General features: G+C 69.7%; 48 protein-coding genes and 1 pseudogene. 19 read left to right on the top strand and 30 right to left on the bottom strand.

The window, feature by feature from the left end; all coding sequences use genetic code 11:
- Positions 1-20 precede the first annotated feature (20 nt).
- Positions 21-1,982 carry a 1-deoxy-D-xylulose-5-phosphate synthase gene (gene dxs, locus ACFHYQ_RS14695; protein ID WP_394301687.1) on the bottom strand — a complete coding sequence of 654 codons (1,962 nt, stop codon included), beginning with the start codon at positions 1,980-1,982 and terminating at the stop codon, positions 21-23.
- Positions 1,983-2,139: 157 nt separating this feature from the next.
- On the opposite strand from dxs, the gene ACFHYQ_RS14700 reads away from it, so the two are divergent.
- Entirely contained in the window at positions 2,140-3,024 is an 885-nt protein-coding gene (locus ACFHYQ_RS14700; RefSeq protein WP_394301688.1) for a neutral zinc metallopeptidase, read from the top strand.
- Positions 3,025-3,048: 24 nt separating this feature from the next.
- Here the strand turns inward: ACFHYQ_RS14700 and ACFHYQ_RS14705 are convergent, their stop codons facing one another.
- The 5 genes from ACFHYQ_RS14705 to ACFHYQ_RS14725 form a co-directional block, all read right to left on the bottom strand.
- Positions 3,049-4,254, bottom strand: coding sequence for an ROK family transcriptional regulator (locus ACFHYQ_RS14705; protein ID WP_394301740.1), 1,206 nt, complete (start codon positions 4,252-4,254; stop codon positions 3,049-3,051).
- 78 nt (positions 4,255-4,332) lie between these two features.
- The gene (locus tag ACFHYQ_RS14710; RefSeq protein ID WP_394301689.1) at positions 4,333-5,580 is read right to left on the bottom strand and encodes a sugar ABC transporter permease; all 1,248 of its coding nucleotides are present in this window, start codon (positions 5,578-5,580) and stop codon (positions 4,333-4,335) included.
- Complete coding sequence (locus tag ACFHYQ_RS14715; RefSeq protein ID WP_394301690.1) at positions 5,577-6,353, bottom strand: ATP-binding cassette domain-containing protein; 777 nt, start codon at positions 6,351-6,353, stop codon at positions 5,577-5,579. Before ACFHYQ_RS14715 ends, ACFHYQ_RS14710 begins: the two co-directional genes overlap by 4 nt.
- 127 nt (positions 6,354-6,480) lie before the next feature.
- Positions 6,481-7,596 carry a sugar ABC transporter substrate-binding protein gene (locus tag ACFHYQ_RS14720; protein WP_394301691.1) on the bottom strand — a complete coding sequence of 372 codons (1,116 nt, stop codon included), beginning with the start codon at positions 7,594-7,596 and terminating at the stop codon, positions 6,481-6,483.
- A 196-nt stretch (positions 7,597-7,792) separates the two neighbouring features.
- On the bottom strand, positions 7,793-8,506 hold the full coding sequence (locus tag ACFHYQ_RS14725) for a sulfite exporter TauE/SafE family protein (protein ID WP_394301692.1): 714 nt from the start codon (positions 8,504-8,506) through the stop codon (positions 7,793-7,795).
- A gap of 205 nt (positions 8,507-8,711) precedes the next feature.
- Between ACFHYQ_RS14725 and ACFHYQ_RS14730 the strand changes: the two genes are divergently transcribed.
- Together ACFHYQ_RS14730 and ACFHYQ_RS14735 are read left to right on the top strand one after the other, a co-directional pair.
- Positions 8,712-9,017: a hypothetical protein gene (locus ACFHYQ_RS14730; RefSeq protein WP_394301693.1), complete on the top strand. Its 306-nt coding sequence runs from the start codon at positions 8,712-8,714 to the stop codon at positions 9,015-9,017.
- Complete coding sequence (locus ACFHYQ_RS14735) at positions 9,014-9,346, top strand: type II toxin-antitoxin system PemK/MazF family toxin (protein ID WP_394301694.1); 333 nt, start codon at positions 9,014-9,016, stop codon at positions 9,344-9,346. Before ACFHYQ_RS14730 ends, ACFHYQ_RS14735 begins: the two co-directional genes overlap by 4 nt.
- A gap of 310 nt (positions 9,347-9,656) precedes the next feature.
- On the opposite strand, the gene ACFHYQ_RS14740 is transcribed toward ACFHYQ_RS14735, so the two are convergent.
- Positions 9,657-12,428, bottom strand: coding sequence for an aconitate hydratase (locus ACFHYQ_RS14740; RefSeq protein ID WP_394301695.1), 2,772 nt, complete (start codon positions 12,426-12,428; stop codon positions 9,657-9,659).
- Between the two features lie 177 nt (positions 12,429-12,605).
- Entirely contained in the window at positions 12,606-13,328 is a 723-nt protein-coding gene (locus ACFHYQ_RS14745; protein WP_394301696.1) for a metal-dependent hydrolase, read from the bottom strand.
- A gap of 128 nt (positions 13,329-13,456) precedes the next feature.
- Here ACFHYQ_RS14745 and ACFHYQ_RS14750 point away from each other — a divergent pair, with 128 nt between their 5' ends.
- On the top strand, positions 13,457-13,732 hold the full coding sequence (locus ACFHYQ_RS14750; protein WP_394301697.1) for a ricin-type beta-trefoil lectin domain protein: 276 nt from the start codon (positions 13,457-13,459) through the stop codon (positions 13,730-13,732).
- Positions 13,733-14,039: 307 nt separating this feature from the next.
- Entirely contained in the window at positions 14,040-14,165 is a 126-nt protein-coding gene (locus tag ACFHYQ_RS14755) for a hypothetical protein (RefSeq protein ID WP_394301698.1), read from the top strand.
- A gap of 105 nt (positions 14,166-14,270) precedes the next feature.
- Here ACFHYQ_RS14755 and ACFHYQ_RS14760 read toward each other — a convergent pair whose 3' ends face one another.
- The 3 genes from ACFHYQ_RS14760 to ACFHYQ_RS14770 all read right to left on the bottom strand — a co-directional run bounded on the left by ACFHYQ_RS14760 (position 14,271) and on the right by ACFHYQ_RS14770 (position 19,540).
- On the bottom strand, positions 14,271-16,829 hold the full coding sequence (locus tag ACFHYQ_RS14760) for a polynucleotide kinase-phosphatase (RefSeq protein WP_394301699.1): 2,559 nt from the start codon (positions 16,827-16,829) through the stop codon (positions 14,271-14,273).
- A gap of 262 nt (positions 16,830-17,091) precedes the next feature.
- The gene (locus ACFHYQ_RS14765; protein ID WP_394301700.1) at positions 17,092-18,567 is read right to left on the bottom strand and encodes a 3' terminal RNA ribose 2'-O-methyltransferase Hen1; all 1,476 of its coding nucleotides are present in this window, start codon (positions 18,565-18,567) and stop codon (positions 17,092-17,094) included.
- Positions 18,568-18,622: 55 nt separating this feature from the next.
- Complete coding sequence (locus ACFHYQ_RS14770; RefSeq protein WP_394301701.1) at positions 18,623-19,540, bottom strand: LLM class F420-dependent oxidoreductase; 918 nt, start codon at positions 19,538-19,540, stop codon at positions 18,623-18,625.
- A 93-nt stretch (positions 19,541-19,633) separates the two neighbouring features.
- On the opposite strand from ACFHYQ_RS14770, the gene ACFHYQ_RS14775 reads away from it, so the two are divergent.
- Together ACFHYQ_RS14775 and ACFHYQ_RS14780 are read left to right on the top strand one after the other, a co-directional pair.
- Positions 19,634-20,845, top strand: a complete 1,212-nt coding sequence (locus tag ACFHYQ_RS14775) for a glycoside hydrolase family 18 protein (protein WP_394301702.1) — start codon at positions 19,634-19,636, stop codon at positions 20,843-20,845.
- Entirely contained in the window at positions 20,836-21,045 is a 210-nt protein-coding gene (locus ACFHYQ_RS14780; protein WP_394301703.1) for a hypothetical protein, read from the top strand. Before ACFHYQ_RS14775 ends, ACFHYQ_RS14780 begins: the two co-directional genes overlap by 10 nt.
- 45 nt (positions 21,046-21,090) lie before the next feature.
- On the opposite strand, the gene ACFHYQ_RS14785 is transcribed toward ACFHYQ_RS14780, so the two are convergent.
- Both ACFHYQ_RS14785 and ACFHYQ_RS14790 read right to left on the bottom strand, forming a co-directional pair.
- The gene (locus ACFHYQ_RS14785) at positions 21,091-22,329 is read right to left on the bottom strand and encodes a class I SAM-dependent RNA methyltransferase (protein ID WP_394301704.1); all 1,239 of its coding nucleotides are present in this window, start codon (positions 22,327-22,329) and stop codon (positions 21,091-21,093) included.
- The gene (locus ACFHYQ_RS14790; RefSeq protein WP_394301705.1) at positions 22,329-24,380 is read right to left on the bottom strand and encodes an APC family permease; all 2,052 of its coding nucleotides are present in this window, start codon (positions 24,378-24,380) and stop codon (positions 22,329-22,331) included. The genes ACFHYQ_RS14785 and ACFHYQ_RS14790 overlap by 1 nt, the downstream gene beginning before the upstream one ends.
- Positions 24,381-24,483: 103 nt before the next feature.
- On the opposite strand from ACFHYQ_RS14790, the gene ACFHYQ_RS14795 reads away from it, so the two are divergent.
- Positions 24,484-25,152 (top strand): potassium channel family protein, encoded by a 669-nt coding sequence (locus ACFHYQ_RS14795; protein ID WP_394301706.1) that lies wholly within the window; start codon positions 24,484-24,486, stop codon positions 25,150-25,152.
- Positions 25,152-25,811, top strand: a complete 660-nt coding sequence (locus ACFHYQ_RS14800; protein WP_394301707.1) for a potassium channel family protein — start codon at positions 25,152-25,154, stop codon at positions 25,809-25,811. Before ACFHYQ_RS14795 ends, ACFHYQ_RS14800 begins: the two co-directional genes overlap by 1 nt.
- A 58-nt stretch (positions 25,812-25,869) precedes the next feature.
- Here the strand turns inward: ACFHYQ_RS14800 and ACFHYQ_RS14805 are convergent, their stop codons facing one another.
- The 5 genes from ACFHYQ_RS14805 to ACFHYQ_RS14825 are packed head-to-tail and all read right to left on the bottom strand — an operon-like array spanning position 25,870 to position 29,429.
- Positions 25,870-26,544 carry a DUF3159 domain-containing protein gene (locus ACFHYQ_RS14805; protein WP_394301708.1) on the bottom strand — a complete coding sequence of 225 codons (675 nt, stop codon included), beginning with the start codon at positions 26,542-26,544 and terminating at the stop codon, positions 25,870-25,872.
- Between the two features lie 16 nt (positions 26,545-26,560).
- Positions 26,561-26,953, bottom strand: coding sequence for an OB-fold nucleic acid binding domain-containing protein (locus tag ACFHYQ_RS14810; RefSeq protein WP_394301709.1), 393 nt, complete (start codon positions 26,951-26,953; stop codon positions 26,561-26,563).
- Between the two features lie 29 nt (positions 26,954-26,982).
- Positions 26,983-27,657: a DUF3710 domain-containing protein gene (locus ACFHYQ_RS14815; RefSeq protein ID WP_394301710.1), complete on the bottom strand. Its 675-nt coding sequence runs from the start codon at positions 27,655-27,657 to the stop codon at positions 26,983-26,985.
- A 31-nt stretch (positions 27,658-27,688) separates the two neighbouring features.
- Positions 27,689-28,126: a dUTP diphosphatase gene (gene dut / locus ACFHYQ_RS14820; protein WP_394301711.1), complete on the bottom strand. Its 438-nt coding sequence runs from the start codon at positions 28,124-28,126 to the stop codon at positions 27,689-27,691.
- Between the two features lie 31 nt (positions 28,127-28,157).
- Positions 28,158-29,429: an AI-2E family transporter gene (locus ACFHYQ_RS14825; RefSeq protein WP_394301712.1), complete on the bottom strand. Its 1,272-nt coding sequence runs from the start codon at positions 29,427-29,429 to the stop codon at positions 28,158-28,160.
- Positions 29,430-29,575: 146 nt separating this feature from the next.
- Here ACFHYQ_RS14825 and ACFHYQ_RS14830 point away from each other — a divergent pair, with 146 nt between their 5' ends.
- The gene (locus ACFHYQ_RS14830) at positions 29,576-29,869 is read left to right on the top strand and encodes a DUF4235 domain-containing protein (RefSeq protein ID WP_394301713.1); all 294 of its coding nucleotides are present in this window, start codon (positions 29,576-29,578) and stop codon (positions 29,867-29,869) included.
- A 14-nt stretch (positions 29,870-29,883) separates the two neighbouring features.
- Here the strand turns inward: ACFHYQ_RS14830 and ACFHYQ_RS14835 are convergent, their stop codons facing one another.
- The 5 genes from ACFHYQ_RS14835 to ACFHYQ_RS14855 form a co-directional block, all read right to left on the bottom strand.
- Positions 29,884-31,281 carry an alpha,alpha-trehalose-phosphate synthase (UDP-forming) gene (locus tag ACFHYQ_RS14835; protein WP_394301714.1) on the bottom strand — a complete coding sequence of 466 codons (1,398 nt, stop codon included), beginning with the start codon at positions 31,279-31,281 and terminating at the stop codon, positions 29,884-29,886.
- A gap of 174 nt (positions 31,282-31,455) precedes the next feature.
- A complete protein-coding gene (locus tag ACFHYQ_RS14840) occupies positions 31,456-32,196 on the bottom strand; it encodes a hypothetical protein (protein ID WP_394301715.1) in 741 nt (246 codons plus the stop codon).
- 25 nt (positions 32,197-32,221) lie between these two features.
- On the bottom strand, positions 32,222-32,521 hold the full coding sequence (locus ACFHYQ_RS14845) for a DUF4193 domain-containing protein (RefSeq protein WP_030454398.1): 300 nt from the start codon (positions 32,519-32,521) through the stop codon (positions 32,222-32,224).
- A gap of 459 nt (positions 32,522-32,980) precedes the next feature.
- Positions 32,981-34,222 carry a sensor histidine kinase gene (locus ACFHYQ_RS14850; protein ID WP_394301716.1) on the bottom strand — a complete coding sequence of 414 codons (1,242 nt, stop codon included), beginning with the start codon at positions 34,220-34,222 and terminating at the stop codon, positions 32,981-32,983.
- A 13-nt stretch (positions 34,223-34,235) separates the two neighbouring features.
- The gene (locus ACFHYQ_RS14855) at positions 34,236-34,889 is read right to left on the bottom strand and encodes a response regulator transcription factor (RefSeq protein WP_394301717.1); all 654 of its coding nucleotides are present in this window, start codon (positions 34,887-34,889) and stop codon (positions 34,236-34,238) included.
- Positions 34,890-35,098: 209 nt separating this feature from the next.
- Here ACFHYQ_RS14855 and ACFHYQ_RS14860 point away from each other — a divergent pair, with 209 nt between their 5' ends.
- On the top strand, positions 35,099-35,263 hold the full coding sequence (locus tag ACFHYQ_RS14860; protein WP_204013871.1) for a hypothetical protein: 165 nt from the start codon (positions 35,099-35,101) through the stop codon (positions 35,261-35,263).
- Positions 35,264-35,290: 27 nt separating this feature from the next.
- On the opposite strand, the gene ACFHYQ_RS14865 is transcribed toward ACFHYQ_RS14860, so the two are convergent.
- Together ACFHYQ_RS14865 and ACFHYQ_RS14870 are read right to left on the bottom strand one after the other, a co-directional pair.
- Positions 35,291-36,103 carry an inositol monophosphatase family protein gene (locus tag ACFHYQ_RS14865; RefSeq protein ID WP_394301718.1) on the bottom strand — a complete coding sequence of 271 codons (813 nt, stop codon included), beginning with the start codon at positions 36,101-36,103 and terminating at the stop codon, positions 35,291-35,293.
- A complete protein-coding gene (locus tag ACFHYQ_RS14870) occupies positions 36,096-38,108 on the bottom strand; it encodes a S9 family peptidase (protein ID WP_394301719.1) in 2,013 nt (670 codons plus the stop codon). The genes ACFHYQ_RS14865 and ACFHYQ_RS14870 overlap by 8 nt, the downstream gene beginning before the upstream one ends.
- A 79-nt stretch (positions 38,109-38,187) precedes the next feature.
- Here ACFHYQ_RS14870 and ACFHYQ_RS14875 point away from each other — a divergent pair, with 79 nt between their 5' ends.
- Positions 38,188-39,228 (top strand): ferrochelatase, encoded by a 1,041-nt coding sequence (locus ACFHYQ_RS14875; protein WP_394301720.1) that lies wholly within the window; start codon positions 38,188-38,190, stop codon positions 39,226-39,228.
- Here the strand turns inward: ACFHYQ_RS14875 and ACFHYQ_RS14880 are convergent.
- The gene (locus ACFHYQ_RS14880) at positions 39,219-40,427 is read right to left on the bottom strand and encodes a lytic transglycosylase domain-containing protein (protein ID WP_394301721.1); all 1,209 of its coding nucleotides are present in this window, start codon (positions 40,425-40,427) and stop codon (positions 39,219-39,221) included. The two genes, ACFHYQ_RS14875 and ACFHYQ_RS14880, sit on opposite strands and share 10 nt — an antisense overlap.
- Positions 40,428-40,587: 160 nt before the next feature.
- Between ACFHYQ_RS14880 and ACFHYQ_RS14885 the strand changes: the two genes are divergently transcribed.
- The 3 genes and pseudogenes from ACFHYQ_RS14885 to sepH all read left to right on the top strand — a co-directional run.
- Entirely contained in the window at positions 40,588-41,784 is a 1,197-nt protein-coding gene (locus tag ACFHYQ_RS14885) for an MFS transporter (protein ID WP_394301722.1), read from the top strand.
- Positions 41,785-41,877: 93 nt separating this feature from the next.
- On the top strand, positions 41,878-43,191 hold the full coding sequence (locus ACFHYQ_RS14890) for a D-arabinono-1,4-lactone oxidase (protein ID WP_394301723.1): 1,314 nt from the start codon (positions 41,878-41,880) through the stop codon (positions 43,189-43,191).
- Positions 43,192-43,597: 406 nt separating this feature from the next.
- Positions 43,598-44,386: pseudogene (gene sepH / locus ACFHYQ_RS29365) on the top strand (septation protein SepH); the annotation flags it as partial.
- 1,193 nt (positions 44,387-45,579) lie between these two features.
- On the opposite strand, the gene ACFHYQ_RS14900 reads toward sepH, so the two are convergent.
- From ACFHYQ_RS14900 to ACFHYQ_RS14910, 3 genes are all read right to left on the bottom strand, one after another.
- On the bottom strand, positions 45,580-46,071 hold the full coding sequence (locus ACFHYQ_RS14900; protein ID WP_394301725.1) for a type II toxin-antitoxin system HicA family toxin: 492 nt from the start codon (positions 46,069-46,071) through the stop codon (positions 45,580-45,582).
- A gap of 189 nt (positions 46,072-46,260) precedes the next feature.
- Positions 46,261-47,910, bottom strand: coding sequence for a PH domain-containing protein (locus ACFHYQ_RS14905; protein WP_394301726.1), 1,650 nt, complete (start codon positions 47,908-47,910; stop codon positions 46,261-46,263).
- Positions 47,907-48,407: a PH domain-containing protein gene (locus tag ACFHYQ_RS14910; protein ID WP_394301727.1), complete on the bottom strand. Its 501-nt coding sequence runs from the start codon at positions 48,405-48,407 to the stop codon at positions 47,907-47,909. The genes ACFHYQ_RS14905 and ACFHYQ_RS14910 overlap by 4 nt, the downstream gene beginning before the upstream one ends.
- A gap of 250 nt (positions 48,408-48,657) precedes the next feature.
- Between ACFHYQ_RS14910 and ACFHYQ_RS14915 the strand changes: the two genes are divergently transcribed.
- The 4 genes from ACFHYQ_RS14915 to ACFHYQ_RS14930 all read left to right on the top strand — a co-directional run bounded on the left by ACFHYQ_RS14915 (position 48,658) and on the right by ACFHYQ_RS14930 (position 53,124).
- Entirely contained in the window at positions 48,658-49,203 is a 546-nt protein-coding gene (locus ACFHYQ_RS14915) for a YbhB/YbcL family Raf kinase inhibitor-like protein (RefSeq protein ID WP_394301728.1), read from the top strand.
- Positions 49,204-49,386: 183 nt separating this feature from the next.
- Entirely contained in the window at positions 49,387-51,090 is a 1,704-nt protein-coding gene (locus tag ACFHYQ_RS14920) for a hypothetical protein (RefSeq protein ID WP_394301729.1), read from the top strand.
- Between the two features lie 76 nt (positions 51,091-51,166).
- A complete protein-coding gene (locus tag ACFHYQ_RS14925; protein ID WP_394301730.1) occupies positions 51,167-52,177 on the top strand; it encodes a Rossmann-fold NAD(P)-binding domain-containing protein in 1,011 nt (336 codons plus the stop codon).
- 131 nt (positions 52,178-52,308) lie between these two features.
- The gene (locus ACFHYQ_RS14930) at positions 52,309-53,124 is read left to right on the top strand and encodes an AAC(3) family N-acetyltransferase (protein WP_394301731.1); all 816 of its coding nucleotides are present in this window, start codon (positions 52,309-52,311) and stop codon (positions 53,122-53,124) included.
- Positions 53,125-53,131: 7 nt separating this feature from the next.
- On the opposite strand, the gene ACFHYQ_RS14935 is transcribed toward ACFHYQ_RS14930, so the two are convergent.
- Positions 53,132-53,338 (bottom strand): hypothetical protein, encoded by a 207-nt coding sequence (locus tag ACFHYQ_RS14935; protein ID WP_394301732.1) that lies wholly within the window; start codon positions 53,336-53,338, stop codon positions 53,132-53,134.
- Positions 53,339-53,458 lie beyond the last annotated feature (120 nt).

Consider the following 53,458-nt stretch of genomic DNA (forward strand, 5'->3'; position numbering starts at 1 on the left):
GAGGTTTTACTCGCGATTTGTCAATCCGTCGACTGGGCCTGTCGCGCAGGTTGGCCCTCCAGAATAGGCGAGCGCTGGTCCTCCAACGCCGGAACGCGCCGCGCCACCGCTTCCGTGATCTCCCTGGCGATGCCCTGCCCGGTGAGCCCGATCTCGGACAGGATCTTCGGCCGCTTGGCATGGTCGAGGAACCGCTGCGGGATGCCGTACGTGCGCACCGGCACGTCGAGGTCGGCGTCGCGCAGCAGGCGGGCGACGGCGTCGCCGACCGCGCCGACCCGGCCGTTGTCCTCCACCACGGCCACGAGTTTGTGCGCGGCCGCGGCCTCGACAAGCGCCTCGTCCAGTGGTTTGACCCAGCGCGGGTCGACCACCGTGGCCGAGATGCCCTGGGCGTCGAGCAGGGCCGCCGCCTCCACGCACGCCCCGGCCATCGGGCCGACGGCGATGAGCAGAACGTCCGCTCCCCCGGCCGCCCGCGCGTCAGCGCCGTCGAAGCGCAGCACGTCCATGCCGCCGAGCCGGCCGACGGCCTCGATCTCGGGCGGCACGGCCCCCTTGGGATAGCGCACCACCGTGGGTCCGTCGTCCACCGCGACGGCCTCGGCCAGCAGTTCGCGCAGCCGTACGGCGTCACGGGGCACGGCGACCCGCAGCCCGGGGATGACCTGAAGGATCGACAGGTCCCACATCCCGTTGTGGCTGGGCCCGTCGTCGCCGGTCACCCCGGAGCGGTCGAGCGCGACGGTGACGGGCAGCCGGTGCAGCGCCACGTCCATCAGAAGCTGGTCGAAGGCCCGGTTGAGGAAGGTCGCGTAGACCGCCACGACCGGATGCAGGCCGCCCATGGCCAGCCCGGCGGCGCTGGTCAGCGCGTGCTGCTCGGCGATGCCGACGTCGTAGATGCGGTCGGGGTAGGCCGCGGCGAAGGAGGCGAGCCCGACGGGGTGCAGCATCGCCGCGGTGATGGCCACGATGTCGTCCCGCTCCGCGCCGAGCCGCACCAGCTCCTCGCTGAACACGTTGGTCCAGCCGTGCGGCTTGGGCCGCTCCTCTCCGGTGACCGGATCGAAGGGGCCCGGCCCGTGGAAGCAGTCCTCGTCGTGGTTCTCCGCGTGCGCGTAGCCGTGCCCCTTGCGGGTGAGCACGTGCACGATGACCGGCCCGCCGAACGCCCTGGCCCGGCGCAGGGCGGACTCCACGGCCGCCTCGTCGTGGCCGTCGATCGGGCCGACGTACTTCAGCCCCAGGTCCTCGAACATGACCTGTGGCGTCAGGATGTCCTTGACGCCCTTCTTGATGCCGTGCAGCGTCTCGTACAGGGGAGGACCGACCACGGGCACCCTGCCGAGGTTGTTCTTCACCAGTTCGAGTGCGTGCTCGTAGCCCTGGGTCATGCGCAGCGACGACAGGTGCGAGGCGAGACCGCCTATGGTCGGCGAGTAGGAGCGGCCGTTGTCGTTGACCACGACGATCAGCGGCAGGTCCCTGTGTGCCGCGATGTTGTTCAGCGCCTCCCAGGCCATGCCGCCGGTGAGCGCGCCGTCGCCGATCACCGCGACGGCCGTGCGGCCGGTCTCACCGCGCAGGCGGAAGGCCTTGGCGAGGCCGTCGGCGTAGGACAGGGCGGTCGAGGCGTGGGAGTTCTCGATGAAGTCGTGCTCGGATTCGGCCCGGCTCGGATAGCCCGACAGCCCGCCCTCCTGGCGGAGCGTGTCGAAGTCGCCGGCCCGGCCCGTCAGCATCTTGTGGACGTACGCCTGGTGGCCGGTGTCGAAGAGGATGGGGTCGCGCGGCGAGTCGAAGACCCGGTGCAGGGCGATGGTCAGCTCCACGACGCCGAGGTTGGGACCGAGGTGGCCGCCGGACCGCGCCACGGAGCCGACCAGCGACTCGCGGATCTCCGCGGCCAGCTGGGGGAGGTCACCGGCCTCCAGTCGCTTCACGTCGAGCGGGTCCTTGATCGTCTCCAGAATCCCCACCAGTCTTCCTCTCCCGCTCGCCGTCGAACAGACACGCAGTCTAATTCGCGGGAGCGTTCACCACCTCAGGGACTGCGCTGAATCTTGACACACCTACCGCGTATCCCATTGATTCCGCTTTACCCTTCCGTCCCTTCTGCCCTACGCTTCTGATCTCGTGCCCGAAACCCTTCGACTCTCTGCCCGCCGAAGACGCCCGACGACGATTCGCACAGGCCTTCGCCCGATCGTCGCCGCGGTCACGGCCGCGGTCGCCGCGTTCTCCCTGTCGGCTCCGGCCGAGGCCGCCGCCCGATCGACCGTCCAATCGAGCGCTCAGTCAACCACGCAGTCGACCGCCAGGTCCGCCGCCCATTCGGCAGCACGGGGCAACGCCCTCATCGGCAATCCCCTGTACAAGACGGGGGAATTCGACTTTCCCGACTGCAAGGAGCTGAGCCGCAGTCCCGACGACCTCGACAGCTACCGGGTCTACCTCGACCACCTCCTCGACTGTCTCAACGTTTCATGGACCGAGGAGTTCCGCCAGGCCCGGCTGCCGTTCTCGCCGCCGAAGGTCCGCTACATCACCCGCGGCGTGAAAACCGGCTGCGGCACGTACCCGGCGAACTACGCCGCCGGCATGTACTGCCTGCTCGACAAGACCATGTGGATCATGGTGTCGAAGTATCAGCTCGCCGACCCGAACGAGTTCAACCTGTTCACCGTGATCGCCCACGAGTACGGGCACTACGCCCAGGACCGCGCGGGCGTCTTCACCGCGGCCAACCGGCAGCTGCGCAGGGCGAGCAAGCGGCAGGTCTACGCGATGACCCGCCGCATCGAACTGCAGGCCGAGTGCTTCTCCGGCGCGTTCATCGGCAGCGTCTGGAGCTCCCTGGGGCGCGACCAGCTCGACTTCGACAAGCAGCTCGACTGGATCATGGGCGACAAGCTTCACGGCACGACCAAGAACATCCGCTACTGGCTGAAGCGCGGCTGGCTGGCCAACGGCCCGCACGCCTGCAACACCTTCAGCGCCCCCGCCTCCCGCGTCACCTGACGGCGCCCACGCGGGGCGCCACACCTACGTGGGCGCCACGCGCGCCAGCGCCTCCAGGGGGTCGGCGAGCACCTGGGCGAAAGCCAGCTCGGCGGCCCCCACCAGGGTGGCGTCGTCGCCCAGCGCCGACGTGCGCAGCCGGAGCCGCTCCCTGGAGGCGGTCAGGGTCGTGGTGTTGATCTGCGTCCGGATCTGGGCGGCAGCGCCCAGATAGAGCTCCCTCAGCACCCCGCCGAAGATCACCATCTCCGGATTGAAGATCTTGACGAGGTTGGCGACGCCGAGGCCGAGCCAGTCGCCCACCCGGTGCAGGGCGTCCTGCGCTCCCACGTCGCCGCGGTCGGCGGCGTCGACCACCACGCGCACGGCCTCGCCTCCGATGGCCTGGCCGTACCGGCCGGCGTGCTCCATCAAAGCGCGCTCCCCGACCTCGGCCTCCAGGCAGCCACGGGATCCGCACGCGCACAGCCGGCCTCCCGGATTTATGATCATGTGACCGACTTCGCCGCCGTAACCGCCCAGGCCGCCCAGCAACTGACCGTTTGCCATGATCCCGCCGCCGATGCCCACGTCACCGTGCAGGTAGATGAGGTCGCGGCAACCGACGCCGACGCCCCGCGACTGCTCGGCGAGCGCACCCAGGTTCCCGTCGTTGCCGACCGCGACGTCCAGGCCGATCTCCAGCCGCTTCGTCAGTTCCTCTCCGAACGGCGCATCCTCGAAGCCGATGTTCGGCGCGAACCGCACGACTCCGTCCGTACGGCCGACGGCTCCGCAGATCGCGGCCGCCGCCCCCACGCAGACCGAGTCGGACCCGATCCTGCGGCGCATCTGCCTGGCGAACCCGGCGAGGGCGGCGACGACCTCCTCCATCTCGAACCCGTGGCGCGGCCGGACCATCTGGCGGCGGTCCAGGATCACTCCGCCGAGGCCGACCCGGGCCGCGACCAACCGGTCGACGCCGACGTCGAAGGCGAGCACGTGGACCCGCGCCGACTCGGGCAGCACCACCAGGGAGGGCCGTCCGGCTCGGCCGGTGTCCCTCGGCAGTTCCTCGCGTACCAGGCCCGCCGCCGTGAGGTCCGCGGTGAGCGCCATGATGGTGCTGCGGTTCAGCCCCATGAGGTTGGTCAGCTCCGCCCGCGACGTCGGCCCCGCCAGATGGACGTGGCGCAGCAGCGTGCCGAGGTTGTGCTTGCGGATCTCCTCCTGGGAGGGACCTGCGCGCATCATGGCCAGCCTCGGATTCCGTGGGGGTCGGGTCGGTCAAGTCGAGTCGAAGATCACTTTAGCGGGGGCCGGTCCCCGTCATCGTCGGCCGCCGGTCGCCGCTCGCTTCCTCGACAGCGCGTCCACGCTCGCCGCGAGCAATAGTACGGACCCGGTCACGGCGAACTTGACGCCCGCACTGTAGCCCATGAGGCCCATGCCGTTCTCGATCACCGCCACGACCGCGCCGCCGAGGACGGCGTCGAGCGCGCGCCCCCTGCCGCCGAACAGGCTGGTGCCGCCGATGACGGCCGCGCCGACGGCGAACAGCAGCACGTTGCTGCCGCCCGTGTTGGGGTCGACGGAGTTGGCGCGGGACGCGGCGATGATGCCGCCGACCGAGGCCATGAACGAGCAGATGACGAAGGCGGAGATGCGGATGCGGTCGACGTTGATGCCGGCCCGGCGGGCCGCCTCCGCGTTGCCGCCGACGGCGTAGATGTGCCTGCCGTACGCGGTCCTGCGCAGCACGAACGTCCAGATGATCAACAGCAGCACGATCAGGGGGACCACGATGGGCACGCCCTTGAGTGAGACGATCGCGGCGTTGCTGCTGCGCTCCAGGTTCAGCACGTAGACCGCCACGCCGGCGACCGCGGCGAGCGCCGCGACGCGGAACCCGATCACGCTCATCGGGTCGGCGACCAGGCCGCGCCCCGTCCGGCGGCGCGCCTGCGTGATCTGGATGACGGCGTAGGCCGCCACGCCCACGATCGCGCCGGCCCACCCCAGTAACGGCGGCACGTTGTTGTTGGCGATCGCGAGGATCGTGCCGTCCTGGATGGAGATGTTCGTCCCGTTCTTGACCAGCAGCAGCACGACGCCCTGGAAGGCGAGGAACGCGGCCAGCGTGACGACGAACGAGGGGATGCCCAGCTTCGCGACCAGCGAGCCGAGCGCCAGCCCGATCAACACGCCGGTGAGCATGGCGGCCAGGACGGCCAGGTACCACGGCCAGCCCTCCAGTGTGAGCAGTACGGCGAGCACCGCCGCGCAGACACCGCTGGCGAAACCCGCCGACAGGTCGATCTCGCCGAGCAGCAGCACGAAGACCAGGCCCATCGCGATGACGGTGACCGCCGCGCCCTGGGTGAACAGGTTGGCGAAGTTGATCGCCGACAGGAAGGCCGGCCGCAGCACCGAGAAGATCACGCACAGCACGACCAGGCCGAACACGGCGGGCAGGGCCCCGAGTTCGCCGCCGCGCACCCGCTCGAAGTAGTTCCTGAGGTGGACGCCGGCCCTGGAGTCGGAAGCCCGCTGCTCGGGGAGCGTTTCCGTTGTCATGATGTCGCTCCGTTGCCGTTCCCGAGCCCGAGCTCTCCGCTGCGCCCGGAGGTGATGAGTTCGACGACCTGCGAGTGGGTCACCTCGGAGGTCTTGATCTGGGCGGCCATCCGGCCCAGGTAGAGCGCCGCGATCCGGTCGGACACCGCGAACACGTCGTTCATGTTGTGGGAGATGAGCACCACGGCGAGCCCGTTGTCGGCCAGGCGCCGGACCAGCTCCAGCACCTGCGCCGTCTGCGCCACGCCGAGGGCGGCCGTCGGCTCGTCCAGGATCACGACCTTGCTGTTCCACAGCACGGCCTTGGCGATGGCCACCGTCTGCCGCTGTCCTCCGGAGAGGCTGGAGACGTGCTGGCGGAGCGACTTGACCGTGCGGACCGACAGCCCCTCCAGGGTCTTCGCCGCCATCTCCTCCATGCCGGCCTCGTCCAGGACCAGGCCGCTCCTGCGCTCGCGGCCCAGGAACATGTTCTGCACGATGTCGAGGTTGTCGCAGAGCGCGAGGTCCTGGTAGACGATCTCGACACCCAGCTCCGCGGCATCCCGGGGACCGTGCACCTGAACCTTCCGGCCTTCGAAGAAATACTCCCCGGAGTCGATCTGGTGAATGCCCCCGACGCATTTCACCAGCGTGGACTTTCCTGCGCCGTTGTCGCCGACGAGTGCGGTCACCTCTCCGGCATGGGCCGAGAAGGCGACATCGTGAAGGACCTGCACGGGGCCGAAGCTCTTGTTGATGCCGCGCAGCTCCAGGATCGGTCCCTGGGACACGATGAGCTACTCCAGTGGGTAAGAGGGGACGTGCGTCGGGCGGGGCGCCGAGACGGCGCCCCGCCGAGGGAATGTCCGGTGGATCCTCGCTACGGCGAAGATCCACAGGACACGGCCCGGGGGACGGCTAGCCGATGCCGGCCTCGGTGCACTTGGCGGCGAACTCGCCTGTGCACAGCTCCTCCTTGCTCACGAATCCGTCGGCCACGACGTCCTTGACGCTGTCGAAGAAGATGGCCTGCGGATCGAGCAGCACCGAGGGCACGTCCCGGCCGCTCTCGGTGTCCTTGACCGAGCCGCTCGCGGCAGGCTTCTCACCCTTGGCCAGCGCCACGGCGAGCTGGGCGGCGGCGTCGGCCTCCTTCTTGATCGCCTTGTAGACGGTCATGCACTGGTCACCGGCGAGGATGTTCTGCAGGCCCTGCACGGTGGCGTCCTGGCCGGTGACCGGGACCTTGCCGTTGAGCTTCTGCTTCTTCAGCACGGCGATGGCGGCGTTGCCCAGACCGTCGTTCGCGGCGAGCACGCCGGCGATCTTGGGCTCCTGGGTCAGCATCTGCTCGAAGATCGTGCCGGCCTGGGTGTTGTCCCACTCCGGAACCGACTGGTCCGGACCCTTGACATATTCGCCGGAGTCGTACTTCGGCTGCAGCACGCCGTCGTAGCCGTTCTTGAACAGCGTGGCGTTGTTGTCGGTCGGCGAGCCGTTCAACTCGGCGACGATCGGCTTGTCCGCCTTCTTGTCGGTCAGGCACTTGACCAGGCCCTCGCCCTGCAGCGTGCCGACCTTGGTGTTGTCGAAGGAGACGTAGTAGGAGGCGCTGCCGCCCAGCGTGAGACGGTCGTAGTCGATCGTCGCGACGCCCTGCGACTGCGCCTTGTCCAGCACGGCCTTGCCGGTGCCGCTGTCCAGGTTCACGATCATCAGCACGGTCGCGCCGTCGGTGATCATCTGGTCGGCGATGGTCTGGAACTGGGTCTTGTCGCCCTGGGCGTTCTGGATGTCGTACTCGACACCCGCCGCTTTGAAGGCCTCCTCGAGGTACTTGCGGTCGGCGGTCTCCCACCGGGCCGACGACTTGCTGTCGGGGAGGATCACACCGACCTTGCCGGCCTTGGCCGGGGCGGCGGAGGCCGCGTCGGTGCTCTGGGCGGAGGTGTCACCGCTCTCGCCCCCGCAGGCGGTGAGACCGAGGGTGAGCACCGCGGCGGCGGCGCCGATGCTGAGGATCCCCTTGCGCATGATGCATGGGTCCTTTCTCTGGCTGGGAGGTCTATAGCTGGGGGTCTAGGGGGAGGGGTACGGCATGGCCGGATCGAGGCTCTCACCGTGCGAATGAATGTTGTTTGGGACAACGTAAGCCTCCGATGTCCGCCGGTTGAAGACACAGGACGGTAACGTTTGTTGCCCGCCATAACAATCAAGAAACGCGGTCGCGTCAGAGTGAGCCGGTCAGGCTCTGGACGAGGAGCACGCAGGCGGACAGGGCGGCGACGCAGAGGACCGCGAGCCGGACACGGCCGCCGTCGAGGTAGCGCCGCAGCGGACCCGACGCCGCGAAACCGGCCACCACGAAGGGGATCAGCAGCGCTCCCGCGCCGAGGACGCGCGGCGGCATACGGCCAAGGACCGCCAGCACCGCGATCGACTGCATCGCGCTCAGGAAGAAGAACATCGCGAGCGTGGCCCTGATCTGCGGGCCCCTGGCGCTCTGGTAGACCAGCGCGATCGGCGGCCCGCCGATGCCGGTCGCCGTGCCGGTGACACCGGACAGGAACCCGGCCGCCGACATAGTGACCCCGTTGCGCGGCACGGCCATCGCGCGGGCGGTCAGCGCCACCGCGACGAGCACCATCACCCCGACGGCGACGCCGAGCGCGTTCGTGCTCACGTACACGACGACGAAGCCGCCGATGACGCTGCCCGGCAGTCTTCCCAGCACGGCGAAGCCGAAGCCGCGCCAGTCCACCCGCCGCCACTCGGCCGCCAGCGTGAACAGGGGCATGGTGGCGTTGACCACCATGATCGCGCCCGGCATGGCCGTCGGGTCGAGCAACGTCAGCAGAGGAGCGGCGACCAAGCCCAGTCCGAACCCCACCCCGCCCTGCACCAGCGCCCCGGCGAAAACCGCAAATCCCCCGACAAGCAACAAAACCAAATCATGACCCATGGCGGCCGACCTTAACGGTGTGCCGCATGCGGCAGGCACCGGGCCATCCGGCCCCCAAAACCCTCCCGAAGTAGAATAATAACTCTCAGTAATCGAAATCTATTGCGAGAGTAATCACTCGCCTATAGAGTTCAGGGCGAGGACAGAGCCATGGCCCTCACGCGGACGCGGACATAACCTCAGCTGTATGGGCACCGAGCAACAGCACACGTCGATCCGGGTCAGCACCGTTACTCGCGACAAGATCGCGCACATCGCCGAACAGGAGGAAAGAAGCATGACCGCAGTGATCGACGATGCGGTGGAGCAGTACAGAAAGAAGCAGTTCTGGGAGAAGGTCCGCGAGCAGGTCGAGCGCACCAAGCGCGAGGACCCCGAGGGCTGGGCTGACTACCTGGCCGAGGTCGAGGAGATCAACGGACCGCCATCCAGGACGCACCGGATCGCCCCGGAATGGGAGGGACTCATCGACTTTCCCCAAGGAGAGAGATGAGGGTGAAGCAAGGAGAGATCTGGTTCGCCGACTACGGTGAGCCTGTCGGTCGAGAGCAGGGTTACCCTCGGCCGGCCCTGATCGTCAGTAACGACGACTTCCACGCGGCGGGATTCGGCCTCGTCATCGCTGTGCCGCTGACGACCCGCAACCGCGGGTGGACCAACCACGTAGAGGTTCCGACCGGAGCCACCGGCCTGCGGAAGACCAGTTGGGCGATGGTCCAACAGGTCCGATCGCTTTCCCCTATGCGTTTTGAATACCGGTTGGGGCAGGCCCCCACCGAGGTCGTCGACGAAGTCCTCCACGTCCTGGGGCAAATGGTCTGACCGCAGGTTCCGGCCGCACGTGGCGGAACCCGAGGTAGGGAAGTTAACCCGTGGCCCCAGTAACCGATGACGAGCGCAAGAAGTTTCGGCAAGAGCTCCGTGAGGCAGTTGAGCGCATCCAGCGTTAGGACCCCGAGGGTTGGGCCGAGTACCTGGCGGAGACAGAACTCTTCGACAACGCCGCGGCGGACGGGCCTGAGCCTGATGACATTCCCGCCTACACGGTTCGGGAGAAGCCGTAGGGATGCCGTAGCCGTCCTGAGGGGACGAGGGCCCGATCAGGACGGCTACAGACGTGATGTCCAGTCGCTCAGCTCTTGGCGAGCAGGGAGCGCAGGACGTACTGCATGATGCCGCCGTGGCGGTAGTAGTCGGCCTCGCCCGGCGTGTCGATCCGTACGACGGCCTGGAACTCGACGTCGCCCGCCCTGACGGTCACCGTCGCCGGCGTGTCGCCCGCGTTGAGCTCCTCGACACCGGTGATGTCGAAGGTCTCCGTGCCGGTCAGGCCCAGGGAGGCGGCGGTCTGCCCCTCGGGGAACTGGAGCGGCAGCACGCCCATGCCGATCAGGTTCGACCGGTGGATGCGCTCGTAGGACTCGGCGATGACGGCACGGACGCCGAGCAGCGCGGTGCCCTTGGCCGCCCAGTCGCGCGACGAGCCCGAGCCGTACTCCTTGCCGGCCAGGATGACCAGCGGGACGCCGGCGGTCTGGTAATTCTCCGACGCCTCGTAGATGGTCGTCTGCTCGCCGTCTCGGGTGAAGTCGCGGGTGAAGCCACCCTCCACGCCATCGAGCAGCAGGTTGCGCAGCCGGATGTTGGCGAACGTACCGCGGATCATCACCTCGTGGTTGCCCCGGCGGGAGCCGTACGAGTTGAAGTCCCGCGCCTCGACGCCGTGCTCGCGCAGGTAGCGACCGGCCGGCGAGTCGGCCTTGATCGACCCGGCGGGCGAGATGTGGTCGGTGGTGACCGAGTCGCCGAGCAGGGCGAGGACGCGGGCGCCGCCGATGTCCGTCACCGGCTCCGGCGAGGCGGGCATGCCGTCGAAGTACGGCGCCTTGCGCGCGTAGGTCGAGTCGGGGTCCCACTCGAAGGTGTCGCCGGTCGGGATCGGCAGCGACCGCCAGTGCTCGTCGCCCTTGAACACGTCGGCGTAGTCTCGCAGGAACATGTCCTGACCGATCGACTTCGACACCACCTCGGCGACCTCGTCGGCCGAGGGCCACACGTCCCTGAGGAACACCGGCTTCCCGTCGGAGCCTATGCCGAGCGGCTCGTTGTCGAGGTCGATGTCCATCGTCCCGGCCAGCGCGTATGCCACGACGAGCGGCGGGGACGCGAGGTAGTTCATCTTGACGTCCGGGTTGATCCGGCCCTCGAAGTTGCGGTTGCCGGAGAGCGCGGCGGTCACCGCGAGGTCGGAGCTCTGGACCGCCTCGGAGATCTCCGGGTCCAGCGGCCCGGAGTTGCCGATGCACGTGGTACAGCCGTAGCCGACCAGGTTGAAGCCCAGCTTGTCGAGGTACGGCTGCAGCCCGGAGCGCTCGAAGTAGCCGGTGACGACCTGGGACCCCGGAGCGAGTGAGGTCTTCACCCACGGCTTGCGGGTCAGGCCGCGGTCGACGGCGTTCCTGGCCAGCAGGGCCGCGCCGAGCATGACGTAGGGGTTTGAGGTGTTGGTGCAGGAGGTGATCGCGGCGATCACCACGGCGCCGTGGTCGATCTCGAACGACGTGCCGTCAGCCAGCGTGACCGGGGTCGGGCGGTTCGGACGGTCCCCGTCGCGCGGGACGGCGTTCGGCACGTCCCCCGGCCCCCCGTGGGAGATCGCGGGCGCGTCCGAGGCCGGGAACGACTCGGCCGACGCCTCGTCGGCCGGACCCTGGATGCAGTCACTCGGGACGTACGCGCGGACCGCCGCACGCCAGGCCGACTTGGACTCCGACAGCGGGATGCGGTCCTGCGGGCGCTTCGGCCCGGCGATCGACGGGACGACCGCGGCGAGGTCGAGCTCGATGTACTCGGAGAAGACCGGTTCCGCCGCGGGGTCGAGCCACAGGCCCTGCTCCTTGGCATACGCCTCGACGAGCGCGATCTGCTCGGCGGACCGGCCGGTGAGCGTGAGGTAGTCGATCGTCTGCTGGTCGATCGGGAAGATCGCGCAGGTGGAGCCGAACTCGGGGCTCATGTTGCCGATCGTGGCACGGTTGGGCAGCGGCACGCTGGCGACGCCCTCGCCGTAGAACTCGACGAACTTGCCGACCACGCCGTGCTTACGCAGCATCTCGGTGATGGTGAGGACCAGGTCGGTGGCGGTCGCGCCGGCGGGCAGCTTGCCGGTGAGCTTGAAGCCGACCACCCGGGGGATCAGCATGGAGATCGGCTGGCCGAGCATCGCGGCCTCCGCCTCGATGCCGCCGACGCCCCAACCGAGGACGCCGATGCCGTTCTCCATCGTGGTGTGCGAGTCGGTGCCGACACAGGTGTCGGGGTAGGCCACGCCGTCACGGAACATGACCACGCGGGCCAGGTGCTCGATGTTGACCTGGTGGACGATGCCGGTGCCGGGCGGGACGACCTTGAACTCGTCGAACGCGCTCTGGCCCCAGCGCAGGAACTGGTAGCGCTCGTGGTTGCGCTCGTACTCCCGCTCGACGTTGCGCCGGAAGGCGTCCGGGTGGCCGAAGTAGTCGACGATGACCGAGTGGTCGATGACCAGTTCGGCCGGGGCGAGCGGGTTGATCTTGCTCGGGTCGCCGCCGAGGTCGCGCATCGCCTCGCGCATGGTGGCGAGGTCGACGACGCACGGGACGCCGGTGAAGTCCTGCATGATCACGCGGGCCGGGGTGAACTGGATCTCCACGCTCGGCGCGGCGTCCGGGTCCCAGCCGCCGATCGCACGGATGTGGTCGGCGGTGATGTTCGCACCGTCCTCGGTGCGCAGCAGGTTCTCCAGCAGGATCTTGAGGCTGTACGGGAGGCGCGCCGACCCCTCGACGGCGTCCAGCCGATAGATCTCGTACGACGCGTCACCGACGCGCAGCGTGTCACGGCTGCCGAAGCTGTTCGCGGACACGAAGTTCGCCTCCCCAGGTTTCCTGGATTGTCACAGGTTTTCGGATATGTCATCCTGCCGCACCTCGCGAACGCGCTCGACAATGAGGCTTGCCTAACTTTCACAAGACGGCAGATGTCTCGACATCAAGATAACGCGATAGATATCTCGACATCAAGTTACTGATAAGTAACGCGGTCAGATCGGCATCAATCGCAGACAGAGGAGGGCGAGCACCACGACCGACAGGGCTGGGCCGAGGAACTTCTTCTCAAAGGTCTTCCCCGTCTTGATCCCGATGTCGTACGGCAACAGCCACCGCTTCTTGATGGGCCACAGCACCGGGCAGCCGCGCTCGGTCAGGCAGTCGCCGATCACGTGGACGAGGCAGCCGACGCCGATCGCGACGCCGAGCCACGCGTAGGTGACGCCCATCGATAAGAAGACGACGAAGGTCGCCGCCGTGAGCGCGATGTTGACGAGGGCCGAGGTGATCGTCTTACGGGGCACGCCGACGCCCACGGCCCGCAGTGCGAGCCCGATCATCAGGACGACCAGGATGTCGCGCCCGATGGGATACCGCTCCGCAAGCAGGTGGGCGCCCAGCCCGGCGAGGACGGAGAACAGCAGCGAGTGGGTGGCGTGCCGGTGCCCGCCGCTGACGAAGTTGACCCCCTTGCTGAGCAGCCAGGTCACCGGGCCGAAGGTCTGCGCGATCGTGGCGTGGGGATGGTCGAGGTCGGGCAACATGGCGGCCCCGGCACAGACCAGCGCGCCCGCGATCAGTTCGGCGGGTGCCAGCACCCCGCCGGTCATCGCGGCGAACTCCGGCACTCCCAGGGCGTCGGGAAGCGCCACCAGGGCCGGTGCGGCCGCCAGCCACACGGCCGCTCCGCTGAGAGCGTGCGAGTGCCCCATCATCGCTTCGTCACCGCTTTCAAGATCTCTCCAGGTGACTGTACGGCAAATCTCCGCCGGATCCGCAACGGAGCACCGTCGTCGCCGTGTCGAGCCGTCGGCGAGCACGAGCAATGAGACCGATTTGATACATGAGCCCTGTTGGGGCCGGGCAGCCGATCCAGGTGGCTCATTGCGCCTCCGCGGTCGGCCAGCACTCCGCGTCGATGCGGTGGGACCTGAGCGACGGCGCCTACACCTCGCGTAAGGACAGCGGGTGGGCGATCGCCGCGTCCGGGACGTCGAACAACGCGCGGATCGTGCTGCAGCCCGCCGCGGGACAGTCGGGGCAGTCGGGGCAGCGCTGGACGCCGGGCCCGAGCCGTACCGCCGACCCCTGGAAGTTCCTCACCGTGGACATCTACTGAGCTGAGACAGGCGTCGGCGCGCTCCCCCGTCACCGGGGCATACCGACGCCCCCGCCTCCCGAGAGGCGGCAGGGGCACGACAGGAACAAGAAAAGACGGGACTGTCCCGCTCCAAGAGCACCCCCCAGCCCTCTCAAAGCGGAACGGTCCCGTCTTACCGAGATAACGCTCAGGTCTCGGCCTATGTTCCCTTCCATAATACGGCCTTAAGTGATCTGCGTCACTCTTCCAGCAACGCGTCCGCCGAATTGTGACTTGACCAGACCCGGCCCGGGGCGAACGATCAAGGTGACGCCTGGAGGGGCAGATGGACTCCGTCAACACGGCACCCGCAGTAAGGGCAGCGACCTGGAGCACCCAGGCCGCGAAGATCAGGATCAGAAAGCTGGAGGCGGCCGAAACGTCCGTCTGCAGCAACGCCAACGGCAACTGAGGCGCACCCCGGACCCGCGCGGGTTCCGCTGGGCGGATCCACACGCGGGTCCATTGCCCGAGGCCTCACGGGTTCGCGGTCAGAGGCATTGATCACAGACATCGATCACAGGCGCGGGTCCACCGGCTCGGACTCCAGCGCGAGCACCGCGAAGACCGCCTCGTGGACACGCCACAGCGGCTCGCCCTCGGTCAGCCTGGTGATCGCCTCCAGCCCCAGCGCGTGCTCCCGCAGCGCCAGCGAGCGCTTCTTGCCGGTGAACCGGCGCCGCAGCACGTCGAGCGACTCCGTGTAGTCGGGCCCATAGATGATGCGCAGATACTCCCGCCCCCGAACCTTGATCCCCGGTTGCACCCGCCCCGGAGTGAACTGGGCCGACGTGAACTGGGCCGGCTTCACGACCATGCCCTCGCCCCCGGCCTCGGTGAGCGCCGACCACCATGCGACGGCCGCGGCCCGATCTTCCGGTGAGTCGAGCGAGACGAAGACGTGCCGGGTCGGGGCGATCACTTCCGCGTCGAGGCGGCCCAGTAGATCCAGATGCCAATCGTGCGACCGTTCCGCGGCCGCCGGCCCGCCCTCGCAGGCGAGGATCTGGAACGGTGCGAGCCGCACACCCTCGAGACCCGAAATCGGCCAGCAGTATCGTGCGTACGCCTCCCGGAACAGCACGGCGTTGCGTGCCCGCAGCCGGGCGCGCTCGATCGGGCCCGCCACGTCCAGGCCGCGCCGCGCGGCCTGCTCCAGCACCGCGACCGTCTCGGGCAGCGCCGCCGCGGCCGCCGCGCCGACGGAGGCGTACTGCTCGCGGATCAGGCCCTCCGCCTTGGCCGACCACGGCAGCAGCTCGCAGTCGAGCACGATCCAGTCGGAGTCCAGCTCCCGCCACAGCGGTCGCACCGCCTCGCGCAGGCGGTCGACGAGTCCGGCGGCGCGGATGTGATCGTCGAAGAACGGGCGGCCGGTGCGGGTGTAGACGACGCCCGCCGAGCCGTCGGCGACGCCGAACCGCTTCGCGGCCACATCCGGGGTCCGGGCCAGCACGGCTATCGCCCGGGAGCCCATGTGCTTCTCCTCGCACACCACCCGCGCGACGCCGGCCTTGGCGAACTCCTCGAACGCCTCGGACGGGTGCTCCAGGAAGCCGTCGAGCGTCGAGGTCTCCGGCGGCGACATCGTCGGCGGGAGGTAGACCAGCCAGCGGGGATCCACCGCGAACCGGCTCATGATCTCCAGCGCGGCCCGGGAGTTCTCCTCCGCGATCTTGATGCGGCCGCCGTACCGCGTCTCCACGTAGCGCGTGCCGTCCACGTCGCCGATGTCGAGCACACCGGGATCTCGTACCGCCGTGGGCGCGGCGAGCGGCCGTACCGGCTCGTACCAGACCTGCTCCGCCGGGACCGACACCAGCTCCCGCTCGGGATAGCGCAGCGCGGTCAGCCGCCCGCCGAAGACCGCCCCGGTGTCCAGGCAGATCGTGTTGTTGACCCACTCGGGCTCCGGGATCGGCGTGTGCCCGTAGACGACCATGGCACGTCCCCGGTACTCGTCCGCCCACGGATAACGCACCGGCAGGCCGTACTCATCGGTCTCTCCCGTGGTGTCGCCATAGAGAGCGAAGGCCCGGACCCGGCCGGACGCCCGGCCGTGGTAGGCCTCCTTGAGCCCCGCGTGCGCGACCACCAGCCGGCCACCGTCGAGCCGATAGTGGCTCAGCAGCCCGTCCATGAACGCCCGCGCGGCCTCCCGGAACTCCGCCGGCTCGGCGTCGAACTGCAGCAGCGACCGTTCCAGGCCGTGGGTGGCCCGTACGGCACGGCCGGCCAGCGCGCGGACCAGCTTCTGCTCGTGGTTGCCGCACACGCACAGGGCGTTTCCGGCCGCGACCATGCCCATGACCAGGCGGAGCACGCCCGGCGTGTCCGGACCGCGGTCGACGAGGTCGCCGACGAACACCGCCGTACGGCCCTCAGGGTGTACGGCGCCGTCCGGCGTGACCTCCCAGCCGAGGCGGCGCAGCAGCGACTCCAGTTCGGACCGGCAGCCGTGCACGTCGCCGATGATGTCGAAGGGACCGGTCAGCTCGGTCCGGTCGCTCCATGCCTTCTCATAGCCGATGACGGCCCGGTCGATCTCCTCCCCGCGCAGGACGTGCACCCGGCGGAAGCCGTCCCTGTCGATCCTGCCGAGCGATCGCCTGAGATCCCTGCGCTGCCGGGGGATCACCTGATGGCCGAAGGAACGGTCGGGCCGGTCCGCGTTGCGGGCGATCGCCACCTCCTCCGGCACGTCCAGCACGATGGCGTCGACGAGCACATCGTGCGCGCGGGCCAGCTCGATCAGCTTCTTGCGCGCCTCCCACTGCACGTTGGTGGCGTCCACGACCGTGAGCAGGCCGCGCCGCAGGCGGGTGCCGACGATGTAGTGGAGCACGTCGAAGGCGTCCGGCGTGGCCGTCTGGTCGTTCTCGTCGTCGGCGACCAGTCCCCGGCAGAAGTCCGACGACACGACCTGGGTGGGCCGGAAGTGCCGCGCCGCGAAGGTGGACTTGCCGCTCCCGGAGATGCCCACCAGCACCACCAGCGCCATCTCCGGCACATTCACCGGCACATTCACCGGCGCATCCACTGGCACATCAGCCGGCACATTCTCCGACGCACTCATCGTCCCCCCTCCCCCTCCCGTGATCTTGCGAAAACTTGCAGCACATGCCCGCCACCTGCCCTTTCGCCTCTCGTGATCTTGCAGTTTCTCGCACTCATGCTGCACGACCAGGGAAAACACAGTCCGTGATCTTGCACTTGGAAGTCCGCTGCAAGATCACGAACGGGATCCTCGCCGGTCAGGGCGCATCGGTGCGAGTTTCTGCAAGATCACGCACGACGTTTCCGCTGCTCATCAACCATCCGTGCGAGTATTCGCAAGATCACGGTGGGGTTTTTGTGAAGATGGCGAGTTGGGTGGGGGATCCCAGTTCGGGGTCGTCCTCCCCTACCGGGCGCCGGGTCACGGCGTAGCCGTACCGCTCGCAGACCCCGGCCGCCCACGCGGCGAACTCGGCGCGAGTCCACTCGAACCGGTGGTCGGGGTGCCGCCATACCGGGGTGCCGTCATCCCGGGCCAGGAACTCGTATCGCACGTTGAATTCCGCGTTCGGCGTGGTGACGATGGCGTGCGTCGGCGCTGCCGTACCGAAGACCACCCGTTCGAGCGCGGGCAGCCGCGGCGGATCGACGTGCTCGACGACCTCCATCAGGACCGCGGCGTCGTACCCGGCGAGCCGCGCGTCCGTGTACGTCAGCGACCCCTGGAACAACTCCAGCCTGGCACGCTTGGCGTCCGGCATGCGCTCCGGCTTGAGCCTGCGGCCGGCCAGGGCGAGCGCCCGCGCCGACACGTCCATCCCCGCGACCCGCGTGAAGGCCGGCCTGGCCAACAGCGCGGAGAGCAGCTGCCCGGATCCGCAGCCGAGGTCGATCACCGTGCGGGCGCCGATCTCCTCCAGGGCCGCCACCACCGCCTCCCGGCGCAACACGTTCAGCGGCGCCCCGGCTTCGCCGCCCTGGTCGGCGCCAGAGTCGGCGCCAGGGCCGGTGGCCGTCTCGACCGTCGTCGCCGCGGCGGCCTCCTCCTCCACCGGCGGCTCCAGGCTCTCCTCGAGGTCGTCGCCGATCTCGGCCAGGCGGGCGAATGCCTCCCGGGTCAGCGTGGCGCGCCGGCCGAGGTAACGGCGAGTGATCAGCCCGCGCTCGGGATGGGCGGCGAGCCAGCCCTCCCCGGCGCGGACGAGCTTGTCGACCTCGTCGCCGGCCATCCAGTAGTGCTTGGCGTCATCCAGCACCGGCAGCAGCACGTACAGGTGGTTCAGCGCGTCGGCCAGCCGTACCGCACCGCGCAGCGCGAGCCGCAGATATCGGGAGTCTCCCCACTCCGGGAAGCGCTCGTCGAGCGGCACCGCCGCCGCGTCCACCGTCCAGCCCAGCGGCTCGAACAGCCGGTAGGCGAGGTCGGCTCCGCCCCGGCACGGCAGCGCGGGCAGACCGATCTCCAACGGGATCGGGCCGTCGGCCAGTTCCTGCCGTGAGGCGCACCGTCCGGCCCGTGCCGTACGGAACACGTCGGCGAGAGCCACCGCGAGCAGAGAGGAGGCCGCGTACGGACGGTCGTTGACGTACTGGCCGAGAGAGAAGTCCGGTGACGACCTGCCGCGCGAGCGGACGAGGCGGACGGGATCGACCTCCACCAGCAGTGCCGCCGTGCACCGGCCCTCATCCGCCTCCGGATAGAAGACCCGTGCCGTGCCGAACGACTGGCCGAACTCCTGCACCCGGTCGGGGTGCTTGTGCAGGAGGAAGCCGAGGTCCGTGGCCGGGCGCGCGGTGGTCGAGATCGTGAGGAGCACCCGGCAAAGTGTGCCGGATGCCCCTTTCATCCGCTACCGGATTCAGCAGGACCGATCAGACGTGCGGGAGCACCTCGGCCGCGATCAGCTCCAGGTGTTCGAGGTCACCGAGGTCGAGGACCTGGAGATACATCCGTTCCGCACCGATCTGGGCGAACTCCTTGATCTTCTCCACGATCTCGTCCGGGGTGCCGGTCAGGCCGTTGGCGCGCAACTCCGCCACGTCCCGGCCGATGGCCGCCGCACGGCGGGCGATCTCGTTCTCGTCGCGGCCGGCGCAGACCACCTGGGCGGCGGACAGCATGATCGTGCCACGTCCCACCGACTCGCACGCCTCCCGCACCCTCCCATAGGCGGCCCCGGTGTCGGCGACGCGGTTGAACGGCACGTTGTACTCGTCGGCGAACCTCGCGACCAGCCGCGGCGTGCGCCGCGGTCCCGTGCCGCCCAGGATGATCGGGGGCCGCGGCCGCTGCGCCGGCTTCGGCAGCGCCGGAGAGTCCACGAGGCGGTAGTGGACTCCCTCGAACGAGAACGGCTTGGCCGCCGTCCAGAGACCCGTGATTATCTCCAGTTGCTCCTCGAGCCGCTCGAACCGCTCCCCGAGCGGAGGGAACGGGATGCCGTAGGCGGTGTGCTCCTCCGCGAACCAGCCGGTGCCCAGACCCAGCTCGACCCTGCCTCCGCTCATCTGGTCGACCTGGGCGACGCCGATCGCCAGCGGCCCCGGCAGGCGGAACGTTCCCGCGGTCACCAGCGTCCCCAGCCGGATCGTGGACGTCTCGCGGGCCAGGCCCGCCAGCGTCACCCAGGCGTCGGTGGGACCCGGCTCGGGATCACCGGCCCCCATTCGGAGGTAATGGTCAGAACGGAAAAAGCCGTCGAACCCTAGCCGTTCCGCCGCCTGCGCGACACTCAGCAGGTCGTCGTAGCTCGCACCCTGCTGGGGCTCAGTGAAGATCCTCAATTTCACCCGTCCATTATCACCTCACCCTCCCCGGCTCCTTGCTAGCGTTGACATGACGTAGTCATTCAACAACTCCTCGTGGTGAATGGTGGAGTCGGCATGGAGTCGGCACGGCCTGCCCGCGAAGCGGGCACCCCACCCCGGTTCCTCGTCTTCCTGGGGGCGTTGACGCTCGTCTTCGGTACCGGTTTGGCGCTCTGGCTGCTGCCCACCTCCGCCGAGCCCGTGGTCGTCTCGCACCAGGTCAGGGCGGTCCGTACGACCACGACGCCGACCCCGACGCCGATGCCGCCGCCGGCCTCGGCGGTGCCGGATCCGCTCCCGGTCACCCCCGGACGGACATACACCGAGTTCGTGGACGCCTCAGCGGGACCGACGGCGACCCGGGCGAGGTGGTACACGATCGGCCACCTCACGGCCGGACCGGACGGGTGCACGCTCCGATGGACCGGCCGATGGGCTGACCGCCCGGCACTCGACCACATCCCGGTCGCCGACCGGCTCGCCCTGTTCCGGGCCGAGGGCGGCGACGCCGACATCGCGTTCGGCGGGCCGTACGGATCGGAACTGTCGGCCTCGTGTCCGAGCGAGGCCCGCCTCATCGCGACCTACCGGCGGGTGATCAGGACGTTCGATCCGGCCGGGCTCGACTTCGAGGTCCACGACTCGGCGGACGCCGCGGCCACCCGCCGCCGTGCGGCCGTCATCGCCCGGCTGCAGCGCGACTCACGCGACCGGGGCCGGCCGATCAGCATCACCTTCACACTGCCCGCCTCCGAGTACGGCATGGCCGCGGCGGACATGAGCATGCTCCGTGCCGTGCGGACGGCGGGCGCGGAGATCGACACCGTCAACCTGCTCGTCCCGTCCTCCCGGGGCCTCCACGGGCTGGCCGCGGCCGCGCGGTCGGCACAGGGGCAACTGCAGCGCCTGCTGGACGTCGACGGCACCTCGGCCTGGCGGCGGATCGCCCTCACGCCCGTGCTGTCCGACCCCCGGGATCTCGACGTGACCGAGGCCGGGCGGCTGGCCGCCTTCCGCGCGAGGCACGGCCTGGCCTGGCTGTCACTCCGCGGTGCGAAACCCCCGAAATCCGTCATCCGCGCCCTCTCTGAACTGGCCGAACAGCTTCCACGAAAGTCATCGTTCGCCCCCCAACCCACCGGAGAACTCATATGCTCAGCGGCATGCCCTACCTCGAACAACGCGTCGGCACCGTCGAGTCCGACATACGCGAAATCAGAAGCGACACCGCGGAGATCAAAAGCGATATCGCTTCTGTCAAGGCCGGGCAGGCCGGCGTGGAACTGAAACTCAACCGCGTCGTCGTGGACGTCGCCGAGATCAAAGGTCGCCTCGGTGTTTTGGAACGATCCGTCGGCAGCATCGAGAAGAACAACTCGATCATGCGAGATGACATCGCGGAGCTGAAGGCCGGGCAGATCGAGACCCGTGATCTCCTCGCCCGCGTCGCCGTCTGCGTGGACCACACCGCCCCCGATCAGACGTAATGCGACGGAAGTGCCCCGCACCGGATGATGCGGGGCTTTCCATGATTACTCCCTGGCCAGCAACGCCACGCACTCCACATGGTGGGTCATCGGGTATTGATCGAATGCCCGCAGATCGGACAGGCGGTAGCCGTACGGGGCGAACCAGGCGATATCCCGCGACATGGTGGCGGGATCGCAGGACACATAGACGATGCGGGACGCCTCCAGTTCGGCGACACGGTCGACGACGGCGCGGCCCAGCCCGGCGCGCGGCGGGTCGGCGACGACGAGGTCGGCGCGTTCGATCTCCAGCCGGTCGAGCGCCTCCTCGACCTTGCCCCGTTCGATCCTGGCCTGCGGCAGATCACGCAGGTTCCACCGGGCGTCCTCCGCCGCCTGCGCCTCCGACTCGACGCCGAGCACGGCACCGTCCGGGCCGACCGCCTCGGCGAGCCCGGCGGCGAACAGCCCGGCGCCGCAGTAGAGGTCGAGCGCCCACTCCCCCGGCTCGGGCAGCCCGAAGGTGAGCACGGCGTCGAGCAGGGTCGCCGCCGCGCCGGGGTGGACCTGCCAGAAGCCGCTCGCCGTCACCCGGAAGTCGCGGTCTCCGACGCGCTCGGTCAGCGTCGCGCTTCCCCTCAGCTTCCGGGTGCCGCGCCTGCCCTCGTCGAGGAGGACGGCCGCGTCGACGTCCGGTACGGCGACCCGTCGGCGCGGCTCGGGCCGTACGATCACGGCGTGGTCGCCGCCGGAGGAGGCGACCACCTCGACGGCCTCGGCGCCGCGCCAGTTACGGACCTCGGCGCCGACCTCCTCGACAGCGGGGTGCGCGATGGGGCAGGCGTCGATGTACTCGATCTCGTGCGAGCGGTGGCGGCGCAGGCCGAGATGACCCTCCCGGTCGGCGGCGAACTGCACTCTCGTGCGCCAGCCCAGGCCCTCTCCGGCGGCACCCGGCACCTCCTCGACCACGACCTTCCTGTCGATCCCGGCGAGGCGGCGCAACTGCTCGGCGACGACATCGGCCTTCAACCTGCGCTGCGCGTCGAGCGAGGCGTGCTGCCAGTCGCATCCCCCGCAGCGTCCGGGACCGCTGAACGGACAGGGCGGCGTCACCCGGTCGGGTGACGGCTCCAGGATCTCGACGGCATCGGCGCGCAGGAAACGGGCGGTCTCCTCAGTGATCTCGGCGAGCACCCGTTCGCCGGGCAGGGCGTGCCGGACGAACACCACACGGCCTTCGTGCCTGGCCACGCACCAGCCGCCGTTGGCGACGTTCCCCACCGTGAGCTCAACCGGCATCACGACCCTCCTCCTGTTTTCACATGTTCGTCCCGGCCGGTTCCGTAGGATCGGCGGACGGCTCCGGGCCCCATCGGCTCGCGGCGGCCCTTCAGCCGGTCGGAGGAGGCGAGCTGCCACGGCACGCTCGTCACCATCACACCCGGTTTGAACAGCAGCCGCCCCTTCAGCCGCAGCGCACTCTGATTGTGCAGCAGGTGCTCCCACCAACGGCCCATCACATACTCCGGAATGTAGACGGTCACCACGTCACGTGGCGAACGGCGGCGCAGCGACTTGACATACTCGAGGATTGGCCCGGTGATCTCCCGATAGGGTGAGTCGAGGATCTTCAGCGGCACCGCGATGCCCCGGCTGTCCCATTCCTCCCGCAGCCTGGCGGCCTCCTCGGAGTCCACGGCGACCGTGACCGCCTCCAGGTTCGACGGCCGGGTGGCCCTGGCGTACGCGAGCGCACGCAGTGTCGGCTTGTGGATTTTGGAGACGAGGACGATGGCGTGATTGCGTGCGGGCAGCATCGACTCGTCGATCTCGCCTTCCTCCGGCGCGGCGAGCTCCTCGGCGACCCGGTCGTAGTGGTGCCGGATGCCCTTCATCATCAGGAAGAGCACCGGCATCGCGATGCAGACGATGTACGCGCCGTGGGTGAACTTGGTCAGCAGGACGACGACGAGGACGATCCCGGTCATGAACCCGCCGAAGCCGTTGATGAGCCGGGAGCGCATCATCTGGAAACGGGTGAGGGGGTCGGTCTCGGTCTTGAGATGGCGGGTCCAGTGCCGAACCATGCCGATCTGGCTCAGCGTGAACGCGACGAACACGCCGACGATGTAGAGGTTGAGCAGCTTGCTCACATCGGCGTTGAACGCCCAGATCAGCAGGCAGGCCCCGGCCGCGAGGATGATGATGCCGTTGCTGAACGCCAGCCGGTCGCCCCTGGTGTGGAGCTGGCGCGGCAGGTACCGGTCCTGGGCGAGGATCGAGCCGAGCACGGGGAAGCCGTTGAACGCGGTGTTGGCCGCGAGGAACAGGATCAGAGCGGTCACCGCTGCGATCACAACGAACATGAGCGAGCCGTCCCCGAAGACGGCCGACGCGACCTGCGCGATGATCGGCTGCTGGTAGTAGCCGGGGCCGGCCGGGTGACCGTCGATCAGAACATGGGTGGCGGCGGTGGCCGGGTCGCTGAGCCTCACGCCGGATCTGAGGCCGAGGAAGATGATCCCGCTGAACATGGTGACCGCGATGACGCCCATCATCAGCAGCGTCGTCGCGGCGTTCTTGCTCTTCGGCTTCCGGAAGGCGGGCACGCCGTTGCTGATGGCCTCCACACCGGTCAGCGCGGCGGCCCCGGATGAGAAAGCGCGCAGCACCAGGAACGCCATGGCGAACCCGGCGAGATCCGCCTGCTCGGCGACGATCGTGTAGTCGGCGGTGGGCGCACGCAACTGGTCACCGAGCACGAGCAACCGGAACAGCCCCCACGCGACCATGCCGAGGACCGCGATCATGAAGGCGTAGGTGGGGATGGCGAAGGCGACGCCCGACTCCCTGATGCCACGCAGGTTCATGATCGTCAGCAGGGCGACGATCGCGATCGACACCGTCGGCCGGTGCTCGGCCACGAAGGGGATGGTCGCGCCGACGTAGTCCGCCCCGTTGGCGACCGAGACGGCGACGGTCAGCACGTAGTCGACCATCAGCGCGCTCGCGACGGTCAGGCCGGCGTTCGCCCCGAGGTTCGTCGTCGCCACCTCGTAGTCGCCGCCGCCGCTCGGGTAGGCGTGCACGTTCTGCCGGTAGGAGGCGACCACCGTGAGCATGACGAGGACGACTCCGGCGGCCGCCCACGGGCCGTAGCCGTAAAGACCCACCCCGCCGATCGACAGGATGACAAGGATCTCCTGTGGGGCATAGGCGACCGACGACAGGGCGTCACCGGCGAAGACCGGCAGCGCCACGCGCTTGGGCAGCAACTGGTGGTGGAGTTGGGTGCTGCGCAGCGCCCGGCCCACGAGAAGCCGCTTGACAAGATCTGTCACCCTGGACACGTCTGGAGAGCCTAGTGCCCCGCGCTGTGCCGGTCTCACATGGTGCGGCCCGGCGCGACATACTGTCTCCTTGGGAGACCGCCACGAGCGACGGCGGGGAAGCATGCATATTGTGATCATGGGATGTGGCCGGGTCGGCTCTACCCTCGCCCACATCCTCGAAGACAACGGCCACTCCGTGGCCATCATTGATCGCGACCCGCAGGCCTTTCGGCGGCTGCGCGCCGGGTTCCGCGGCCGTCGGGTGACCGGTGTCGGCTTCGACCGCGACGTGCTGGGAGAGGCCGGCATCGAGTCGGCCGCGGCCTTCGTCGCCGTCAGCAGCGGCGACAACTCCAACATCATCTCAGCCCGGGTGGCGCGCGAGATGTTCGGCGTCGAGAACGTGGTGGCCCGCATCTACGACCCCCGCCGAGCCGAGGTCTACCAGAGGCTGGGGATCCCGACCGTCGCCACCGTCCGCTGGACCGCCGACCAGATCCTGCGGAGGGTGCTCCCCGAGGGGGCCGAACCGCTGTGGCGGGACACCACCGGAACGGTGGTCCTCGCCGAGGTGCCCTTCCATCCCGGCTGGATCGGCGTCCGGGCCAGGTCCGCCGAGGACGCCACCGGCGCCCGGCTGGCCTTCATCAACCGTATGGGCGAGGCACTCGTGCCCAAGGACGGCACCGTGATCCAGGAAGGCGACATCCTGCACCTGGTAGCGGCCGAAAGCGACATGGACCGGATCAACAAGATGCTGTCCGGGCCGCCTTCCGACGAGGAGAACTGATGCGGGTCACCATCGCCGGCGCCGGGGCCGTCGGCCGCTCGATCGCAGCGGAACTTCTTGAGAACGGGCACGAGGTCCTGCTCGTCGACATCGATCCGCATGCGATCAAAATCGAGAGCGTGCCCCGGGCCGAATGGCTGCTCGCCGACGCGTGCGAGATCTCCTCACTCGACGAGGCGGGGCTGAACAGCTGTCAGGTGGTGATCGCCGCCTCCGGCGACGACAAGGTCAATCTGGTGGTGTCCCTGCTCGCCAAGACCGAGTACGGCGTGCCCCGTGTGGTCGCCCGCGTCAACCACCCGAAGAACGAGTGGCTGTTCAACGAATCATGGGGGGTCGATGTCGCGGTCTCCACGCCGCGCCTGCTGTCGGCGCTGGTCGAGGAGGCCGTCAGCGTGGGCGACCTGGTCCGCCTGATGACCTTCCGGCAGGGCCAGGCCAACCTCGTGGAGCTGACCCTCGCCGAGGACGCGCCGGTGGTGGGCCAACGAGCCGGGTCGGTTCCCTGGCCGGAGGACGCAGCCCTCGTGGCGATCCTGCGCGAGAGCCGGGTCCTCGTACCCTCCGCCGACGACCCGTTGGAGGCGGGCGACGAACTGCTGTTCGTGGCCAACCAGGAGGTCGAGCGTCAGCTCGCCCACCTGCTCTCCGGCCACTGACGCCCTCTGCCCCCTGCGCCCTCTGGCTACTGACGTCGTCTCACTGCCGGTGCCGGACTCACTCCGCGGGCCGCCGGCTGGGAGTCGGGATGGGAGTGCGGCCCCGCGCCAGCACCCAGGCCATGGCCGCGAGGCCGGCGACCTGCAGGGGCCAGCCAAGTGCGATCTTGGCGATGCCCAGCGCGGTGACCTGACCCGCCCAGTAGAGCGGGAGTTGCACCACCACCCGGATCAGGCACGGCAGCATCAGCAGCCAGGTCAGCCGGGAGCAGAGACGGACCAGGCCGGGATCCCGGTGCCAGGCCGTGGGGTCACCGGTCACCGAGCCGATGAGGAAGCCCACCACCGGCCAACGGGCGACGATCGACAGCAGCATCGCGGCCGCGTAGCCGGCGTTGTAGTAGATCCCCGGCAGGAAGACGTCCTTGGCGTCACCTGACCGCATCGCGAAGAATGCGCCGATCCCGATGCCCAAAAGGCTGTTGAGCACGAACTGCGGAGTGGTGCGCTGGGCCAGCCGGACCAGCAGCAGGACCACCGCGGCGGCGATGCTGACGATCAGGGACGCCTTCAACTGGCTGGTGGCGATCCACATTCCCGTGAAGACGATCGTGGGGACGGCCGCCTCGACGATGCCGCGCCTGCCGCCCAGTGCCTTGGCCAGCTGGGCACGGACGGCCGCCTCAACGGTCGCGTGCGCCGCCGGGGCGGCCGCCATGTCCGCTGTACTCATATGGTCTCCCGGTAGATCACTGCCCGCCGGCGGGGCGCAGCTCGTAACGCGGATTGAACATGACCTTGCGGCCGTCCTGGACGCTGACCAAACCTTCGGCGAGCACGACACGGCCCGGCTCGATTCCGGCGATTTTGCGTCGGCCGAGCCAGACGAGGTCGATCACGTCCGACCCGTCGTACAGCTCCGCCTCCAGGGCCGGGGCGCCGCCCCGCGGACGCAAAGTCACGGTTCGGAGGGTCCCGGCCACGCAGAACCGCCGCCGCTCACCGCACGAGGCGATGGGCGTCGCGCCCTGCCGTCCCGTGTCCTCCCTGAGCTCTTCGGCCTCCAGTTCGGCCTGACTGGTGGTCAGCCTTCGGAAGAAGCCGCGCAGGCCGCCCGGTTTGGCGGGCTCCGGCGTGCTCATCGGTCGTTCACCTCCGCTCGCAGGATACGTCACCGGGTCTCGGTGATCTCCGGGCCACGCTCGAACGGCCGGAACTCCTCCTGCGGGGCCGCCTGTTGCTCCATCGCCTGCCGAGCCTCGGCCGGCAGCCGCAGGTGGATGGTCTCCCTGGGAGGCATCGGCTCGTCGCCGCGGACGACCACGATGTCACGCACCACGTTATCGAGGATCTCGGCCGCGGTGGAGTCGAGGGCCGCCCGGCCGCTGATCACCGCGCGCAGCAGCCATCGGGGACCGTCGATCCCGAGGTAGCGAACCGGCTGGGACGCCTCGCCGGGCGCCGGCGGCACCCTCGCCGCCAGTTCGGCTCCGAACGGCCCTTCCTGCTCCTGCACGGTGCCGCCGGCGGCGGTCACCTCTCGCGCTATCTCCGCGCGCACCTCGCCCCAGATCCCGCTCCGCTTGGGCGCGGCCATCGCCTGCACCCGCAGAGCGCTCTCCTCGACCAGGACGATCGCCCCGTCGATGTGGTCCCCGGTCACGCTGAGCTGGATCTCGAAGCGCGGACCGATGGGCAGCAGCAGCCCACCGAGATCGACCCGCTCGGCCTCCGGATAGGCGTCCTGCGCGTCCCAGGGGCCCGAAGTCAGGGCGGTGCGCCCTTCAGCGACCTCCGCGACGACCGGTGCCGTCTCCTCCTCCGCGTGTCGCCGACGTCGGAACACTTCGTTCACTCTCCTTGAATATGTGCGGGCTTCAGGTTCCGGTGGAGCCGAAGCCGTTCGCGCCGCGGACCGAGCCGGGCAGCCGATCCACCTCGTGGAAGGCCGCCTTCGCCACCCGCTGGACGACGAGCTGGGCGATGCGGTCGCCCCGCCTGAGCCGTACCGCGTCCTTGGCATCCGTATTGATCAGCGTCACCTTGATCTCGCCGCGGTAGCCGGCGTCGACCGTGCCGGGCGCGTTCACCAGTGTCACTCCGAGCCTGGCGGCCAGTCCCGAGCGGGGGTGCACGAAGGCGGCGTACCCGTCGGGCAGCGCGATCGCGATCCCGGTGCCGACGACTGCCCGCTCCCCCGGGAGCAACTCGACGTCCCGCACCGCGTAGAGATCGGCGCCGGCGTCGCCCGGGTGGGCGTACGACGGCATCGGAAGCTCCGGATCGAGCCGCTGAATCAGCACCTCCACACTCATGACGAAAAACCCTACCGCCACCGCTGAGCGTTTATTTGTGAGCACCCGCACCGGCGTGCCCGCCGGGTTTCTGCCCCTTGCGTCGCGGTGACACCTCCTCCGCCTCCTCTGCCGCATCTGATGTGCCCGACGGCACGGCGGACTTCTCTTGGTCAGAGTGCGGCTCGGTGTGCGGCTCGGTGTGCGGCACGACGAGAGGCATGGCAGGAGGCGCGGCGGAGGCCGGGGGTTCGGCGATCGGCGTCTCGGGATCGCGGCGCAGTTCGGGCAGCGCCCGGTAGATGACCGCGGTCAACGGCACGGCCACCACGGCGCCGGCGATCCCGCCGAGCACACCGCCGACTGCGAGGACGAGGATGATCGCCAGGGGGTGGAAGGCGAGGGCCCGGCCGACGATGAACGGCTGCAGCACGTGGTTCTCCAGCTGCTGCTCGACCACGAGGATGCCCACGAAGATCAACGCATACACCCAGCCCTGCGATCCGAAGGTCACCAGGGTGGCGATGCCGCCGGCGAAGAAGATGCCGACGACCGGGATGAAGCTCGCGAAGAAGATCAGCACTGCCAGGGGCGCCCACAGGGGCACCTGCATTCCGGCGAGGACCACGCCGATGATGAACCCGTGGATCGCCGCCACGGCCACCGTGCCGTGCACGTACTGGGAGATCGTGACCCAGGCGGCCCGCCCGGCCCGGTCCACTCGCGGCGTGGCGCGGCCGAACGCGCGCAGGAACCACGACCAGATCCGGTCGCCGTCCTTGAGTAGGAAGAACGTGACGAACAGGATCAGCACGATGGAGGCGAGCACCTCGACGATCGCGGTCGCACCGCTGAGCACCGTCCCCGTGATCTCGGTGCGCCGCTCGTTGATCTGCTTGCCCAGCTCGTCGACGATGTCGGCGAGTTGCGCCTCCTTGAGATGGAGCGGTCCGTGCAGCAGCCAGTCCTGAACGTTGCGAGCGGTGAGCTGGATCTGCTCGACCAGCCGGGGGAACTCCTCGTTCGCCCTGGCGCCGATCATGAAGCCGACGCCCACGATGACCGCGAGCCCGAGGAGCATCGTGATCCACGTGGCATAGATCGGGCGCAATCCGGCGGTCCTGAGCCGCCGGGTCAGCGGGTGCAGCAGCGCGGTCAGCAGGAAGGCCACCGCCAGCGGCAGGACGACGAAGCTGAGCCGGCCGATGATCAGCGCCAGGACGTAGATCAGCGCGCCGATCAGCAGCAGCCGCCAACTCCAGGCGGCCAGGGTGGCGAGCACAGGAGGCACGCCCTCGGCCTCACGCCTCTTATGCGAGATCACATGTCCAGACTGGCACGTTCCTCTTCCGGGCGCGCACCCCTTTTACCGGTTCAAAACGTGGGCATGGTGGTGCCGGGCAGGCCGTCAGGAGTGATGAGGCGTGTGCGCGCGGCCCGGGCGGATAGGGTCAGCACTGAGGAGGAATCATGTCGGACGACAAGAGCGCTGAGAAACCGGACCTGCAGTGGCGGATCCTGGGCGGCCTCATCGGCCTGGCCGTGGGGTTCGCCTCGCGCAAGGTGCTCGGGTTCGCCTGGGAGAAGGCCACGGGCAGGAAGCCTCCGGCCAACGCGGACTCACCGGACATCAGCCTCGGCGAGGCGATCGCCTACGCGGTGGTGATGGGTCTGGGCATGGAGGTCGCCAGGATCGTCGCGACTCGTACGGCGGCGAAGAAGTGGCACGCCTGGAAGGAAGCCGCCGCCAAGGACGCGCTCTAGTGCCCCTCCCGGCACTAGCCTGACCTGGGATTGGAAGCCGGGGATTCAAGGGCCGAGAGGAAGTCCCCGGCCCACCTGTCCACGTCATGTCCGGCGACCCTGCGCCTGAGGGAGCGCATCCGGCGCGCGAGCTCGTGCGGGGTGGCGCGCATCGCCGCCAGCATGGCCCGCTTCATGCCGGCGATGTCGTACGGATTGACCAGGAAGGCCTGGCGCAGCTCGTCGGCGGCCCCGGCGAACTCGCTCAGCACGAGCGCCCCCCGCAGGTCGTGGCGGCAGGACACGTACTCCTTGGCCACCAGGTTCATGCCGTCGCGCAGCGGCGTGACCACCATGACGTCGGCCGCGCAGTACAGCGCCGCCAGTTCGTCCCTGCGGTAGGACTGGTGGAGGTAGGAGATCGGCTGCCTTCCCAGCATGCCGTGCTCGCCGTTGATCCGGCCGACCCTCAGCTCGATGTCGCCCCGCAGTTTGACGTACTCGGCGACGCGTTCCCGGGTCGGCGTGGCCACCTGCACGAACGCGGCCTCCCCGGGCTTGACGGAGCCGTCGGCGAGTAGCTCGCCGAACGCCTTGAGCCGCTGGCCGATCCCCTTGGTGTAGTCGAGCCGGTCGACGCCGAGCAGTAAGTGCTCGGGATCTCCGAGCTCGGCCCTGATCTCCTTGGCACGCAGCTGGATGCGCTGATCGCGGGCGAGCTGGTCCAGCTCCCCGAAGTCCACCGAGATCGGGAACGCCTCGGCCCGTACCGCGCGGCCGTCGACCTGGATCTCGTTACGTGAGTTCTGCAGGCCCAGAAGACGGCGGCACAACCGGACGAAGTTGGAGGCCCCGCCCGGCCGCTGGAACCCCACGAGGTCGGCTCCCAGCAGTCCTTCAAGGATCTCCTTGCGCCACGGCAGCTGGCAGAACAGCTCGACGGGCGGGAACGGGATGTGCAGGAAGAACCCGATCTTCAGGTCGGGGCGGAGCCTGCGCAGGATGGCAGGCACGAGTTGCAGCTGGTAGTCCTGCACCCACACCACCGCACCGGGTGCGGCCGCCTCGGCCGCGGCACGAGCGAAGCGCTCGTTGACCGCCCGATAGGCGTCCCACAGGACGCGGGAGTAGACGGGGGCGGCGACGACATCGTGGTAGAGAGGCCAGAGGGTCGCGTTGGAGAAGCCTTCGTAGTAGAGCTCGACCTCACGCTCGGAGAGGGGCACCGGGATCAGGTGCATGCCGTCGTCCTCGAACGGCTTGAGCTCCTCCCCCGCCGCGCCGGTCCATCCGAGCCATGCTCCGTCGCGCCGCTGCATGACGGGCGCGATCGCGGTCACCAGCCCACCCGGGCTGCGCCGCCACTCCTTCTCACCCACGCGGTCCACCGGAAGCCGGTTCGCGACGATCAGAAACGAGCTGGTGCTGCGCATTGAGCCCCTCCAGGGTCGCCTGGTACCACCATACGAAAGGCACCGAACCACGCCCATACCCGCCCATTACCTGGGCATTCGTTAAGAGGGTGTGAGAATGATCTCACCGCAGGTCACGGATGTTCCCCGATGGTTTAGACCAATCGGGTGACACTGATCTATCTGACCGCGGGGTCAGGGTGACGGCGGCAGGGCCTGCTGGCGCCGTAGGTCGGCCCGTACGGCCTGCGCGAGCTTGCGGGTGGCGGCCCGGTTCAGCGCTCCGCCGGCGACGGCGCCGGTGAGGAACGGACCGAGGGTGGTGAGGTGCCTGCCGAGGGTACGCATCAGGCGGTTGCGCAGCGCCGTCTTGGCCGCCGCGCCAATGGCGATCGTCGCGGAGCCGGGGGCGAGAGGATTGACGCCGCGCTGTTTGGACCAGGCGACGGTGTACACGGCGGCGCGCTGGGCGCCGTTGCCCGGGATCTGCACGCCGTACACCTCGTGCAACTCGGCCAGGAGCTTCACCTCGATGGCCGCGACGACGAGTGTCTCGGCCACGAGTTGGGCGGGGGCCGACAGAAGAAGGGGCGGTGCGGCGAACTCGGCGGCGGCGAGCGCTCCCCCGACCGCGCCTACCGCCATCGTCGCCTTGGCGGCGGTGCGGACCAGATCGTCGGCGAGTTGCTCGCCGGTCATGCCGTAATGGTGCTCTTGCAGTGTCGCGTAGTCCCTGATCGGTAACCGCGGGGCGATGTTCAGGAACACGTCCGCCAGCCAGCGGCCCCGTCCCCTTTTCCCCGCCCTGCGAGCGGACTCGGCGAGCACTTTGCTGAGGCGGCCGAGCAGCCGACGCCGCTCGGCCCCGTCCGTCTCCTCAGGGGCCACGAGCTTGCCGACCAGATCGGCAACCTCGTCCTTCGATTCGGGACTCAACGGACCCTCCTAAGGGTCTCCTAACTCAGGCCGCGCACTCGCGGCAAACCTGCTGGCCGTTCTTCTCCGAGGCCAACTGGCTGCGGTGGTGCACCAGGAAACAGCGCGAGCACGTGAACTCGTCCGCCTGCCGAGGAATCACCCGGAGCGAGAGCTCCTCGTTCGACAGATCCGCCCCCGGCAGCTCAAGCGACTCGGCGAGATCGGTCTCATCGATGTCGATGCTGCCCGACGACTTGTCACTGCGCCGAGCCTGGAGTTCCTGAAGGCTGTCCTCGCTCAGGTCGTCGTCGGTCTTGCGCGGGCTGTCGTAATCGGTAGCCATTGGCGTGCTCCATCCCCCTCATCTATCCTTCTGCGCCTGCGTCGCGCGTCTTCAACGCTTGAGAGGCCGTAGTTGTGCCCACGGGGGCCCGGAAATCGTGCAATCGGTACCCACTTGGGCGAACCCTGAACCTCCCGAGACGCGAGGGGTATTCCACACGAGGCCATAGTTAGCCAAATATGGCGAAAACCACAGTATCGAGGGTATGACCCCATCACGCTCGACGGCACATCCAACCACATGTACGGCGTGCGCGCGCCATCAGCGCGCCGACTGCTGCGAGCCGACGGCCGCCTAGGAGTGTCTGACAAATGCTGCCCGTCGCGAGCGTGGATCCAGATGGACGCATCGCAAGCCGGAGGAGGAACTCGTAGCGGAGCGAGCCTACGAGCGACGACTCCGGTGCGGCGAGGCGCCATCTGGGCCGCGCGTAGCAGGGCATGATTTGCCAGACACGACCTAGCTTTCCGGGAGGCGTACCGTCACCACGAGACCGCCGCCGTCCCGTGGGACAGCGGTGACCGCGCCGCCGTGCGCACCCGCGATCGCACGCACGATGGACAGACCCAGGCCCGCGCCCTTGGCGGACTGCACCCGGTCGGAGTTCAGTCTCCGGAACGGCTCGAACAGGCTCTCCACCTCGTACGCGGGCACGTGCGGTCCCGTGTTCGCGACCTGAACAACGGCGCCCCTACCGACCATTCCCGTACGGACCCACACTTTTCCATTGGGGCCGGAGTTGTGCTTGATGCCGTTCTCGACGAGGTTGGAAACACAGCGTTCGAGGAGAACCGGATCCCCCGCCGCGGGAGCGGAATGCAAATCATGCTCGATCGTGACGGACTCCTCCGCCGCGAACGGCGCGAGCTGCTCGACAGTGGTCCTGGCGACCTCCCGGACGTCGACCGGCTTTCGCACCGACAGCTCCCGATCGCTGCGCGCGAGCAGGAGCAGCCCCTCGATCAGCCGCTCGTTGCGCGCGGTGGTGCCCAGCAGCGTACGGCCGAGCACCTTGAGGTCCTCGGAGGCCTCCGGATCGGCGAGCGCGACCTCGAGGACCGTCCGGTTGATGGCCAGCGGGGTGCGCAGCTCGTGCGAGGCGTTGTCGACGAACCGCCGCTGGGCGTCGAAGGCCGTGTTGAGCCGGATGAGCATGGCGTCGAAGGTGTCGGCCAGTTCCTTGAGCTCGTCGTCGGGCCCCTGCAGGCCGATCCGCTCGTGGGCGAGCGAGGTCTCCGACAGCCTGCGCGCGGTCGCGGTCATCTGCTTGACCGGCAGCAGCGCCCGGTCCGCCACCACGTAGCCGAAGATCAGCGCGAGGACCCCCACTCCGACGAGCGCCATCAGAGACCTGTTCAGCAGTTCGGCACGCGCGGACTCGATGGCCAGATCCCGGTGAGAGGCCCACCAGGCCTCGATCTGCTGGGCGACTTCGGGTGGGTACCCGCGCGACTCGATGGGCGGCCACGCTGTGCTGATCGCGAGGCCGACCAGGGTGTACATCACGAACAGGAGCACGGCGCCGACAGCGAAGAACAACGCGCCGTAGGTGAGCGTGAGCCGCCAGCGGATGCTGATCCTGCCCTGAAGCGCCTTGATCTCGCCGATGAGATTGCGCTGCACCGGGTGGGCGACCTCGGGTGGCGGGCCGTCCCAGGCGGGCGGGCCGCTGGGCGGGGGCGGGACCTGGAGCCTGCTCACAGCTGAACCCTCATCACAGCCGGTACCCGACCCCGGGCACGGTCTCGATGATCGGGGGGTCGCCGAGCTTCTTGCGCAACGTCATCATCGTCACCCGGACGACGTTGGTGAACGGGTCGATGTGCTCGTCCCACGCCTTGTCCAGCAGATCCTCCTGGCTGACGACCGCACCTTCGGCGCGCATCAACTCCTCCAGCACGGCGAACTCCTTCTTGGTGAGCGACACCTCCCTGCCGTCCCTCATGACGAGCCGCTTGCCGGGGTCGAGCCGGACCCCGGCCCGCTCCAGCACGGGCGGCAGCGGCGGCGCGGACCGCCGGCCGAGCGCCCGCACCCTGGCGACCAGTTCCACGAACACGAACGGCTTGGCGAGATAGTCGTCTGCTCCGAGTCCCAGCCCCTCGACCTTGTCGTCGACGTCACCGGCCGCGGTCAGCATGATGATCCGCGAGGCCGACCGCTGGGCGACCAGCCGACGGGCCACCTCGTCCCCGTGGACCTTGGGCAGATCCCGGTCGAGGACGATCACGTCGTAGTCGATGTACCCGATCTTCTCGAGCGCGGCGGCGCCGTCATAGGCGACGTCGGCGGCCATCGCCTCACGGCGGAGTCCGGTGGCGATCGCGTCGGCGAGCACCCGCTCGTCCTCCACCACAAGAACGCGCATCAAGGTCCTCCTCAGCTGGAACGACGTCTACATTCTGGCCGGGTCGGCCGTAAGACGCCGGTAAGCGGGTTCTTCGTCTCTACGTGACGTAGAGCACATGAATTCGATGGTTTGAGATGCATACCGGGGTGGGTAAGGCACCGCTACATCCCAATTGTCGTGCGCCGGGCAGGCGTATCGGCAGTTCGTTCCCTGAGAGAGAAGGTGAGATGGGCGAGTTCACGACCACGATCGCTTCCAGGCTCGACCAGGCCTACAAGGGTCTCGAGGAGGCCACCTCGAGCGGCGACGACTTCCTCGCCGACACCCTCACCGCCGAGATCGAGGACTTGCGGCGCCTCGCTGAAGATCACGGCGTTCAGATCCGGCGCTGACCACACAGCGCCGATCACAAGGCGCTGTTAGCCGCGCTCGGGGTCGAGGGGAGCCAGCAGGTCATGCAGCTCCTCGAACAGCCCGGGCGCGGCGGACAGCGTCAGTTCCGGATTGGCGGGTTTGCCGTTCAGGCCCGCGATCCGCGCTCCCGCCTCGGCCGCGACCAGCCCGGCGGCGGCCCAGTCCCAGTAGTTGGCGCCGCGCTCGTAGTAGGCGTCGACGCGCCCGGCGGCGACCGAGCACAGGTCGATCGCGCACGAACCGCCCCGCCTGATGTCCCGGACGACCGGCACCACGTCGGCCAGCACCTCGGCCTGCACTCGGCGACGCTCGGCGCCGTATCCGAAACCGGTGGCGACCAGCGCCCTCGACAGCGGGACGCCGGTGTTACACCGCAGCCGCTCACCCGCCAGCCAGGCTCCGCCGCCCCTGACCGCGGTGAAGATCTCTGCGCGTGGGACGTTGTGGACCACGCCGGCGACGATCTCGCCGTCCACCTCGACACCGATGCTGACGGCCCAGTCCGGCAGGCCGTACAGGAAGTTGACCGTGCCGTCGATCGGGTCGACCACCCATCTGACGCCGCCCTCACCGCTCGGGCCGCTCAGGCCCGGCGTTTCGCCGCCCTCCTCGCCGAGGATCGCGTCGTACGGCCTGGCCTGGCGTACGCGGGTGCGGATCAGTTCCTCGGCGGCGCGGTCGAGCACGGTGACCACGTCGGTCGGGCTGGACTTGGTGGCGAGCACCTCCGGCCGGGCGGGACGTTTGGCGAGGAGCATCTCGCCCGCCTCCCGCGCGATCGAGACGGCCAGTTCCAGCAGCGCGTCCCCGTCAGCCATCGCGATCATCTCCTTCCTCTCCGGTCGTCTCGCCCAGCACGTGATGGCCCAGGAAGTCCAGCACGGTCCGGTACCACACGATGATGTTGCCGGGCCTGAGCACCCAGTGGTTCTCGTCGGGGAAGTACAGGAACTTCGACTCGACCTCTGAACGCCGCAGATCCCACCACAACCGGAGAGCTTCCCCGATCGGCACCCGATAGTCCCGGTCGCCGTGGATCACGAGCATGGGCGTGGCGATGGCGTGCAGCGACCGGTGCGGCGACAGCCGCTCGTAGCGGGCCGAGCCCGGGGCGCCGAACTCCCGCTGCCAGTACATGGAGGCGTCGGTCGTCCCGGCGAACTGGTCGAGGTTCCACAGCGAGGCGTGGGTGACGACGGCCTGGAACCGATCGGTGTGCCCGGCCACCCAGTTGGCCATGTAGCCGCCGAACGAGCCGCCCATCGCCGCGATCCGCTGGTCGTCCACATCCGGGCGCTTGAGGCACTCGTCGGTGATCGTCATCAGGTCGGCGTGGGTGACCGGCCCCCACTCGCCCCAGCCCCTGTCGATCATCGCCTGGCCGTACCCCGTGGAAAGGCACGGGTCAGGCAGGAGCACGGCGTAGCCGTGCCTCGCCATGATCCACGGGTTCCAGCGCCAGCTCCAGTCATTCCAGCTCGTCACCGGCCCGCCGTGGATCCACAGCAGGAACGGCGCGGGATCCTCCGCCGACGCCCCGGCCGGCAGCACCAGCCAGCCCCGCAGCGGAGTGCCGTCCTCGGCGGTCGACTCGACCTCGGTCAGCGTGCCGGGCAGGTCGAGCCGCGGAGTGGGCGAGGGAAGCTCGGTCACCGAGCCGTCCGTCGCGATCCGCACCGGCGTGGGAGGCGAGTCGACGGCGCTGCGCAGGGCGTACACCGACCCGGGATGCGCGGAGTCGTCGGGGGCCGGGCACAGCTCCAGGTAGGACCCGTCGTCGGGGGTCAGCCTGGCCACCGCGGCGGAGTCGATGTCCACCCGGAAGACCGGGCGGCGACCCCGGTGGTCGGCCGCGAAGAAGATCTCCTTCGACGACGGCGCCCAGGCGATCGCCGCGGGGAACAGCTCTCCGCCCAGCGCCCGGCCCTCCCCTGTCGTCAGGTCGACCACCCACAGTTCGAGCTTGGCGGACATCTCCTCGGTGCCGTGCCGCTCCCGCACGCACGCGACGTGCCGCCCGTCGGGCGAGACCGCCACCGGCCCGCCGAAGTCATGGGAGTCCGAGGCGGCCAGGGTCCGCCGGGAGCCGCCGGCGACGTCGATGGCGACCAGTTCGAAGCGCAGCTCGCCCTTCGACATCGGGACCCGCCAGGTGGCGATCACCGTCGAGCCGTCCGGGGTGACGTCGAACGACAGGCGCTCGTCCATCGCCCCGCCCGGCTCGGGCGTGAGATCCCGCGCGGCGTCCAGATCGCGGGCGGGCGCGGCGAACAGGCGGGTCCGGTCCGGGCCGAGGTCGTGGTCCCAGTAGCGGACCGGGTAGTCCTCGTGCAGGACCGCACTGATCCCGGCCTCCTTGCGGGCCTTGCGGCGCTCCTCCTCGGTCGCGGCGTCCCCGGGCAGCACCTGCGCGGCGTAGACGATCGTGTCGCCGGCCGCCCTGACTCCTCCGATCCCGCCGGGACGCGTCGCGATCCGCCGGGCCTCACCCCTCGGCGGCAGCAGCCACAGCGCCGGAACGTCGCCGTCGCCGGAGTCCTTCACCGTCTCGTCGGGCCGCCGCGACGTGAACAGCACGCCTCCGTCGGGGGCGAACACCGCGCCCGCCTCCCCCTTCGCCGACCTGGTCAGCCGGTACGGCTCGCCGTCGCCGTCCAGGGGGATCTCCCACAGCGCGGTGCCGTACGAGATCCTGTCGGGGTTGAGGGACTGGGCCACGGCCACGAGCCGCGTCCCGTCGGGCGAGAGCCGCAGCGACACCACTCGCGGCAGGGCGACGTATTCCTGGAGATCGGCGAACGGTGCGTCCGGAAATTGGCTCACCGTTCGAACCTACCCGCCTCCCGGGTGATCCCCAAGCCGCTGGCCGCACCGGCCGCGGCGCGGCATAGGGTTGACGCCCATGGACAGCACCACCGGTAACGCCGGCTATGACGCGCTGGTCGTCGTGTCGTTCGGGGGCCCGGAGGGGCCCGAGGACGTGATGCCGTTCCTGGAGAACGTCGTACGTGGCCGCGGCGTGCCGCGCGAGCGGCTGCTGGAGGTGGCGGACCACTACCAGAGGTTCGGCGGGGTCAGCCCGATCAACGCGCAGTGCCGGCAGCTGATCGAGGCGATCGAGGCGGAACCGGCCGTCGGCCTGCCGGTGTACTGGGGAAACCGCAACTGGCACCCGTTCCTGGAGGACACCGTCCGCAGGATGAAGGACGACGGGGTCCGCAGGGCGGCCGCCTTCGTCACGTCGGCCTACAGCTCCTATTCGAGCTGCAGACAGTACCTCGACGACATCGCCCGGGCCCGTGCCGCCGTCCCCGATGCACCGGAGATCGTCAGACTGCGGCACCACTACGATCACCCGGACTTCGTCGCGGCGATGGCCGACCACACCCGCGAGGCCCTCGGCAGGCTCCCCGAGGGCGTACGGGACACGGCCCGGCTGGTCTTCACCGCGCACAGCATCCCGCTCACCATGGCCCGTACGGCCGGGCCCGCGGGCGGCGCGTACGAGGCGCAGCTGCGCAGAACCGCCGAGCTCATCGTGGCCGAGGCGGCGCCCGCCGGCCGAGGTACGGGGCGGGAGTGGGACCTGGTGTGGCAGAGCCGCAGCGGCCCGCCACAGGTGCCATGGCTCGAGCCCGACGTCTGCGACCACCTCGAGGCGCTGCACACCCGTGGGGTCGGCGCGGTGGTGCTGGTGCCGATCGGGTTCATGTCCGACCACATGGAGGTCGTCTACGACCTCGACGTGGAGGCGGCCGCCGCCGCGGACAAGCTCGGCATGGCCCTCACCCGGGCGGCCACCGCCGGCGTCCACCCGCGGTTCGTGGCGATGGTCGGTGCGCTGCTGGCCGAGCCGGAGCCCACGGTGTGCCCCGCCACCTGCTGTCCCAGGCCGCGACGGGATCAGGGCCGGGGCCCGGGTGCGGGGCACGGTCAGGAGTAGGTGCGGGTGTAGGCGTCGGCGAGCGACAGGACCCGGTCGACGTAGGCCCAGGAGTGGTTGTAGAACCACACGGCCTTCCTGAGCTTCTCGCCCCCGCGCCCGGCGCCGTTCGCGCACAGGTACTTGGCGGCGGACGGCACGGCGTCGTAGGCGCTCCAGATGTCGGTCTCGCCGTCCCCGTCGCCGTCCACCCCGTAGGCCTTCCACGTCGCCGGCATGAACTGCATCGGTCCGAGGGCGCCGGCCGAGGACGGCCCGTTGTTGCGCCCGTGACCGCTCTCCACCTGGCCGATCGCGGCGAGCACGGTCCACGACAGGCCCGGGCACAGCTCGGCCGACCGCTGGTAGAGCTCCAGGTAGCTCTCCGGCCGCCCGACCAGTCCTTCGGAGGTACGGCTCGGCGTACGGCCGCCGCCGGACGAGGATTTGACGGGGACGATCTCGGCGGCGCCGCCGAGCAGGCGCTTCACCCCATTCCGGTCGATCAGGCCGTCCTCGCCGTGTACCAGCACCACGATGCCCTCGGCGAAGCCCAGTCGTCTCCCGAGATCCTTGCCGATCAGCCCGTCGATGCCCGGAAGCCCGAGGGCCGCCGAGGCGGCCAGGCGCAGCCGGGGCCCGCCGTCCAGTTGGTACTCCGCGCCCAGGACCAGGCTCAGGCGCTCGGCGGCCGCGCGGTCGGCCACGAACTCGTCCCCGGCGAGGGCGCGCCACACCTCCGGGTGCCGCGCCACCGCCTTGGGCGTCCACTGGCGGAACCGCGCCGGATCGACCGCGAGCAGGCGCAGAGCCGTACCGGAGACGCGGACGGAGCCGCCGTCGACGGCGGCGGCCTTCGTCACGTGCGGGAGCTTGGCCATCTCGCGCAACGTCCTGGCGGTCACCTTCGACTGTGCGATCGCCATCAGGCTGGGCGGCGTCACCCGGACGTCGGCGCCCGCGGCGCCCCCGACGCCCGCGGTTTCCGCGGGGGCGGCGACGACCGGCCGGCTCGACGGCAGCGAGGCGTCGGGCACGAGCGCGGTCTCCGGCCGGAGCGTGGGAGCCGGCGCCGACGCCCGAGACGGAGAGCGCTCGGCCGCGCCCGCCCCACCCTCGGTGACGAGGAAGAGGCTCCCCATGACGATCACCCCGGCGATGGCGACGGCGAGTCCCGCCACAGACGTGCGAAGCGGCACGGACCCGGGAAGATGTCGCACCGGCCCCACGTTAAACCCTTCGTCTCAGTGATGGAAAAATCACTTGCCACACGATAGGCGGGCCCGGCACGGTCGGCACTGGGTGACGCCGTTCGCGTGCCCGACCGGGGGAACGGTCCGAAGAATCAGGCCGCCGCACGGCTGCCGAAGGGGATACGAGATGGTAGGGCCGTACCGCGGGCTGTTCGGCACGCCTGGAGCCAGGGGCTTCGTCCTGGCGGGATTCGTAGGCCGGATCCCCATGTCGATGCTCGGCATCGGGATCATCCTCTTGATATCAGGGCTGACGGGCTCCTACGCGAAGGCGGGCGCGGTGTCCGGCGTCGTGTCGATCGCCTTCGCCATCGCGGCGCCCCTGTCCGGCCGCCTCGTCGACCGGTTGGGCCAGGCGAAGGTGCTGGTGCCGTTCGCCCTGGCGCACGCGGCGTCGCTGTCCGGCCTCATGCTCTGCGCGCACGCGAAGGCCCCGGAGTGGACGTTGTACGCCACCGGCGTGGCGACGGGCGTCTCGGCCACCTCTCTGGGTTCGATGGTGCGGGCCCGCTGGTCGCATGCGCTCCGGGACGACCCGTCGAGGCTGCACACCGCGTTCTCGTTCGAGGCGGTGATCGACGAGCTGATCTTCGTCACCGGCCCCGCATTCGTCACCGCGCTGGCCGTCGCGGTCAATCCGTACGCCGGGCTGATCGTCGCGATCGTCTGCACCGTGTCGGGCACCCTGGCCTTCTCCGCGTTGCGCGGCACGGAGCCGCCGGCGACGCGGCACCGGACGCACTCCGGCTCGCCGATCGCGATCCCGGGCGTCGCCCTGCTGTCGGCCGTGTTCCTCGGCGTCGGCGGGGTGTTCGGCTCGATCGACGTCGTCACCGTGGCCTTCGCCGAGGAGCACGGCAACAAGGCGGCCGCCGGCCTCCTGCTCGCCTGCATCTCGGGTGGCAGCATGATCTCCGGCCTGTGGTACGGCTCACGCCCCTGGAGGATCAGCTTGCGCACCCGGTTCCTGCGGGGGCTTGGGCTGTTCGCCGTGGGGCTCGCTCCGGTGCTGCTGATGCACGATCTCCGGCTGATGGCGGTGGCGATGTTCTTCGCCGGGTTGTCGATCTCTCCCACCATGATCACCGGTTTCTCGCTGGTCGAACGCATGGTCCCGACCGGTCAGCTCACCGAGGGCATGGCGTGGCTCTCGACCTCCATCGGGTTCGGCGTGGCCCTCGGCGCGTGGGCGGGCGGGTGGCTGACCGACGCGTTCGGCACGGGCAACGCCTACGGCTTCACCCTCGTCTGCGCGCTGACCGCCGCGGTCGTCGGCGCGGCCGGTTCCACACTGGTGCGGGTCGAGGGGCACAGCACCGGCTGACCCCCATCAGTAGGCGATCGGTAGGCAGCGGACCCGATTATGAGTAGTGTTCATATTCGCGATCGGGGGACGCGCCATTGCGATGGGAGGATCATGGACGCGTTCGTCAACTGGTCGCGGAACCAGTCCGCCACCCCCGCCGAGATCCGCACGCCCGCTTCGGCCGCCGACGTCGCCCAGGCCGTACGGGACGCCGCGCGCGACGGTCGGCGGGTGCGCATGGTCGGCAGCGGCCACTCGTTCACCGGCGTGGCCCTCACCGACGGCATCCTGCTGCGGCCCGCCGCGCTGACCGGCCTCCTGGACGCGGGCGACGGGTGGGTCAAGGTCGCCGCCGGAACCCCGCTGCACGTCCTGAACGACGAACTCCACCGGCGTGGCCTCGCCCTGGCGAATATGGGCGACATCACCGCCCAGACGATCGCCGGAGCCGTACAGACCGGGACGCACGGCACCGGCCGGCGGATCGTCACCGGCCTCGCCGACCAGGTCGTCGGGCTGGAGATGGTCCTGGCCGACGGCTCGATCACGACCGTGCGCGAGGGCGACGACGGCGAGGCGGGCGACCTGTTCGCCGCGGCCCGCGTCGGGCTCGGCGCGCTCGGCGTCATCACGGCGGTGACACTGCGGGTGGAGCCGGCGTTCCTGCTGCGCGGGCGGCGCGAGCCGATGCGGTTCAGCGACGTCCTGGAGTCACTCGACGATCTGACCGGGCAGGCCGACCACCTCGACTTCTACTGGCTGCCGCACACCGACGCCTGCCTGGTCAAGCGGAACGACCGCAGCCCGGGGCCGGCCGCACCGCCGTCGGCCTTCCGCCGCTGGCTGGACAACGAGCTCCTGGAGAACACACTCTTCGGCGCGGCCTGCGCGCTCGGCGCCCGACTCCCCCGGGCCATCCCCGGCATCAACGCGGTCTCGGCGAAGGCGCTCGGCCCGTCGGAGTGCGTGGACGCCTCCTACCAGATCTTCGCGACCGTGCGGCGGGTGCGCTTCCTGGAGATGGAGTACGCCGTCCCGCGCGAGCACCTCGCCCAGGCGCTGCGCGAGGTCCGCGACCTCGTCGAGCGGTCGGGCTGGATGATCGGCTTCCCCATCGAGGTCCGGGTGGCGCCGCCGTCGGAGGCCTGGCTGTCCACCGCGTACGGCAGGCCGACGGCGTACATCGCCTGCCACGTCTACCAGCCAACGCCCAACCCCGCGTACTTCGAGGGCGTCGAGGAGATCATGACGAGACTCCGGGGACGGCCGCACTGGGGCAAACTGCACACCCGCGACGCCGCCTACCTCGACACGGTCTATCCGAGATTTGGGGAATTCCTCGCGCTGCGCGACCGTCTCGACCCTCACGGACTGTTCGCCAACGATTACCTCGACCGCGTCCTCGGCGCGCCGCCCGGACGCTGACGCCAAGGGCGCGTAAAGTCGCGATCCAGGGTCCGGTGCCCCCGCGTGTCGCGTTGCCCTCGCCAGACCTTCGGATGGGCAGATTGCGGAGCACGGGTCCGCCCGAACCCGGCGCGCCACTCGAACCGAGGGAGCAAGCGACGATGGAAGCCTTGGAAGCCTTCCACGCGACAGGGCGCGCGTGCCGTCTCGGGCGACACGCCCCTCTCTCTCGCGACTTGGACTCTCATCACCGCGGGGTTGTGGCAAGGTGAACGGGACAAAAGTGACTGGAGTCACGACGACTGCCACGCCCCCAGGCAAGGCGAAGTTCGGACATGCCGGGTACGGTGCTGGAAGGCAACCGGCTCACACGAGAGACTCGAGGGTCCGGGGGAAGACGCAGCACGACGACGAAGGGACTCGCATGCAGGAGCTCCGTCTCGTCGCGGTAAGTGAGGACGGAACGTACCTCGTCCTGGCCACGGCCGGGCGGGGCACGCGGTTCACGCTTCCCGTGGACGACCGGCTCCGTGCCGCGGTCCGCGGCAACTTCTCCCGTCTCGGCCAGTACGAGATCGAAGTGGAGAGCCCGTTGCGCCCCAAGGAGATCCAGGCGCGCATCCGCGCGGGGGAGACTGCCGAGGAGATCGCGGCGACCGCCGGCATCCCGGTGGAGCGCGTCCGCTGGTTCGAGGGGCCGGTTCTCCAGGAGCGCGAGTACATGGCCCAGCAGGCCCAGCGGGTGCCCGTCCGGCTGCCCGGCGAGACCACGCCCGGGCCCACGCTCGGCGAACTGGTCGCCGAACGGCTCACCCGGCGCGGCGTCCCCGCCGACGAGATCGACTGGGACTCCTGCAAACGCGACGACAACCTCTGGCGGGTGAAGCTCGGCTTCGTCTGGAACGGTCACACCCGCCACGCCGAGTGGCTGTTCGACCCCCGCCGCCGCCACATCACACCCAATGACGACGAGGCCATGCGCCTGTCGGCCGCCGACTACGTCGAGCCGGCCGTGGAGCGGGCGAGGGAGGAGGACGCCACCGTCCGCCCCTTCGTGCCCCGGCTCGCCCCCAAGCCGGCCCCCAAGCTGGCCTCGGTGCCGTCACTGCCCGCCGACCCGCCCAGGGCCGCTCAGCCCGAGCCTTCCGTACGGCATGAGCCCGCTGTGCGGCGCGAGCCGCCCGCGGCCTGGCAGCATGAGCCCGTCGTGCGGCCCGAGCCGCGAACGGAGCCGCCCGCCGCGTTCCGGCCCGACCTGACCCCCGTGCCCTTCCGCCTGCCGGACCCGCTCGCCGATCTGGACGTGCCCGCAGCGGCGGACCACGACGCCGACGGCCGGGTTTCTCACGGCCACGCTTCTCACGGCCACGATCCTCACGGCCACGATCCTCACGGCCGGGCCGATGCGGTCGACCGCGGCAACCCTGTGATCGGCATCCCTGCGGTGGCTCCCGCCGACCGGAGCACCGAGGCTGTTCACGAAGCCGTCTCCGAGGTGAACGCCGCGACGGCGGTGGACGACGCCGTCGTGTCCGCCGCTGTGTCCGCCGCTGTGTCCGCCGCATCCACGACCGAGGCCCCCGTACACCGGCCGGACCCCACGTCCAAGCCGGCCACAGCCGAGCCCGACCCGGCCACCACTCAGCCACCGGCCGCCGCTGATCCCGTAACCACCACGGAGCCCGTAACCACCGCCGGGCCCGTGACCACCGAGCGGCCGACGACCGTCGGCACGTCGGCCACGACGGATACCGAGGCCGCGAGCGAGAAAGACGAGCCCACCGCCACGGCCCCGGCCCCCGTCGCTTCAGCTGAGCCCGCCCCTGACGCGGTGGTCTCCCCGCCCGAGGAGCCCGTCACCGAGAACAGGACGCCGGAGGTGACGCCCGCAACGGCCGACGTCCCGGCGACCGGCAAGCCCGTCTCCTCCGACCCCGTCGAGAAGACCTCGGCGACCACGACGGCCGGGACTGACAAGGCGGGGACCGACGGACCGGCCCCCGCTGCCGAGCCGAGTGTCGCGGCCGCGGTCACCACGCCCGCCGCAACCAACCCCGCCGCAACCAACCCCGCAGCGGATCGGCCTGCCGTGCCGACCGGCGCGCCGCCGCGGCCGAAGCCCAGGCCGCGTCCCACCGTCCCGGCGGCACGTCCCGCCTCGGACGCTCCCGCCGCCAGCGCGGCCGCCGCGGGGACCGACGCCGTTCAGAAGCAGGGGGCCGCGGCGGACGCCAAGCCGGAACTGACCCCGCCCGTGCCGAAACCTCGCCCGCGCAAGTCCCGCCGCCGCGCCTCCGTCCCCACCTGGGACGAGATCATGTTCGGCGCCCGCAAACCGGACTGAAGCGGAGGCCGATTCAAGCCGGGCAAGAAGGGTGCCGAGGTCCTCATCGCCCCTACGAGGGGTCAACTTCTCGCGGGCAACGAGGTTGCCGTAGGCGCGACGTGGTCAGAGCAGGTCGCGGAGACGCTCTGGGGTCCGGCCTGGCGGACGATGGAAGCGAGCGTGCCGACAGCCAGCGTGGCATGCAGGGGAACAATCACCGTAAGGGCTTCCTCGTCAAGCCGCTGGCGTAGCTTGCAGTGGCTACCCCTGGCACTGACGACTTCAAATCCGCACTTCTCCAGCGCGCGTACGACCTGTGCGCCAGAGCAGACAGGAAACTGACGTGGGCTCACGCGGAGAGCCGGATCTCGATCGGCGCGACGATCGGTTGCTGCGGGGCCTCGGGAATAACCTCGTCCTCGAGATAGAGCTCCAAGGCTTCTCGGAGACTTACTCAACGCCTCGTCGACCGTCCGGCCTTGGCTGGTGACCTCGACCTGTAGGCAGCGGGCCACATACCAACCCTCTTCATCCGGGACAATGGTCGCGGTCAGCCTCAAGGTCTTACTCACCCGATCAGTTTACGCCAAGCCGTTGGGCCGCCCCTGTTACGCCACGTCCCCCGTAAGCTCCCGAAGTAGGTCCGGTGGTACTCCTCCACGTGTTCGATCATGATTTTGCAGCAGACCTCCCGGGTTCCGGCTGACTCACCGGTGCTGCACAAGGCGACCTGCGGCTTCACCGTGTGGGATCGAGTGTCCTCATCGCCCCTGCGAGGGGTCGCCAGGCGGGGGCGGCGGATCCGTAAGGAAGGGGTGGAGCCAGTCGGGGGTGACCTCGGCGGCGAACTCGACGCCCTGGGTCTCCCCGGTGTCGATGGCCGGATAGCCGCCGCTGCCGGCGCCGACACCCGCCGTCACCGTGATCAGACCGGCCAGCCGCTGGAACGCCGTCTGCCGCAGGGTCCAGCCGACGACGGCGCGGCGCTCGACCACGGCCTGCACCCGCCGCAGCGACCCGGACCTGACCGACAGCCAGGCGCCGTCGTAGGCGTGCCCGAGGCCTCGGTAGCGATCGAGCCCGAGCGGGATTCCCAGCACCGCCAGGCCGAGGGCGACGACCCCCGCCACGGCCCAGCCCAGCGCGAACGCCACGGCCGCGAGCACCAGCCATGGCACGATGGCCCGCACCAGCCTGCGCCGACGCGCCCGGGGCGGATGCGGCCGCAGCGGCGTGACGAACGGCTCGACGGCTTCGCCCGCGACTCCGGCGGCGAAAGCCTTCGGCGTCACGGGCAGCAACTGCCCCCTGGTCACCGAGTCACCGAGCCCGGTGACCACGGCCCACAGCCGCACGACCCCGGCCCAGCGTTCGAGCAGGGCCTCGGTCATCTCGTAGCCCCGGATCCGGCGGCGTTCCAGTGAGACCGTACGCCGGGTGAGCAGGCCGCGCTCGGCCACCAGGTAACCATCTCGGGTTCGCAGCGTGAAGTCCCAGTTGAAGATCGCGTACATCACGGCGCCGACGATCGGCATCGCCGTCAACAGCAGCGCGCCGACGGCGACCGGCAGAAGGGGATGCGCCGACACCCACTCCAGGGCCTGCCTGGCCGACCGCTTGGTCAGCCCCAGCTCCTCACCCCATTGGAAGACGAGCCCGGCCGCACCGGCCGCCAGCGCGAACGGGGTGAGCAGATAGGCCCCCGACAGCGGGCCGTACCTGAGCCACCACCGCGGCACCCGGGCGAGCACCCGCCCGGCCTGCTCGGGACCGGAAGGCTCCGGACCGGACCCGGCCGTCACGCCATGTTCGGCTGTTTCAGGGCCGGTGGCGGCGGGCCCGGTGGCCTCGGCCGGCACGGGTGTCGCGGGCCGCCGGGCGAGCAGCGCCGTACGGAGCGCGCGGGCCTGCTCCATCGTCACCGCGTCGAGGGTGCCCTCCTGGTCGCTGCCCCCGGCACCCGTGTCGATCTTCAGTACGGCGAGGCCGAGCAGGCGATGCAGTGGCGGCTCGGTGATGTCGATCCCGCGGATGCGCTCGAAGGGGATGGTCTTGGCCGTCCGGCCGATGAAGGCTCGGGTCAGTTCTAGACGGTCCCCGGTCAGATGGTAGGTGAAGGTGGCCCAGCGCACCACCGCGTACACCACCGACGCGACCACGGCCAGCGCCGCCCAGCCGAACGAGGCCGGAGAGAAGCCGCCGACCAGCAGCACGCCCGCCAGAGGGAGGAAGAGCGAGGGCAGCAGACGGATCGGGTCGATCAGCAGGACCCGGGGACTGAGCCGCCGGGCGCCGTACGGCCCGGCACCCGCACCGAAGCCGCCGCCGAGGCCTGGATCGAGGCCGGGGCCGAAGCCGGAGTCGCCGGGGTCACTGGGGTCGAAGTGGTCGGAGTGGTCGGAAGGTGTCATGTGGCGTCGTCCCGGAGTTCCTGGGTGCGGCGGGCGAGTTCCTCGGCCAGCCGGGCGGCGACCTCGTAGTCGAGGCCCTTGATCGTCGATGACCCGGCGTGCGAAGCCGTACGGATCTCCACAGTGGCCAGACCAAGCGCCCGCTCGAACCAGCCCTGGGCCTTGTCCACCGTCTGGATGCGACTGACGGGCACGAACACCCATTCCCGACTCAACCATCCAGACCGTGCATAGACCACGTCTCCGGACAACTCCCAGCGATGTACGGCATAGCGCCACAGCGGCTCGACTATCACGAAGGGCAGCATCACGGCGCCGACGGCGACGGGCAGGATCCAGACGTTCCCCGACAGCCAGCCGGGAACGATCTTCCAGTCCGGCCCGATCCAGCCGGCGACCAGGACGGCCCCGCCGACCAGGAGCACGAACCCGATCAGGGCCTCGATCAGCCAGAGCACGATGGCACGGCGCGAGACCCGTTCGGACGGATCACGCAATGGTCCTCGCTGACCTCTCACGATTCCACCCTAATTGGAAGGCCCGTCAGTGATCTGCCAGCGGCTGGTGGCCGGGCTCCGCGCGTTCGTCCCGACGAAGACGCTGCCGGAGTGGCCGCAGCGATGGGTGGAGATCGACCCGGTCACCCACCTCGCCGACGCGGTCCGCGGGCTGCCGTCGCCCCCCTCATGCCTCGATTGCGGCGCATCCGGTCGGTGCACCCGTATATTCCGCGTAGCATCATCGGGCATGGGGTCGCCGAGAAAATCAGCGGTCGCGCGAGTCGCCCTCGCCACAACGGCGGCGGCCGTGCTCGCGTCAGGCTGCGGGATCCTGGGCGGCGGATCGCCCAGGAACCTCGATCTGATCAGCGTGTCGAGCCCGCGGTTCCGCGACGGCGCCCCCCTGCCGCCGGACTACTCGTGCAAGGGAGGGCAGGGCAACCCGCCGCTGCGCTGGTCTGGTACGGCCGGGGCCAAGTCGGTCGCCCTGGTGGTGGACGACAACAACCCCCGCATCGGCGCGGAGGTGCACTGGGTGGTGTTCAACATCGATCCGAACACCACCGAACTCGGCGAGAACGACGTCCCCAGGGGCGCGAGGCAGGGCCAGACGACGAACGGGAAAGTGGGCTATACGCCTCCATGCGAGGCCGATGGCAGCTACCGTTTCACTGTCTACGCCCTCAACTCAGAACTCGATCTCCAACAGGGCGCCCCCCTCTCGGAGACCCTGGAGAACATCGCCGATCACACGATCGCTCGCGGCCGCCTCACGGCGGCCACCATCGAGTGACCTGTTGAACACCGGAGGTAGTCGTGCTATACGAATCTTCACGTAGGGTGTGACAACGGTCAACGTGGTCGAGCAGAATCGGATCCAATTGCTGAGCGCAGGTAATCAAAGGGGGCAGATCGCGTCGATGGCCGCGCGATCTCACCGGCGCCGCTGGAAGGCCATGGCCTTAAGGGTGGTGCGATGATAGGGGTCATTTCGGGCCTTGTCGCCGTCGTGCTCGTGGTGCTGATGGTTGTGGCGCTGGGCATGCGGTCGATGAATCGCAGGGAGAGCGCTCTGTCCGCCGAGCGCATCAAGGCGATGGCCGAGAACAAGGGCCCCAAGCCTCGGCGGCCGGCGGAGGAGACATTCTTCGAGAGCTTCCCTCAGGGTTTCGACGCCTTCGAGGAGCCCGCCGAACCGGCCAAGCAGCAGCGCCCCGGATCCGCCCGCCAGGGCGGTGGCCGGCAGGCGCGCGCCGCGGAGCGTGGCGGCAACGCCCAGCGCGGCGGCAAACAGGCCGCCCCTGCCGGAGCGCGCGGCAAGCGCGGCGTCAACGAATGGGGCGAGCACGACGACTACGACGACGACTACTGGTCCCGCGTCCGCGCCGACGACGGCGGCTTCGGCGGCAGCATCGCCGCCCGGCTAGCCACCCCGCGGCCGGCCGAGCAGCCCACCGAGGCCGAGGCGACGACCGGCGCGGCCGCCGACCCCAACGCGGCGACCATGCAGGTCCCGCTGCCGCAGCGTCCGGTCCCCGCCGGGCTCGCCGACCTGGTGGAGACCTCCCGGGCGGCCGAGACCTCCCAGACCGCGGCCGGCACCTCGAGGGGCAGGGCCAAGCAGACTCCGGCGGCCTCCACATCCACCGCCTCCGCTTCCATGTCCGCTGCGGCACTGGCCGAGCAGAAGACCGTGACATTCTCCGCGCCCACGCCGACACCGGATGCGCTGGGGACCAGTCCCTCTCGCGGCCGGTCCTCACGCGCCGGGTCCCGATCATCGCGGTCCGGCGGGCGGCGTTCGGCCGCGGCCGCCGAGGCGGGCCGTACGAGTGCGAGCGGCTCCTTCGAGGCCCCGTCCGCTCCGATGACGAGCCCCGCCGCTCCGATGCCGACGACCGGGGCGTTCAGCGCGGGCTCCTATGAGACCCCGATCGGGACCGGCCCGTTCGAGGCCGCACCCCCCACCGCGGCCACCCCTGCAGCCGGGACCGGCTCGGCGTCGACCTGGCCGTCGGCGTACGAACCGTCGGCCTACGAGTTGCCCCACGGTGACGCCTACGACCTGTCCCGGAACGCGACCGGACCGTTCTCCCCTGCCGACACCGGTCCGTCCTACTCCGTGACCCCCCCGGCCTCCACGAACCACGAGGCCGCCTCCAACCCGGCTTCCACCACGTCACCTGGCTGGCCGAGCATGCGCGACGTGCTCGACGAGCCCGAGCCGCCGCGCCCCGCGTCCTCGTCCTGGCCGGCGGTGGAGACGTACCAGATGCCCCAGACTCAGACACCCGGTTACTCGGCCACCGCCGCCCCACCCGGCGACGGTGTCGCCTACGGCTCCGTGCCGCCGTCGACGCCCTCGTCGTACGAGGTGAGTGCGGGCTGGGCGACGATAGACGAGTCCGACACCGTTACCGGTTCAGTGCCGACGGCCTCGCCGTACGAGTCGGCCGGGTATGACGTCCCCTCCGGTCAGAGCAACTACTACGGCTATGAGCAGCAGCAGGGCGGGTACGGCACCGGGCAGGCGGCGTCGCCGTCCTGGCAGGAGCAGAACACCGGCGAAAACTGGCCCACCTACGACGAGATGTACGGCGACACGCAGAAGCCGACCACCGCGCGCCGGGGCAGCCACCGGAGCGAACCGGAGACCGACTACCCCGACTATTACCGCTGATCCCGTTCGCCCAGCGAGGATCCGCCAAGGGTGAAACGGCGGTGACGGATCACCCGATCCGGCCGAGGATGGCCCCATGAAACTTCTGATCATCGGTGGTGGGGTCTTCCTCGGCCGGGCGATCGTGGCGGAGGCGCTGCGCCGGGGGCACGAGGTCACGACGTTCAACCGCGGCCGGAGCGGGGAGGACCTGCCGGGCGTGGCGGCGTTCCGCGGCGACCGTGAGGTCTCCGCCGACCTCGACCGGCTGCTGGACGGCGAGTGGTGGGACGCCGTGATCGACATCTGCGGCTTCACCCCTCGGGTCGTCCTCGACTCGGTGCGGCGGCTTTCCGGACACGTCGGGCACTACACGTTCATCTCCAGCATCTCCGCCTATGCCGACTTCGGCGAGAAGCCGGGGATCGACGAGAGCTTCGCCCGATTCGAGTGCCCGCCGGACGCCGACGCGGACTACGGCGACTACGGCGTGCTGAAGGCAGGGTGCGAGCGGGCGGTCGAGGAGCATTTCGACGGACCGGCCCTGGTCATCCAGCCCGGCCTGATCCTCGGGCCGCACGAGAACGTCGGCCGCCTGCCCTGGTGGCTCACCCGCATCGCCCGCGGAGGCCGTGTGGTCGCGCCCGGCGACCCCGAGCGGCCGATCCAGCTCATCGACGCCCGCGACATCGCGGCCTTCACCCTCGACAAGGTCGCCGAGAGCACAACAGGCCGGTTCCTGACCGGCGGTGTGCCGGGCAGGGAGACCTACGGAAGCTGGCTGCGCGAATGCGTCGAGGTCACCGGCTCCGACGCAGAACTGGTGTGGATCGATGACGTGTTCCTGATCGATCACGGCATCGGGCAGTGGACCGAGCTTCCCCTGTGGTCGACAAGCGATGACGTCTGGTCCACTTCCTCTGCCAAGGCACTGGCCGCCGGCCTGACCTGCCGCCCGATGTCGGAGACCGTACGCGACACGTGGGAGTGGCTGAAGGTCATCCCGGAGGATCAGCGCAGCTTCGGGGTACGGAACCTGCGCCACGGCATCGACCCCGAGAAGGAGGCCCGGGTCCTGGCGGAATGGAGCGCATCGGCTCATGAATGACCGAGCACCGGCACCTGCCGGTCCGGATCACCACGCCCTCGCCCTGGCCCCCGGCCTGCGGCCGCACCACACAGCCTCGAGTCCGAGCCGCGCCTCGGACGGATGCCGTCTCGCTGGGTAGACTCCGCCGAGTGGATCGGTCTCTCCCTCACACTGTTCGGTCTCTTTCGGCGGACCTGCGTGCGCTCGGTTTGACGGCGGGCGACGTCGTGCTGCTGCACTCATCGATGAGAAGCCTCGGCTTCGTCGCCGGCGGCGCCCAGGGGGTCGTGCAGGCGTTGCTGGACGTGCTCGGCCCCGAGGGCACTCTCGTCGTTCCGACCCACACGCCCGAGAACACCGATCCCGCCGACTGGCGGCATCCACCCGTCCCCGAGGCATGGTGGCCGGTGATACGTGAAGGGACGCCCGGCTTCGACCCGTTACGCACCCCGAGTCGATGGATGGGCGTCATCGCCGAGACGGCCCGCACGTGGCCTGGCGCCCTGCGCAGCGGTCACCCGCAGGTCTCCTTCGCCGCGATCGGACAGCATGCCTCGGAAATCGTGGGCGGGCACCAACTCGACGACGCACTCGGTGAGCGTTCACCGCTCGGCGCGGTGTACCGGCTGGATGGACGAGTGCTGCTGCTGGGGTGCGGGCACGCTTCGAATACGTCGCTGCATCTGGCCGAGTGGCGGCAGGTGTCGCCGCCACGCGCCCGCACGGGCTCGGCGATCCTGCGGCCCGATGGAGCGAGCCAGTGGACCACCTGGGGGGACGTGGTCCCCGATGAAGATGACTTCGACCAGCTCGGGGCCGACTTCGAGGCCACGGGTGCGGCAGTGATCGGCCGGGTCGGTGACGCGCCCGCGCGTCTGATGGGTCAGCGCGCTCTGGTCGACTTCGCGACCGCCTGGATGGCTGCCCACCGTCCCGCGGCGGCAACAGCGAAGCTGAACTCATGATGCGGACTCACCGGCCGGCCAAGTGAAGGTCACCCCCGAAGCTGTGCGCGAGCACGCTTCCCGTGTCGAAGACGAACTCCGCCTCCACGCACTGGGCGGAATCCTCGACGTCGAATCTCTCTGCCACGCGCAGAAGCCGCTCTCCGACATGCCGCACGAAGGGAACCTCGACAGGAGCAGGAACGATGTCGACACGGCTGCCGAGCTCCCGCATCGTAAACAATCAGCGGATACGCGCGGTGCTTTCATGTGATAGCGGATAGTGACCGCCTCTGGGCGTGCCAGGGTGAACGGACGCCGGGAGTCATGCCGTGCCGGGAATGGGCGGCATCCA

This window comes from Sphaerimonospora cavernae (genome assembly GCF_042435035.1).
Classification (GTDB): Bacteria; Actinomycetota; Actinomycetes; order Streptosporangiales; family Streptosporangiaceae; genus Sphaerimonospora; species Sphaerimonospora cavernae.

What these genes read in the sequence shown, in the direction of transcription:
- ACFHYQ_RS14875 (WP_394301720.1), top strand. Translation starts at nt 38,188, where the DNA reads ATGGACAGCACCACCGGTAACGCCGGCTATGACGCGCTGGTCGTCGTG.
- ACFHYQ_RS14890 (WP_394301723.1), top strand. Translation starts at nt 41,878, where the DNA reads ATGGACGCGTTCGTCAACTGGTCGCGGAACCAGTCCGCCACCCCCGCC.
- ACFHYQ_RS14755 (WP_394301698.1), top strand. Translation starts at nt 14,040, where the DNA reads ATGGACTCCGTCAACACGGCACCCGCAGTAAGGGCAGCGACCTGGAGC.
- ACFHYQ_RS14935 (WP_394301732.1), bottom strand. Translation starts at nt 53,338, where the DNA reads ATGCGGGAGCTCGGCAGCCGTGTCGACATCGTTCCTGCTCCTGTCGAG.
- ACFHYQ_RS14885 (WP_394301722.1), top strand. Translation starts at nt 40,588, where the DNA reads ATGGTAGGGCCGTACCGCGGGCTGTTCGGCACGCCTGGAGCCAGGGGC.
- ACFHYQ_RS14775 (WP_394301702.1), top strand. Translation starts at nt 19,634, where the DNA reads ATGGAGTCGGCACGGCCTGCCCGCGAAGCGGGCACCCCACCCCGGTTC.
- ACFHYQ_RS14920 (WP_394301729.1), top strand. Translation starts at nt 49,387, where the DNA reads ATGATAGGGGTCATTTCGGGCCTTGTCGCCGTCGTGCTCGTGGTGCTG.
- dut (WP_394301711.1), bottom strand. Translation starts at nt 28,126, where the DNA reads ATGAGTGTGGAGGTGCTGATTCAGCGGCTCGATCCGGAGCTTCCGATG.
- ACFHYQ_RS14835 (WP_394301714.1), bottom strand. Translation starts at nt 31,281, where the DNA reads ATGCGCAGCACCAGCTCGTTTCTGATCGTCGCGAACCGGCTTCCGGTG.
- ACFHYQ_RS14705 (WP_394301740.1), bottom strand. Translation starts at nt 4,254, where the DNA reads ATGCGCGCAGGTCCCTCCCAGGAGGAGATCCGCAAGCACAACCTCGGC.
- ACFHYQ_RS14805 (WP_394301708.1), bottom strand. Translation starts at nt 26,544, where the DNA reads ATGAGTACAGCGGACATGGCGGCCGCCCCGGCGGCGCACGCGACCGTT.
- ACFHYQ_RS14845 (WP_030454398.1), bottom strand. Translation starts at nt 32,521, where the DNA reads ATGGCTACCGATTACGACAGCCCGCGCAAGACCGACGACGACCTGAGC.
- ACFHYQ_RS14710 (WP_394301689.1), bottom strand. Translation starts at nt 5,580, where the DNA reads ATGACAACGGAAACGCTCCCCGAGCAGCGGGCTTCCGACTCCAGGGCC.
- ACFHYQ_RS14750 (WP_394301697.1), top strand. Translation starts at nt 13,457, where the DNA reads ATGAGCCCTGTTGGGGCCGGGCAGCCGATCCAGGTGGCTCATTGCGCC.
- ACFHYQ_RS14915 (WP_394301728.1), top strand. Translation starts at nt 48,658, where the DNA reads ATGGGGTCGCCGAGAAAATCAGCGGTCGCGCGAGTCGCCCTCGCCACA.
- ACFHYQ_RS14745 (WP_394301696.1), bottom strand. Translation starts at nt 13,328, where the DNA reads ATGATGGGGCACTCGCACGCTCTCAGCGGAGCGGCCGTGTGGCTGGCG.
- ACFHYQ_RS14925 (WP_394301730.1), top strand. Translation starts at nt 51,167, where the DNA reads ATGAAACTTCTGATCATCGGTGGTGGGGTCTTCCTCGGCCGGGCGATC.
- ACFHYQ_RS14785 (WP_394301704.1), bottom strand. Translation starts at nt 22,329, where the DNA reads ATGCCGGTTGAGCTCACGGTGGGGAACGTCGCCAACGGCGGCTGGTGC.
- ACFHYQ_RS14795 (WP_394301706.1), top strand. Translation starts at nt 24,484, where the DNA reads ATGCATATTGTGATCATGGGATGTGGCCGGGTCGGCTCTACCCTCGCC.
- ACFHYQ_RS14720 (WP_394301691.1), bottom strand. Translation starts at nt 7,596, where the DNA reads ATGCGCAAGGGGATCCTCAGCATCGGCGCCGCCGCCGCGGTGCTCACC.
- ACFHYQ_RS14865 (WP_394301718.1), bottom strand. Translation starts at nt 36,103, where the DNA reads ATGGCTGACGGGGACGCGCTGCTGGAACTGGCCGTCTCGATCGCGCGG.
- ACFHYQ_RS14800 (WP_394301707.1), top strand. Translation starts at nt 25,152, where the DNA reads ATGCGGGTCACCATCGCCGGCGCCGGGGCCGTCGGCCGCTCGATCGCA.
- ACFHYQ_RS14905 (WP_394301726.1), bottom strand. Translation starts at nt 47,910, where the DNA reads ATGACACCTTCCGACCACTCCGACCACTTCGACCCCAGTGACCCCGGC.
- ACFHYQ_RS14730 (WP_394301693.1), top strand. Translation starts at nt 8,712, where the DNA reads ATGGGCACCGAGCAACAGCACACGTCGATCCGGGTCAGCACCGTTACT.
- ACFHYQ_RS14810 (WP_394301709.1), bottom strand. Translation starts at nt 26,953, where the DNA reads ATGAGCACGCCGGAGCCCGCCAAACCGGGCGGCCTGCGCGGCTTCTTC.
- ACFHYQ_RS14855 (WP_394301717.1), bottom strand. Translation starts at nt 34,889, where the DNA reads ATGCGCGTTCTTGTGGTGGAGGACGAGCGGGTGCTCGCCGACGCGATC.
- ACFHYQ_RS14735 (WP_394301694.1), top strand. Translation starts at nt 9,014, where the DNA reads ATGAGGGTGAAGCAAGGAGAGATCTGGTTCGCCGACTACGGTGAGCCT.
- ACFHYQ_RS14830 (WP_394301713.1), top strand. Translation starts at nt 29,576, where the DNA reads ATGTCGGACGACAAGAGCGCTGAGAAACCGGACCTGCAGTGGCGGATC.
- ACFHYQ_RS14860 (WP_204013871.1), top strand. Translation starts at nt 35,099, where the DNA reads ATGGGCGAGTTCACGACCACGATCGCTTCCAGGCTCGACCAGGCCTAC.
- ACFHYQ_RS14760 (WP_394301699.1), bottom strand. Translation starts at nt 16,829, where the DNA reads ATGAGTGCGTCGGAGAATGTGCCGGCTGATGTGCCAGTGGATGCGCCG.